Raw genomic sequence first — 47,017 nt, 5'->3', positions numbered from 1 at the left:
GACATAATGGCGGTAAGACTGAAGAAGAAGACAGTAAACCAATAGAATGGGAAGAAGACACGTTACCAGATGGAGAAAGTGGACATAATGGTGGTAAGACTGAAGAAGAGGACAGTAAACCAATAGAATGGGAAGAAGACACGTTACCAGATGGAGAAAGTGGACATAATGGCGGTAAGACTGAAGAAGAAGACACAAAACCTATAGATGATGAAAAGAAACCGGATGAAGATACAACACCGGATAATAACAAGAAACCAGATGAAGATAAGACACCGGATGATAATAAGAAGCCAGACGAAGATAAAACACCAGATGAAAGCAAGAAACCAGATGAAGGAAACAATAACAATGTACCAATAGATAATAATGGAGTTATTATACCTAATGGTAACAGTGTGCATACAAAAGATATTAAAAAGGAAAATATAAGTTACCAAAAAATATCTAATAATACAAAAGTTAAAATGAGTAATTCAAGTTTACAATCAGGTGTAAAATCAAAGCAACAAATGAAACAAGCTAAAGTAGAGCAAGTTAACGAATTACCAGCAACCGGTGAAAAATCACAGAGTACAACATTGTTTGCAACATTATTAGCATTAATTGGTACGACATTACTATTCAAGAGAAAAAGAAAAAATGCAAAATAGATTATAAATATTTTTATTTGAAAAATGCAATACAGAGGTCCATAAGAATTTTGTCTTTATATTATTTATTATAAATTAACTATTTCAAAATGTTACCCGAATGTTGAACTTCTAAGTTTAACATTCGGGGCATTTTTATATAGATGCATGATTATAGTCTTAAATCAATTAAAATGATAAGCTAGTATTGAGTTTAAGTAAGACCATTTTTAGGAGGGGATTGTTTTGAATATACAATCAGCTTGGTTGAATTTACCAGTTAAAGATTTAAAAGCGAGTGCAACGTTTTTTGAGAATATAGGATTTACAATTAAACAAAACGAAGCAGTATTAGATAAAATGAGAGGTATTGAAACGGTTGATCATAAAATTATAATGCTGATTCAAAATGAACAGTTTGAAAAAGTAGCGCGACTTTCAGAAATTGGGAAAAATGAAGCGCTCGTCTCAGTTTCGGTTTCTGAAACAACAGAAGTCGATACTCTATTAAATCTTGTAGAATCAGCAGGCGGTAAAGTGATTCAAAGAGGTACGAAGCATGAAGGCTACTATGGCGGTTTGTTTAGCGACATCGATGGACATTTATTTAATGTCATCGCAATGTAGTAAACATATAAAACAAAAACTTTCCATAATAAAAAGAAAACTCAATTTCTACATCAATATTGTCACTTTTACTAAGTAACAAAAGATGTGAAATTGAGTTTTTTAATTTAGTTGACGATAAGTACAGGTATGCTGACATTACTTGCAATTTTATGAGTTACATTGCCTAAAATATTCTTAATATCGGATTTTTCGCGCGTATTGCTCATGACAATAATATCATAATTGTTGTCTTCGACTTCAGATAGAATAGATTGTTTAATGTAACCAGTGCTAAATTTCACGTCAACTTTTAAGCCAAGATTTTCAATTTCTTGTGCAAAAGGTGCAAGTTGTTCGTTTTTTTCTTTAGCCAAATCTTCAAAGTGTTTATTATCATAACGCACAGATGCTTCTAAATCACTTTCTGGAATGACATTGAAAATTGTAATTTCTGCATTGTCAGTACCTGTTGTTAAATTACGTAGTTCTTTTGGTACATTATTGAACGAATTGTCAAAATCATAAGCGAGTAAAATTTTATTGTACATCGTAGCGCCTCCTTTATATTTCTATACCCGATTAAAGTTAAAATAACAGTTTTAATCCAGCATAAATTGTTTGGGTATACAAAGTGACACGATATGTACATATTTATTTTACATCTAAGCCAATGATATCTTTAACATTGTTGTAACCATTAGATTTAAGATAGTTTGCAAGTTGTTTGTTGAGCTTTTTGGTTAAACCAGGACCTTCAAAGACTAGTGAACTATAAATTTGGACTAGTGACGCACCATGACGCAGCATTGTAATTACATCTGATGTATCGAAAATACCGCCAGTACCAATAATTAAAAATTGACCCTTTGTTTGTTTGTAAGCATAAGATATTAATTCAAGATTACGTTCAAATAATGGTTTGCCACTGAGGCCACCAGTTTCGACACGGTTTTCTGACTGCAAGTCTTCACGTTTTTGAGTTGTGTTGGCTAAAATAATACCATCGAAAGTTTTTGTTATAGGCTCAAGCATATGACCCAATCCTTCTAATGATAAATCAGAAGTTAATTTTATAAAAATAGGGACGTTAAGTGATTCCTTATCTTTAAACGTTTGAATTGCTGTACATAATTGTGAAAATTCATCTTTATCATGGAAACTTTGTAAATTTTCAGTATTAGGTGAACTAATATTGACTGTGAAGAAAGAGACGTCGTTTTTAAACGTTGAGATAACTTTAATGTAATCTTCATAACGCGCTTCGTAAGCTGTAGCTTTGTTCACGCCCACATTTAAACCGATAGGAGTTTGGTAACTATATTTACGCAAGTTGCTTAAAGCTTTGTTCATACCTAAATTATTGAATCCCATGCGGTTAATAAGCGCATGATCTTCAACTAATCGATACATACGTGGTTTTGGGTTACCTGGTTGTGGTTTAGGTGTAATGCCACCAAGCTCAAGTGCGCCAAATCCTGCTTTCTCAAGTGCTTTTGGTACTTCGCAAGATTTATCAAAACCTGCAGCTAGACCAATAGGGTTATCGAATGAAATACCTTTGAGTTGTTGTTGGAGTGCTGGATTTTCGTAGTGAAACATTTGTCTGATGACGGGAAGAAATACTGGATATTTTTGTGTGAATTTAAGTGCATCGATGGTCATACCATGTGCTTTTTCTGGATCTAGTTGAAATAAGATTGGTTTGATGAGTTTATACATATGATTATCGCTCCATTTGTTAAATTAGGTTAATATTAAGGGCCTTTAATACATGTTGCTTAATCAATTTTGAAAAATGCAAATTGAAAATGATGTCCTTAATAGACTAGCATTTTACATAATCGTTGCCTAGAGTAAAACAACATGTTTTATAGAACTTTCACAGAATATTTTTTCATAAAAGAAGTGATTAAGTCAGTAAATATAAGGAAATAATAATATATAGATTATTTTATAGTCATATTGGAGGGATTGGATATGAATTCAGCATGGCAGACACACTTACCGTTGGAACATATTAAGGCGATTTCACCGGTAAGTGGTGGTGATGTTAATGAAGCGTTTCGTGTTGAAACGGATGATGATATTTATTTTCTACTAGTACAGCGTCAGAGATCGGATTCCTTTTATGCGGCTGAGATAGCAGGACTAAATTTATTTGAAAAGGCAAATATAACTGCTCCTAGAGTTATAGATAGTGGTGTCATTGGAGAGGATGCCTATTTATTATTAACCTATTTAGATGAAGGTGCTTCTGGCAGTCAAACAGCGTTGGGCGAACTGGTTGCACATATGCATCTTCAACAACAACCCAATCAGCAATTTGGTTTCGATTTACCTTACGAGGGTGGCGATATTTCATTTGATAACCAATGGACAGATAGTTGGATAACATTATTTGTAGAAAAAAGATTGGATAAAATTAAAGACCAGCTATCTCAACTTGGACTATGGACAGAAGACGACATTGTTCGATATGAGACTGTACGTAAAGTCATAGTGCATGCACTAGAAAATCATGAGAGCAAGCCGTCACTTTTACATGGCGATTTATGGGGTGGAAACTACATGTTTCTTACAGATGGGTCACCTGCTTTGTTCGACCCGGCGCCATTATATGGCGATAGAGAGTTTGATTTAGGTATAACTACTGTGTTTGGTGGTTTTACAGAACAATTTTATGATGCGTATCATGCACAATATCCAATGAGTGAGGGTGTAGAAAGACGCTTGGAATTTTATAGACTGTACTTATTAATGGTTCATTTAGTGAAGTTTGGTGGTATGTACGCAAGTAGTGTGTCACGTTCAATGCAGCAAATAATAGATGATGCTCCAAGTGAATAAGCGTTAGAAGTAATTAAGCTAGGACAAAATGATTGTTCTAGCTTTTTATTGTTTGACGATTATTAAAATTTTGGATATCTGTCTATTAAGCTACATTTGTAAATAAATTTTATTACAGTTTAATATCAACAAAGTTAAATTAAATAAACTATAATAAATAATTTGATTATTTTCGTAAAATTCTTTAAATTAAAAGGAACAAATAAATTTTAATGGAGGTTTTTTATGATTTTAAGAAAAATATTCGGTGGTACTTCGTTGATATTACTCTTGCTTATATCAGCCATACCATTAAGTGCACAAACTGAGGCTGCAACACAAGACAATACGGCAACTAAGCCAATGCCAAGAGTCGTACTACCTAATGAAGATAGGACACAAATCCAAGAAACGACCGGTGGCCACTACCAGTCTGTAGGATATATTAATATTGGTGACAAGATTGCCACAGGTGTTGTTATTGATAAAAATACAGTGTTAACTAATAAACATGTTGCTAATGGATCGAACGGGAATATGACATTTGCACCCGCAGCCAAAGATGAAAATACATTTCCTTATGGAACATTTTCTGAAAAAGAAGTGAAAGCATATCCTGGAAACGAAGATATTGTCATTGTCCATTTTAATGAAAATGAAGAAGGTCAATCTGTAGGTGACGTTGTGCAACCAGCTACTATAAAAGATGCAGCTGACATTACTAAAGACGCACCTATTACAGTGACGGGTTATCCTGGTGATAAAGCATTAGCTACAATGTGGGAAAGTAAAGGGGCTGTACTGGAGAATAACGGTACACAATTTACATATAACGCAAGTACGTTTGGTGGTAATTCTGGGTCACCTGTATTTAATAGCAGTAACGAAGTGATTGGTATTCATCAAGGTGGTATTGAAGGTGAAAGTAATAGCGCCGTAGCTTTAACAGGAGAAGTATTAAATTTTATTAATGAAAATAGAAGTTAAAACAAAATTTGAGTAGAAATAGTGATTTGTAATTTTTATCTAGATCACAATTCAACAATCCATCTCAATATCATATAATTATGATAGAGGTGGATTGTAGTCGTTTGGAAGCTTTATTCAAATGAGTAACTATAAGGTTAAGTTAAGAGCAAATACATATGAGTCATCCCCCTCTGTTCAACATACATATCGAATCTTATATAAGATGATTTTTAGAATGGAGTGAAACGTATGGGTAAAAAAATAATTATGGATTGCGATCCAGGACATGATGATGCTATTGCGTTAATCCTTGCTGGTGCAAAGCAGAGTGCGCTCGATATTTTAGCTGTAACAACTGTGGCTGGTAATCAATCTGTAGAAAAGAATACTAAAAATGCTTTGAATATTTTAGAAGTAATGGGGAGAAAGGATATTGGTGTATCTGTTGGAGCAACGCGGCCTTTAATAAAACCAGCTTCATTTGCTGCGCAAATTCATGGCGATACAGGTTTAGATGGTCCGAAACTTCCTGAAGTGCCTTCTTTAAAACCAACTGCTAAACATGCTGTTGATACGATTATTGAAAGTTTAAAACAGAGTACGGAACCTGTCACAATTGTGGCAACAGGCCCACTAACAAATATCGCTACTGCATTGATTAAAGAACCGAGTATTACACAATGCATTGAATCTATTACGATTATGGGTGGCGGAACATTCGGTAATTGGACGCCAACAGCAGAATTTAATATTTGGGTCGATGCAGAAGCGGCAAAACGTGTATTTGACAGTGGTGTGCCGATTAATGTGTTTGGACTAGATGTGACGCATCAAGTATTGGCTACAGATGAAGTAATTCAACGCTTTGCAAAAATTGAAAATCCAATTGCACATTTTGTTGTAGAGTTACTAACATTTTTTAAATCTACATATAAAACACATTTTAATATGGATGGTGGTCCGATACATGATGCTTGTACCATACTCTATTTATTAAAGCCCGAGCTCTTTACGATGCAACACACACATATCGATATTGAGCATCAAAGTGCATTAACCTATGGCACGATGGTTGTAGATTTAAATAATGTGATGCAAAAAGAAAATAATGCTTATTTTGCGACAGCTGTTGATGTGCCGAAAGTATGGGAATTGATAGAAAGTATGTTGGAGAGCTACACATAGTAAAATGATTGATGACATAATTCTATATTGAAACTGCAGAATGATTGTTTGTGTACAACTAAAGTATGACGTTTTTTCAAAACGTATTGTTAGAGATTTTTCACTATAAAAAGTATACTTATAAGCCAATACTTTAAATATTAAAAGGTGATTCAAATAGTGAAAAAGACAATAAAATGGATTATCTTTCTACTCATTTTAATCATTCCATTAACATGGTTGGCTTTGAATATAGACAATATTCAAAAAAACATTAGCGATTCATTTACGGAACAAAATGACAATGAAGGTAATCATCGAATAAGTGAATTTTTAAAGGGTAGTCGGGAAACAGAAAACTTTGGAGAGTACGAGTTTAGTGATTTTGACAGCAAACACTATGGCATTGATTATCATTTACCAGAAGATACGCCTATACAAGCAGCGACAGATGGAACAGTGACTCGGACATTTAATAACGATTTAGGTGGTAAAGTTATACAAATTTCAGAACCCAATGGTCAATATCATCAATGGTATATGCATCTCAATGACTTTAAAGTAAAAGTAGGCGATGAAGTACAAGCTGGTGATACGATTGCATTATCTGGCAATACTGGAGAACAAACTACAGGAGCGCATTTACATTTTCAACGTATGCGTGATGGTGTTGGTAATGCATATGCAATTGATCCGGCTAAATTTATAGATGAGTTACCTAAAGGTGAGAAAAGTTTATATCAATTAGACTAGTGAAGAGTATTGGTTAGGTCTAAACTACCGTTCAACATTATGTTGAATGGTAGTTTTTTTGTATGCATACAATTATAGAAAATGTATTAAGTGAGTAATCCTATTTATAATAGAAGAAAAAATATAAAATAAATATTCTGAAAATTAAGAAAATGTGATATAGTAATACTCTATTTCAACTTAGGGGGTACTTCAATGATTAAAGTGAGTCCAAAGCAATTTTTATATAATGTATTATCTGGGGTAGCAATTGCTATTGTTGCAGGATTGATTCCAAATGCAATATTGGGAGAACTATTTAAATTATTTGCTCCTAAATATTCTATATTTGCAACATTACTTCAAATCGTAGAAAGTATTCAATTTACAGTACCGATACTTGTAGGAACATTGATAGCGATGCGTTTTAAACTGTCTCCACTCGCAACAGCAGTTGTAGCGAGTTCGGCATTTGTAGGTAGCGGTGTAGCACAATTTAAAGACGGTGTATGGGTAATTGCAGGTGTCGGTGATTTGATCAATACAATGATTACTGCTGCGATTGCGGTATTTTTAATATTAATTGTAGGAGAAAGATTTGGTAGTTTAACCTTAATTATACTGCCGACATTTGTAGGCGTGATTGCAAGTTTAATGGGTGTGCTGATGTTGCCATATATAAAAATGATTACAACGGGCATTGGTAATCTAGTTAATTCATTTACAGAATTGCAACCAGTATTAATGTCAATGTTGATAGCACTTGTATTTAGCTTTATTATTATCTCGCCAATATCGACAGTTGCAACTGCATTAGCTATAGGGATTAGTGGATTAGCAGCTGGTTCGGCTTCACTAGGTATCGTTGCGTATGAAGGTGTGCTCGTAGCAGGTACATTAAAGATAAATAGAGCAGGCGTGCCCATCACAATCTTTTTAGGTGGGGTTAAGATGATGATTCCTAATATGGTAAGGCATCCTATTATTTTATTACCTATATTTACGAATGCTTTAATTACAGGTTTAGTAGGTGCGTTCATTGGTATCGGTGGGACAAAAGAATCGGCTGGATTCGGTATTATAGGATTAATTGGTCCAATAAGTGCATATAAGTTCATGGAACATTCCATCATGTTGAATTTAGTGTTTGTATTTATAGCATTCTTTTTAGTGCCATTTGCAATGGGATATTTAATCAACGTGTTCTATATGAAAGTATTGAAATTATATGATAGAGAAATATTCAAATTCTTAGCGTAAAATAACACAAATAGAATAAAACGTTTGTCATAATTTGTAATAAAGTAGTAGAGCTAAATATAATCTTTAACAAAGGAAAGAAGTGAAAAAGGCCACAAATCAGTGGTCTTTTTTAATTTTAAACAAAAAAATTTGCAAGTTTTACCCCAAAATATAATTTTTTTGTCTTTTATAATTATTACAGTTGTGTAACAGAAATGAAGAATGTAATATTTCTGACGATATAAATAACTAGCGAAATGCATGTATTGAACGTCGAGACAATAAGATTTAGCGCAATTTATATTGTGTTGTTATGCATAAAAAAGCGTGGCAACACAAAACAATTTCATTTCAATGTTACAGATGTGCATTTGATTTGTAACGTTTTGTTAAGGAAGCGTAATATAACTGCCTTAAAATTATGGTATATTATTTGTGGCGAAAAGCTAAGAGAAAAATTACAAACGAAAATTAGCACATACGATAATTAATTTAACGAAAAATATAACTTAAACTAAAAAGATATTAATTGGAGGATTTTTTAATTATGAAGAAATCAATTTTAGCATCATCATTAGCAGTAGCATTAGGTGTAACAGGATATGTAGCAACAGCTGATAACAACGAAGCGCATGCATCAGAATCAAACGTTGATTATGCACATTTAGCTGATTTAGCTCAAAACAACCCAGAAGCATTAAACGAAAAACCATTACACGCTGGTGCGTATAACTATGACTTCGTATACAATGGCTTTGAATATAACTTCACTTCAAACGGTCAAACTTGGTCATGGAACTACCAAGCAACTGGTGCTCAAAATTCAATCCAAGACGTAGCTGCTCAAGCATCTACAAATACTAACGAAACTTCAGCTAACGAAGTTGCAACTCAACAACAATCAAGCAACACAGAAGTAGCTCCAGTTGAAGCTCCTAAAGCTTCATCTAACTCAAACGTTCAAACTGCACAAACAAGTGCTGCAGCTCAAACTTATAAAACTGCTCAAGCATCAGCAGCATCAACTGGTGGATCAGTTAAATCTCAATTCTTAGCTGCTGGTGGTACAGAAGCTATGTGGAATTCAATCGTTATGCCTGAATCAGGTGGTAATCCTAACGCAGTTAACCCAGCTGGTTACAGTGGTTTAGGTCAAACAATGGAATCATGGGGTACTGGTTCAGTATCTTCACAAACTAAAGGTATGTTAAACTACGCGCAAAACCGTTACGGTTCAATCGACGCAGCTATAGCTTTCCGTGCTTCACACGGTTGGTGGTAGGATTTATAGCACTGAACATTGAGGTTTAGTGGTATAAATTTAGAGCAACTCATTATGAGTTGCTCTTTTTTTGTACATTTATAGCAATTGACAAGTTTGAATATTCTGATAAAATTAACTGTAATTTAACAGATGTACTTATCAAGAGAAGTTGAAGGAATTGTCATGATAATCTTTTAGCAACAGACTTGAATTTTTAGTACTGTGCTTCATCCAACAAATCTGCATACTTAAAAGATAATTAACATACAGAAGACTGAGACAAAATTAGTTGTTTCAGATTTTTTCATTTAGACAGTAGGTAACTGAATTGAAAATGGAAAGTCTCACTGCTTAATTTATTAAGTTAGTAAGACTTATGCATAAGCTTCAGCTCAGGTAAACTTTTCAATGCTAGTCATCATTAGTCGGGTGGGGCTACGAAATCTCTATTAGAAAATTTGATTTCTAGTCACTCCTTTTTAATTAGGGAGGTTTTTATGGTTATTTCAGATAGATTAGCACAAATTCCAGATAGTTATTTTGGGAAAACAATGGGACAAAAGGTTGAACATGGCCCATTACCACTTATTAATATGGCAGTGGGAATTCCTGATGGAGAAACCCCTAAAGAGATTATCGATTGTTTCGCGGAGGCATTGCGCCTGCCTCACAATCAAAAATATGGGGCGTTTCATGGGAAAGCAAACTTTAAACAGGCGATTGTTGATTTTTACCAAAGACAATTTGAAGTATCATTGGATCCAGAGGATGAGGTGTGTATTTTATATGGTACGAAAAATGGTTTGGTAGGATTGCCAACATGCATTGTAAATCCGGGGGAGAACGTCCTTTTACCGGATCCTGGTTATACAGATTATAAAGCGGGTGTGCTATTAGCAGATGCACAACCACAGCCACTTGTGTTGCAACCTCCCTATTATTTACCGCAATGGGACAAGGTGAATCGTGATATTTTACAAAATACAAAACTTGTATATTTAACTTATCCCAATAATCCGACTGGATCTGTAGCTACACAAGCAGTGTTTGATGAAGCCATTGCTCAATTTAAAGGAACTAAGACTAAAATAGTTCATGATTTTGCATATAGTGCCTTTGGTTTTGATGCAAAAAATCCTAGTATCTTACAATCAGATGGTGCAAAAGATCTTGCGATTGAAGTGTTTTCACTATCAAAAGGCTATAATATGTCTGGTTTTAGAGTGGGATTTGCCGTGGGTAATAAAGACATCATTCAAGCAATGAAAAAGTATCAATCCCATACCCACGCAGGGATGTTTGGCGCATTGCAAGATGCAGCAGCCTATGCATTAAATCATTATGACAGCTTTTTAGATAAACAAAATGAGACATTTAAACGTCGAAGAGATATGTTTGAAGCGAAATTGAAAGCGGCGAAGATACCTTTTGAACCAATGAAAGGCGGCATTTTTTTATGGTTACATACACCGCCGAAGTATGATGGAGAGGCTTTTGTACAATATTTATTGCAAGAGCAATCTATACTAGTGGCGCCTGGTATACCATTTGGAGAACATGGTAAAAACTTTGTACGTATTTCTTTAGCTGTGGATGATGCGTCATTGGAAACAGCCGCACAGAGAATACAGTCTTTGAAACACCTTTATGTATAAAAATTATTGAAGGAGCGATTTACGATGACAAGTATTAAATTATTTGGCGTAAGAAATGAAGATATTCCTTATATTGAAAAGTGGGCTTCTAAAAATAATGTACAAGTAGATTTAGATGAGGATTTGTTAAATGAAGATACGGTAGAAAGGGTCAAAGGGTTTGATGGCTTGTCAATATCACAACAAATCCCATTAGCGGAAAGTGTATATAGAAAGTTACATGAATTTGGTATTAAACAAATAGCACAACGAAGTGCTGGTTTTGATATTTATGACTTTGATTTAGCTGAAAAATATCAATTAGTGATAAGTAATGTACCATCGTACTCTCCACATTCAATTGCAGAATATAGCGTTTCTCAAGCATTAAACCTTGTACGTAACTATAATGATATTCAACAAAAGACTCAGGAATATGATTTCAGATGGCAACCAGCAATTTTATCGCGTTCAATTAGAGACTTAAAGGTTGCAGTAATTGGTACAGGACGCATTGGTGCGATTGTGGCGAAGATTTTTGCGCAAGGATTTGATGCGGAAGTGATTGCTTATGATGTTGTACCTAACGATGATTATCGAACATTTTTAACATATGCTGAGAGCATTCCTGAAGCGATTAAAAATGCGGATATTGTGACAGTACATATCCCGGCAAGTAAAGAGAATGACTATTTATTTGATGAAACTTTATTTAGTCAATTTAAAAAAGGTTCAGTGTTTGTGAACTGTGCTAGAGGTACGATTGTGAAGACTAGTGCGTTATTACAAGCATTAGATGAAGATATTATTAAAGGTGCCGCATTAGATACGTATGAAGGTGAAAAAGGATTGTTTCCTAGTGATCAACGTAATACAAAATTAACGGATGATGTTTTAAAACAATTAATTGAACGCCAAGACGTGATTGTTTCACCACATATTGCGTTTTATACAGATGCTGCAGTGGAAAATTTGATTGTCGATGCATTAGACGCAACATTGGAAGTACTAAAGACAGGTGATACAGCGTTACGTGTGAATTAATAAATACTTGATTGTAGAATATTGTTTTATTAGTGGATAAATGAAAAGCACGTTGACATTATTTTCATAAATACCAAATAATAGAAAATTATAAGGCGAAAATGCCACAGGATATCAATTAGGGTGTTCATTTTTTTTCAACATTACTTAAGGTTGTGTTTTGCTAATTCTTCAAGGTGTATAATGTTTTAGTCGCCGAACTCTCAGGCGTTATTTTAACGTAGAGGGGAGGTGTATTTGAATGTTTGAAACTTTGTTTCAAATTGCAACCGCAGCCATAAGTGGTTGCATCGTTACTTGGTTTGCGCATTGGCTAAGCAAACATGACGATCATAAGACAGGCGACTAGCAAACACCTAAAAAACCCCCTCACTACTCAGAATAGTGAGGGGGTTTGGTGTATTAATGTTTGAAACTTTGTTAAGACTATTATAGCACGATAAGAATCGTAATGCAAAACAAAATTGATAATATTACACTAGAAACGAGCTAAATGGTTCTAATATAATATTAAGATTGCTAATATTAGCGATTGTAATTTATGACGTTATTTTACATCGTAGCCTTGATCTTCAATTGCTTCTGCCATGTCTGAATGAGTGACTTTATTATCATCAAAATCAACCGCAACATTACCTTGTTCTAGACTGACATTCGCAGATGAGACGCCGTCAAGTTGTGTGAGCGCAGATTCTACTGCTTGCTTGCAATGCGCACAACTCATACCTTCTACTGTGATTGTTTCCGTTGCCATTTGAATCACCTCCTTGAAATAGGGGATATAGTTTATTTTATACTTTAATATATTTAAATGTAATTCTAACTTTCTTGATAATTAAATACTGAAAAGAGCTCTAATTGAAATAAATTGTTTCGCAACTTGGGTTTGAGATAGCTTTTTATATCCCAGAGATATGTCTACAATTTCATACGTTTTAATCTAAGTGCATTAGTGACCACACTAACTGAACTGAGGGCCATTGCTGCGCCAGCTACCCATGGTGCAAGAAGACCAAGTGCAGCTATCGGTATACCTGCAACATTATAACCGAATGCCCAGAAAAGATTTTGGCGAATATTACGTATTGTTAATTTACTAGCTTTGATTGCTTTCGGAATGAGTAATAAATCGCCACCAAGAATTGTGACATCAGCTGCTTCAATTGCAACTTCTGTACCTGTACCAATAGCGATACCAATATCAGCTTGAACGAGTGCAGGTGCATCATTGACACCATCGCCGACCATAGCAACGGTATTGCCATCTGTTTGTAGCGTTTCGACTTGTTTAGCTTTTTCTTCTGGCAAGACTTGAGCTATAACGGTGTCGATGCCGACTTCATCTGCAATCGCTTGTGCAGTACGTTGGTTATCTCCCGTAAGCATAACTACATTAATGTTCAGGTCATGTAATTGTTCGATTGCTTGTCGTGCAGAGTCTTTAACTGTATCTGCAACTGCAATTGTGCCTCGTAATGTTTGATCAATCGCTATATACATAGCAGTTTTACCCATATTTTCCAATTCTGTTAAACGTGTTTCAGCAGAATCAAAGGCAATGTCATATGTTTCCATAAATTTACGATTACCTACCATAATAGTGCGGTCATTTATCGTTGCTTTGATACCGTGGCCAGGTACCGCTTCAAATGTTTCTGTCGGTAACAATGTAATATTTTCAGTATTTGCATAGTTCACAATGGCCTCAGCAAGTGGATGTTCTGATCCTTTTTCAGCACTAGCTAATAGTTGTAATGCTTCAGTGTCACCATCGAAATCTGTGACTACGGGTTTTCCATTAGTGATGGTACCCGTTTTGTCTAATACGACTGTATCTATTTGATGCGTACGTTCAATATGTTCGCCACCTTTGAACAGGATGCCGTTTTCGGCAGCTTTTCCAGTCCCGACCATAATAGATGTAGGCGTAGCTAAACCTAGCGCACATGGACAAGCAATTACTAGAACAGCAATGGCTGCGACTAATGCTGGTTCAAACTGACCTTGTTGGACTAAAGTTATCCAGACGATAAATGTCAAAATGGATATACCGACGACAATAGGTACAAAATAACCAGAAATAATATCGGCCAGACGTTGAATTGGTGCTTTTGAACCTTGTGCATCTTCTACAACTTTAATAATAGAAGAAAGCGCCGTATCAGAGCCAACTTTAGTTGCCTGCACCGTAATTAGGCCATTTTTATTGATTGTAGAACCTATTACTTCATCGTCTTGATATTTATCAATAGGCATTGATTCTCCTGTTAACATTGATTCATCGATGGAAGTTTGGCCTTTGACAATAATACCATCTACAGGTATCTTTTCACCGGGCTTAACGATTAGATGATCGCCAACGACTACTTGCTCTAGCGGAATCATTTGTTCTTCTTCATTGCGTAATACACGCGCTTCTTTTGCTTGAAGGTTTAATAATTCGCTAAGTGCATTTGTGGTTTGTGATTTTGCGCGAGTTTCTAAATATTTTCCAAATAAAATTAAGGTAATTAAAACTGCACTCGTTTCGAAATAAAGGTGAGGTGTGATACTTGGCTGGTTTATCCACTTAATCATTTCGTATAAACTATAAAAATAGGCAGCGCTGGTACCTAATGCAACGAGCACATCCATATTTGCTGAGCCATTTCTCAAATTCTTATAAGCACCAACATAAAATTGCCAGCCAATAATAAATTGTACCGGTGTTGCCAAGATAAATTGGAACCATGGATTCATAAAAATTGCTGGAATGTGAATACCGAAAAGGTGTACAAACATTGTAAGCAATAGAGGTACGGATAGGAGAGCAGAAATAACAAGTTTAATCAACTTGCGTTTTAACTCAACCTCTTTTTGTGAGTGCTTTGCGGTCATGTCTTGTTTAGGATGTGCATCATAACCAATACTTTGAATTTTATTAATTAATGAATTTACAGATGTTGTACTTGGATTATACGATATTGTTGCGTTTTCCGTCGTTAAGTTGACTGTCGCTTCCGACACACCATCAGTACGATTTAATACTTTTTCAATGCGATTAGAGCAAGCAGCACACGTCATACCGATTACATCTAACTCAACTTTTTCGTTTAAGACGCCGTAACCTGTTTTTTCTACAGTTTGTGTTAAGTCGCTCGTCGATGTGATATTAGGGTTATATTTAATTGTTGCTTTCTCTGTTGTCACATTTACATTGGCATCTACATCTTCCATTTTATTTAAATTCTTCTCGATACGATTCGCACAAGCAGCACATGTCATACCGGTAATTTCTAATGTGGTTGTTTTCTGTTCGGCCATGAACGGTTTCCTCCTTTCAAAGGATGGTGTAGTATTTTTTACACCACCAATATACCCCCTACAGGTATAAAAGTCAATACTCTTGCACCATATAAAATTGAGTCTGTTTTTACGATGAACTTTCTATTATTAGCATTGATGAACTATATATTTATTAATAATTTAAAAATGATATGATGAATTAAATAGGAAATTTTTGGAAAATAAAATACATGCATGGTTTAAATTTGATGTGACATGTTTGTCATTTTAATAGGAAGATTTGTTAGTTCAAACAAACGAGAAATAGATAATAAAACGTTAAGCTATGACTATACAGTAATTAAGGAGTGAATGACATGTCTATATTAAAAGTAGAAGGACTAACGAAAAGTTATGGGAACAGACATCGCCAACAAGAAGTACTTAAAGGAATAGAGTTCTCGATAGAAAAAGGTGAATTTGTATCAATTATGGGACCATCGGGTTCTGGTAAGACAACATTATTAAATGTTCTCAGTTCTATAGATTATATTACAAGTGGCACGGTAGAAATTAATGGTCATAAATTAAATAAAATGAGCAATAAAGCATTAGCGGATTTTAGAAAAAAAGAAGTTGGTTTTATTTTCCAAAATTATAGTGTACTTAATACGTTAACAGTAAAAGAAAACATTATGTTGCCTTTATCGATACAAAAAATGTCAAAGGAAGAAAAGGAAAAAAATTATAAAGAGGTTACGGAAGCCCTAGGGATTCAAGAACTTGGAGATAAATACCCAAATGAAATTTCTGGTGGGCAACAACAACGTACTGCTGCAGCACGTGCATTTGTGCATAAACCAGCAATTATTTTCGCAGATGAACCAACTGGTGCATTAGACTCTAAAAGTGCACAAGATTTATTGAACAGACTAGAAGAACTGAATGAAAATATGAATGCGACAATTGTAATGGTGACACATGATCCTGTTGCAGCGAGTTATTCAAACCGAGTAATCATGTTGAAAGATGGCAATATTCATTCAGAAGTATATCAAGGAGAAGACTCAAACCAAGCATTCTATAAGAATATTATTCATATGCAAACTGCCTTAGGTGGTGTGGCACATGAGCTTTAATCAAATTGTACTTAAAAATTTAAGACAAAACGTGCGTCATTATGCGATGTATATCTTTGCATTAATTGTCAGTATTGTACTGTACTTTAGCTTTGTGACATTAAAGTATACGGATAGTATTAATAATGAGAATTCTATGAAGATTATTAGTAAAGGATCTGAAATTGGAGCATATTTCTTATTTGCGATTATCATCGTCTTTTTAATGTACGCCAATCAGTTATTTATTAAAAGACGTACACGTGAATTTGCGTTATATCAACTCATAGGACTTACTAGAGGCAATATCCTACGTATGATTACGATAGAACAAATTGCTATGTTTGTGACGACAACTTTAATCGGTATGGTTGTAGGTGTATTTGGGTCGAAAATATTACTGATGATTGTACTTAAAATACTAGGTATTAGTACAAGTGTATCTTTAACATTCCAATTTCCAGCCGTCATTCAAACATGTTTGCTAGTAGTAATCGCGTTGTTGATCATATTAAGTCAAAGCTTTATCTTTTTACGCAGACGTAGCATTTTATCTATGATGAATGATAGTTCTAAATCTGAAGCCTCAAAGAACAACGTCTCTATACTTGAAATCTGCTCAGGTATACTAGGCATAGTGATGATTCTCTTTGGTTATTACATGGCTACGGAAATGTTTGGCAAATTTGCGAATTTATTTATGTTCGCACCATTTATTATATTGTTTTTAACGGTTGTAGGGGCATATCTGTTCTTCAGAAGTTCAGTGTCAGTTATTTTTAAAACATTGAAACGAAGTAAACGTGGTAAAGTTTCAATCACGGATGTCGTATTTACGTCTTCGATTATGCACAGAATGAAGAAAAATGCATTATCATTAACGATAATTGCGACAATTTCTGCAGTAACGGTTACGGTGCTTTGCTTTGGTGCAATTAGTAAAGCAAAGATTGATGACAATTTGAAATTGACCTCACCACAGGATTTTAATTTTTCTAAAAAGCATCAAGCTGAACAATTTGAGAAAAAGTTAGAACAAGCACACATCGGTTTTAATAATAAATATAAAGAAGTTTCCGAATTTAAAGTAACAAAAGACAGCTTCTTCAAAAAAGGACAAAGTATCGCAGGTCCACAAGCAATTAATTTATTTGTCACAAGTAATGAGTATATTAACGACAAGGCAGTTAAAGGTTCAAATGCTAAAATGGTAAACTTAGCTGCAGGTGGCGGCATTATTAAATATAATGATGAAGGCGATATTCAATTAAATAGCCAACCAAAGCAAGTCTTCAATGTCAAAGATGCTACCAAAGATGTTTATTTTAGTAGTGAGACGAGCTTTGCAGGGCCGGTTATGGTAGTGAGTGAAGAAAAATATAACCAAATCAAACCAGATGCGAAAGAAACACAACCTCAATATGGCTATGATTTGAAACATAAAAGTGATTGGAATAAAGCGAATAAGATTGCTAAGTCAATCAATCCGAATATACTTCCACAAAAGGTAGCGCATCAAGATATGAATGACTCAATAGGTATCGTATTGTTTGTCACATCATTTTTAGGGTTAGCGTTCTTAGTAGCAGCTGGGTGTATCGTCTATATTAAACAAATGGATGAAACAGAAGATGAACTGCCTAATTTCCGTATTCTCCGTAAAATTGGTTATACACATCAAGATATGTTAAAAGGGCTTGGACTGAAGGTTGCATTTAACTTTGGATTGCCATTGATTGTATCATTGCTGCATGCATACTTTGCCGCTAAAGCATTTATGTCACTTATGGGTGGCGCAACGATGTTACCAATTTACATCGTTATGATAATTTACTCCATCATATATGCAATTTTTGCAATTATGGCATTTATACATTCAAGTCGCGTTGTGAAACACTCAATTTAAATAAGTTTAATTTGAACACTGTAACGGTAACGTTGCAGTGTTTTTTAAATGATAAGAATATTGCTTGCAATATGATATGTGACGTTTATGTTTGTAATTTTCATGAAGTGGTATCGAGCTATGAACAGAAATAACAAGAAAGAGGTGCAGATAATGAATTTATCAGAATTTCATAATCAAATTAAAGGATACACACAGGATAGACAGCCGGGTATCCAAAAAGATATGGATCCACAGCCTATAACAGAAATGGATGAATATAAAAGTGCAGGTAAACTACAAGGCAAAGTAGCACTAATTACAGGAGGAGATTCAGGTATTGGGCGCTCAATTGCTATGTTGTATGCTCGAGAAGGTGCACAAGTCGCGATTGGTTATTATGATGAACACGAAGATGCTGAAGCGGTTGTGGATGCTATAGAAGCATTAGGGGGCACAGCTAAAGCCTATACGCATGATTTAAAATCAGTTGATGATTCACAAAAACTCATTGAGAACGTTGTGAAAGACTTTGGTGGCTTGAATATACTTGTAAATAACGGTGGCGTACAATTTCCACAAGATCATTTTGAGGATATAACACCTACTCAAATCAAAGAAACATTTGAAACAAATATTTTCGGTATGATGTTTTTATCACAAGCGGCAGTACCACATTTGAAAGATGGAGATGCAATCATCAATACAACAAGTGTTACTGCATATCGTGGGTCTGCACATTTAATTGATTATTCAGCAACTAAAGGCGCTATTGTGTCATTTACGCGTTCGCTGGCAACGACATTAAGTTCACGAGGCATTCGAGTCAACGCGGTGGCACCAGGACCAATATATACACCATTAATTCCTGCTACCTTCTCAGAAGATAAGGTTGAACATCAAGGTGGGGAAACACCTATGGGAAGAAGAGGACAACCGGCAGAGCTCGCACCGTCCTATGTATTTCTTGCGTCATATGCAGATAGTTCATATATTACTGGCCAAGTTATCCATGTCAGCGGTGGAGACTACATTACGTCTTAAAAAAGAAGTTTATAGAAAAGAAACAACGGGCTATCTATTTCAGATAGTCCATTGTTTTGTATGGATGATATACGATACTTACTTAAGTGAAACAAATGGCAGTTTATCAATGTAATCTATATGCTCTACATAGGTACCTTTATGTGTTATTTTTACCTTTTGTTTGGAAGGATCATATCCATTAAATGATAATTTATAATCACGTTTTTCTCCATTCGCAGAATAAATTGTTATATTTTGATAATCTTGAGTGTTTGCTTTAACGTTGGCATAAGACGTTTCTTTTTGTAAAAAAGGATTAAATCTGTCGAATTCATCAAATGAGAAGAGGATAGCAGTTAATAATACAAAAATTATAGAACATAGCAATAAAACTTTTTTGACCATAATTAGAACTCCTTTTCTATAATGAAATAAGTGATTAACATATTGGATTTTTTCTACAACGTTATTAATTGTAAAAAGTGAAAAGCGAATAATAATACATCAAGGTGTACCTAGTTAATTAAATTGAGGCATTTTAGAAGTAACTTTAAACACCGTCCTTCTTATAATTTAATTATATTATAAAAAAGGAATTAAAATTGTCACTACTATATTTCAGGAAATTCTAATTATTATATTGTTAAATTTATCTCAAAAATAAAAGCAACGCATGCTTTTAAATAAGCAATGCGCTGCTTCAGTCTGAAGGTTGTCTTGGATATCAATTTGTAAAAAATAAAATCAATATGGTACATGTGAAACGACACAAAATTTATCGGGGAATAATATTTTGTGCTATGTTCATTTGTAAAAGTTATGCTGAATCACTAGAAGTTGGCTATAAACTTTAAAAGAAATCTGAAGGGTTCAAGTTATCGAAATTTAAATTTTTCAAGCCATCAAAATTCACATTCTCAATACTTTGCAATGCCTCGCCATTTTTAACTTGATTAAAGTAATGGGTTGCCTCAGCAGCAACATCGTGGTCTTCAAATGTTTTTACGATACCGAGTATTAAAATGATCGCTATCGCCCCTCGAAATAATATTTTCATAATTATTGACTCCTTTTATAAGTTTATATCATTATTCTAAACTGTTTTTCAGAATTATACATGCGTCTATAGTATAGAAAATACATCATACCTTAGCAGTATGAGAGCTGTGTATTTATAAGCCAAATGCGATAGGTAACCAGAAGTATGCAAAGAATGAAATGATAATAATAGTGAAAATATTTAAAATAAATCCAGCTTTGACCATATCTTTCATTTCTAATTCATCAGAACTAAATACCGCTGCATTTGGTGGTGTTGAAATAGGAAGCATAAAGGCACATGTTGATGAAACTGCTACAATAGCCATTATAATGAATGGATCTTGGCCTATGGCTGCAGCAAAACCAATACTAATTGGCATGAGCATATTAGATACTGCAGTGTTTGACATTACTTCGGTTAAGAATAGTATTGCAGTTGTTAGTACGAGTACGATTAATATCAATGGAAGAGGCTTAACGATGCCCATCATTCCGCCGAACCACTTTGTTAAACCAGAATCTTCAAATGCAGCGGCTAGGGATAAACCACCTCCGAATAGTAAGAGTATACCCCAAGGTAATTTGGACATGTCGTCCCAAACGAGTAGTCCACCTTTTTTAGATTTGGCAGGAATCAGGAATAATATCACTGCGCCACCCATTGCTATCATTGTATCAGTGATATGTAAGGATTCGGGTAATAGACCACCGAATACCCATAGTAAACTGACGAATAAGAAGACGAGTCCAGTTAGTTTTTCTTCCTTAGACATAGGGCCTAACTCACGTAACGATTTTTTGGCGAAATCAGACGATATTTGGTCTGCATCTTCAACTTTGAATAGCCATTTTGTAAGTAAGAAATAAAGTACTGCTAAAAGAATGATAGTCAATGGTACTGCGAAAATCATCCATTGTGCAAAGGATACCTTTCTATCAAGACTTGAAGCAGCTACTGCGGCAAACACAGCATTTGGTACAGAACCAATTAGTGTTGCTAATCCGCCAATTGACGCGGAGTAAGCGACCGTAAGTAGCAGTGCTTTACTAAATTTACTTGCTGATTCAGGTTTCAAAAATTGTGCGTCCTTAATTTCTTGAATCAGTGCCAATGCGATTGGTAACATCATCAATGCTGTAGCAGCGTTCGAAATCCACATCGAAATAAAAGCAGTAGCAATCATCGTACCTAGTATAATTCTATTGCTATTAGTCCCCATCATAGAAATAATTGTCATGGCGATACGTTTATGTAAATTCCATTTTTCAATAGCCAAAGCAATAATGAAACCACCCATATACATAAAGACGATAGGATCAGCATATGCGCTCGTTGCTATGGCTTCTTCTGTTCCACCAGTAAGTGGTAATAGAAATAACGGAATTAAGGATGTAGCTGGAATAGGAATTGCTTCTGTAATCCACCATGTCGCTACAAATAATGTAACGGCAAGCACTGCTCTTGGTGCATCTTCTAATCCCGTAATCGCAGGAATAAAGTAAATGATCACGAACAGTAATGGTCCTAATATTAACCCAATCTTTTTTTTCATAAAAATCCCCCTTGTTGGTGTTGCTATAACAGTAAGAATATCAATTTCCTCACATATAAACAATTTATTTTCAGAAAATTATAAAAATAAATGTAAAATATTGGTAAAATGACTATAATTCATTGGAAGTTTGAGAGGGGATGTAAAATATGGTATTAGGTACACTGATTGCAAAAGATGACACATGGGTACTATGGGCAATTATTATTGTTTGGGCAACCGTGAGTTTATTTTTAGAACAACGATTTCAATGGGCAAGTACAATTTCAGGGGCAATTATAGCACTGGTAGGAGCGATGTTATTATCTAACTTCAAAGTGATTCCAACAAGTTCGCCCGTATACGATACGGTATGGGATTATGTCGTTCCCTTATCGATTCCACTATTATTGTTTAGTTCTAACATATTAAAGATTTGGAAAGAGAGTAGACGTTTACTGGTTATATTCTTCATCGCATCAGTTGGTACGATGATTGGCACAACAGTCGCATTTTTAGCGTTGCATCAATGGATTCCATATTTAAATAAAATAGGTGCAATGATGACAGGGAGTTATATTGGCGGAGGTGTCAACTTTGCAGCGTTAAGTTCTAAGTTCGAAACACCGAGTGAAATGGTTTCTTCAGCAGTGGTGGCTGATAATAGTGTGATGGCATTATACTTTATGCTATTAATCGCGATGCCTTCTATACCTTGGATTAAAAAGTATTTCCAAACAGATTATCACGAAACAAATTCACCTGAAACACAACAATCTTATTGGCAACCTAAAAAAATACAATTACTTGATATCGCTTTTTCTATAGCTAGTGCGATTGCGCTTGTTGCAGTAAGTTTCAAAGTTGCAGAACTTATACAGCAATTTGTCCCTAAAAGTAACGTATTGTTGACGGTCATTGTGTCATTTTTTGGTGATCAATATTTGCTCTTAACGACATTGACACTCATAGTCGTAGCTATTTGGGGAGACTTCTTTGAAAAATTGGCCGGCGCTTCGGAAATTGGGACATTTCTTATTTATATTTTCTTTGTAGTTATTGGCACACCGGCTTCATTTGCAACGATTATTACTACAGCACCATTACTATTCATTTTTGTTATAATTATATTGGTATTCAATTTGGGACTTAGCTTGTCATTAGGGAAAGTATTTCATTTTAAAATAGAAGAAATATTATTAGCGAGTAATGCGACAGCAGGGGGTCCGACAACTGCAGCAGCACTAGCTATTGGAAAAGGTTGGACAGGATTAGTTGGCCCAATATTGATTATAGGAACGTTAGGATATGTCATTGGTAATTATGCAGGAACGATCATGTATCAATTACTTAGTTCTATGATGTGAAGCATAGGGGATTGATACATGTTGCACAATACTTAGGGGCGTTATAAATATAAAGTGATTAACTGGAGGCGACAAATATGACTGAAAAAGAAAAAATGTTAGCTGGTGAATGGTATGATGCAAATTTTGATCTGGCACTTGATGCTGAAAGAATGGCAGCAAAGGATTTGTGCTTTGAATTAAACCATATTAAGCCAAGTGAAAAAGATAAAAGACGTCAAATTCTCAAGAAATTATTAAACTATGAACCACAATCAGTAGAACTATTAAGTCCATTTCAAACAGATTATGGCTACAATATCTTTTTAGGGTCACGTGTTTTTATAAACCACGATTGTTATTTTATGGACGGTGGTAAAATATTTATCGGAGATGATGTGTTTATTGGACCTAGTTGTGGTCTTTACACAGCAATTCATCCTTTAGAATATCAATCACGAAACAATGGATTAGAACAAGCATTGCCTATTCGTATTGAATCTAATGTTTGGTTAGGAGCGAATGTTGTAGTACTACCTGGTGTTACGATTGGTGAAGGATCTGTAATAGGTGCGGGTAGTGTCGTAGCCAAAGATATTCCACCTAATGTACTTGCATTAGGAACACCAGCTAAACCGATACACGACATCAACAACAAATAATTTTTTCTAAAGCGTATGGTATGAGAGTAAGCATTGAACTAGTGCTACATTCATATATACGCTTTTTTTATTATATTAATAATGATACTGAATTTAGGACATTTTAAAGGAAATGCATGGATATATAGAAAAAACTTTTATATTTAAATTGTGTAATATATTAGAATGGATTAAAACAGTATTGAAAAATATTCCGCGGAGCTTAAATTCAAAATAATAAAATAGCTCGGAATATAAAATGAAATTATGTTAATATAAAAACAAGTGGAGTTGTATATTAGATGATAAATGCAATGATTAAGTACATTTATGTGATAGATACATATACATACTTTAGGACGTCACTTATTATGTTTGAAGAGAGATGGGGCATTTATAAATGGATATAATCATAGGTACAGTATTTTTAATTGTAGTGTTAGCGTTATTTACACTATTTACATATCGCGCGCCTAAAGGTATGCGTGCAATGGGGGCTCTAGCAAATGCGGCTATAGCAACTTTTTTAGTAGAAGCTTTTCACAAATATGTGGGTGGCGATCTATTAGGCGTAAAATTTTTAGGTGATTTAGGTGATGCTGCAGGAGGTTTAGGCGGTGTCGCAGCTGCAGGTTTAGTCTCGCTTGCCATTGGTGTATCGCCAGTATATGCACTGGTTATTGCAGCAGCATGTGGTGGTTTGGATTTGATACCTGGTTTTGTAGCTGGTTATGTGATTGGCTATTTAATGAAATATGCAGAACGTAAAGTACCTGATGGTATTGATTTGATTGTAGGTATTATCATCATTGCACCATTAGCAAGGTTAGTAGCTACTGGTGTAACGCCGATCGTCAATAATTCTTTATTGAAAATTGGAGATATTATTCAAAGTTCTACAGAAGTAAGTCCTATTATTATGGGGATTATTCTGGGTGGTGTAATTACAGTCGTTGGTACTGCGCCATTAAGCTCAATGGCATTGACAGCTTTGCTAGGTTTGACTGGTATGCCAATGGCGATTGCAGCGATGGTATCATTTGCGTCATCTTTCATTAATGGTACAATGTTTAACAAATTAAAGTTGGGTGATCGTAAATCTAGAATTGCCGTTTGTATTGAACCGTTGTCACAAGCGGATGTAGTTTCAGCAAACCCTGTGCCAATTTATACTGCAAACTTTATTGGAGGAGCTTTAGCAGGTGCTGTTATTGCATCTTCAGGAATGATTAATGATGCAACTGGTACAGCTACACCGTTAGCAGGATTTTTAGTAATGTTTGGATTTAATGATCCGGTTAAAATCTTTATTTATGGGGCAATCGTAGGCGTTATTGGTTTAATTGTTGGATATGTATGTTCATTACTTTTCAAAAATTATCCAATCATCTCTAAAGAAGACATCGAAGCAAAATAATAAAAAACGCTTTGTTACACAAAATTGGTGTGTAGCAAAGCGTTTCTTAATTTATAGATACGTAAGCTTTTAAATTAATCCATTTTACCATGTTGATAGCTTTCATAGACTTTATCGTATTTAATATGTCCTATGCCACCTACGACGAATTTTCCGAATTTAAATAAGTTAAGCACATAAGCTAAACAAATAGAAACAGTTAATGTAATGATAAAGTTAAATGCTATGTTTCTTAAGGAACTGTCAGCTCTTAATAAACCTAAATCATGTACAAAGAAATAATGTATTAAATAAATGCAAAATGAATAGTTACTGATAAATAAGACAAATTTTGGTACATATTTTATATAAGACGAGAATAAGAAAAATAGTAAAATAATCATAGTCACATAAAAAGGAATATCAAAGCGTTTAGATTCAACCCAGGTACTGATACCTAATAAGTAGTTTCCTATTAATATGGAAGTTGCGACTATCGCTCCAATGATAATATGCCATGTGTATTTTTTAATATTTTCCATTAGTGTCTCATAGTAAATACCTGAATAAAATCCAAGTAAGAAATAACTAATCCATCCTAGGAACAACATCCATCCTTCACGTTCCCAAAATAAACCTAATATAGGATGCTCAGATTGTGGTGCAAATTGTCTGAACGCCCAGTACAATGTGGCAAATATTACAGCGCCGATAATGACTGGGATAGGTTTCCATTTGATAATATATTTGGCGAAAAATATATGTAGTATATAGAACTGAAAAATAATAACAATGAAATATGTTACTGCACCACCATGAAACATCGTATCAGCAAAGTGCTGCATAAATTCTTCAAAAGTTTTTGATTCAAAATAAAATATTGAAATTCCGATATTGATAAAAATATAAGGAATACCTAGATAAATAAGTTTGTTTTTGAAAAAACCAGGTTTTGTTTGGACATGATAATTCTTAGCTAATAAAAATTCTGAAATAAAAACAAATAACGGTGTACTGAACATGAGTAATAATTGAATTACTCTAATAGCTGTACCATGACCAACAAAGTCCATTTTACTAAAAGTTGTTGTTATGGAATGAATAAGCACAATACTTAAACAAGCAATTGTACGCATCCAAAATATGACTGAGGTATAGGTTTTCATAATAAATTCCTCTCAAATATGTTTGTTGAATATTTAAAATTAATTCGTTCGTAAATTTAATCAGGATAACAATAATAACATATAAGTATTATCGGAGTAATCTTTATTATTTAACAAATTATTAAATTTAATTGTAATGTTTCTGTAAAGTTGTGATAAATATAAATATTAATAAATGGTATGTTAGGAATAGAAGATATAACCTAAAACGATTAATTTTTATAAAAGTTTATGTAAGCGATTGCATTTATTGTACGATACCTATACAATGACAATAAGAATGGAAGTTTTCCATTTAGTTTTCTATTTACAAACTTACATGGGGGTAGAAAAATGGTAGTTAATTATCATAACGAACCAGGCATTGATTTTACAGATAGTAAAAATGTCGAGTCATTTAAAGAAGCTTTAAAGATAGTCAAAGGGGAATTAAACCAAAAGATTCCTTTAGTTATTAATGGGGAAGAAAAATTCACTAAAGATACGTATCAGTCTATCAATCCGGCAAATACGACTGAAGTGATTGCAGAAGTTTCAAAGGCAACTCAAAAAGATGTAGATAGAGCATTTGATGCTGCTAATGAAGCTTATAAATCTTGGAAGAGATGGTCTCATAAAGACCGTGCTGAATTTTTAATTCGCGTAGCAGCTATTATAAGACGTCGTAAAGAAGAAATTTCAGCTGTAATGGTATACGAAGCAGGTAAACCATGGGATGAAGCGGTTGGTGATACTGCAGAAGGTATCGACTTTATCGAATACTATGCAAGATCAATGATGGAACTTGCTGATGGTAAGCCAGTGCTAGATAGAGAAGGCGAGCATAATAAATACTTCTATAAACCTATTGGTACTGGTGTTACAATTCCACCTTGGAACTTCCCGTTTGCAATTATGGCTGGTACAACATTGGCACCAGTGGTTGCAGGTAATACAGTATTACTTAAGCCAGCAGAAGATACACCATTAACTGCGTATAAATTAATGGAAATTTTAGAAGAAGCAGGCTTACCAAAAGGTGTTGTTAACTTTGTACCAGGTGATCCAAAAGAAATTGGGGATTATCTTGTTGATAGTGTACACACACACTTTGTTACATTTACAGGTTCTCGTGCTACAGGTACTAGAATTTTTGAAAGAGCAGCAAAAGTGCAAGATGGACAACAATTCTTGAAACGTGTTATTGCTGAAATGGGCGGTAAAGATGCGATTGTTGTAGATAAAGATATTGATACAGACCTAGCAGCTGAATCAATTGTTTCTTCAGCATTTGGATTCTCAGGTCAAAAATGTTCAGCTTGTTCAAGAGCTATTATTCACAAAGATGTGTATGATGAAGTTTTAGAAAAATCTATTGCTTTAACTAAAAACTTAACAGTGGGTAACACTGAAAATAACACATACATGGGTCCAGTTATTAATCAAAAACAATTTGATAAAATCAAAAACTACATTGAAATTGGTAGCAAAGAAGGTAAGTTAAAACAAGGTGGCGGCACAGATGATGCGACAGGTTACTTTGTAGAACCTACAATTATTGCTGACCTTAAATCTAGCGATCAAATTATGCAAGAAGAAATCTTTGGTCCAGTTGTTGGATTTGTTAAAGGTAAAGACTTCGAAGAATTATTAGAAATTGCTAATGATACAGATTATGGATTAACAGGTGCAGTAATTACGAATAATCGTGAAAATTGGATCGAAGCGGTAGAGTCATATGACGTAGGTAACTTGTACCTAAACCGTGGTTGTACGTCTGCAGTTGTTGGATATCACCCATTCGGTGGTTTCAAAATGTCAGGTACAGATGCCAAAACAGGTAGCCCAGACTACTTATTAAACTTCTTAGAACAAAAAGTTGTTTCTGAAATGTTCTAATTATATATGAAAAAGCACTGCGCAATTTTTGCGCGGTGCTTTTTTTGTACTTAGATTTAAGCATCATGAACTTTTATATTAATCAGTTTTTGGAAAAGTACATCAACCTCCGAGGCTGATAAGTCGATATGATTTTCATGAATCCATTCGAGAAAACCATATAAGCTAGATCCATAGACGTAAAATATAAGTTCAGGTGGCACGTTTGCATCCACAGAAAGTCTATGTTCATTTTGTTTAATATCTTCTTGTAATTCACGTATAAAATAATTGGAAATTGTACGTTCGAATTCTTTGTCGTCGCATTGTTTATCACCAACACGTTTCAACTCATCCATGTCATTTAGTGTTTGTTCCATAGCACTAAAAGGATGAGTGAGACGTTCTTTGATATCCATTGAGAAGAAGTCTTTAGTAATTTCTGTAATTAAATAAGTTAGTAAATCATATTTATCGTAGAAATGTTTATAGAACGTTGTTCGATGTGTTAATGCTTCATTGCAAATTTGGTTCACAGTAATGCTTGTAAATGATTGTTTTTCTAATAGAGTATATAGACTGTGGGAAAGTGCGCGTTTTGTTTTGATTACACGTAAATCTTTTTCGTTCATTCTACAATTCTCCTAATCTGTAGTTTAAATAGACATATTAGAATATTTAAATCTTTTATTGATAGTACACAACGTTTATCTTGGATATATAAATAATCTACACAGTATATTTAAACTATAACGTTGATTAATTGAGGAGGCAATAGTTTGGCAAAGTTTTTGTATAAATTAGGTTCGTTTGTAGCGAAACATAAATGGTGGAGTGTTATAGCATGGGTGGTGTTACTTGCTGCAATAATTATCCCTTTAACAGTAAGTGCGCCTAAGTTTGATAACGACATTACCATGAATGGTTTACAATCGCTAGATACGAATAAGAAAATTGAAGATGAATTTAATCAAGATAGTGAAAAAGCACAAATTAGAGTTGTATTTAAAAGTGATTCCGATAATGGAATTGTAAAACAAGGTATAACAAAAGATGTTAAAAATACCCTGAAAGATATTAAAGATGATGATAAAGAAATTAAGAACATTTCAGATCCTTATGAAAATAAACAAATTAGTAAGGATAAAACCACAGCATTTGCAGATATAAATTATGATGTATCTTCAACGTCAATGACTAAAAAATCAAAGGACAATGTCCAAGATAAAGTAAATCAGTTAGAAGATGATCATAATGTTAATGTTGAGCTTATGGGAACAGGTATGGAGTCAACAGAAATCGGAGGGTCTTCTGAACTTATCGGAATAATCGTAGCCTTTGTAGTACTACTAGTGACATTTGGCTCATTTATCGCAGCAGGTATGCCGATTATTAGTGCATTGCTCGGTTTAGGAACAGGCGTCGGTATTATTTCATTACTCACATATGCGTTTGACATTCCCAATGTTACGTTAACATTGTCTGTAATGATTGGCTTGGCAGTAGGTATCGACTACGCTTTATTTATTTTATTTAGATATCGTCAAATTATGAAGACAGAAACAAATCATATTAAAGCAGTTGGTTTAGCAGTGGGCACAGCAGGTAGTGCTGTCATCTTTGCAGGTGTTACTGTAATCATTGCTGTATGTGGACTTTCATTGGTAGGCATAGATTTCCTAGCAGTTATGGGCTTTGCATCTGCGATTAGTGTACTCGTTGCAGTGTTGAGTGCATTAACATTACTGCCAGCATTGATTAGTATTTTCCATAAACAAATTAAACCGAAACAAACGAAATCTGAATTTGATAACGATGTCGATACGAAGTGGTCAAAATTTGTAGTTGGTAAACCACTGGCAGCAGTATTAATAGGTTTAATCATATTAGTTGTTGCAGCGGTTCCGATTAGTAATATGAGATTAGGTATCCCAGACGATGGTATGAAACCAGAAGATAGCACACAAAAGCAAGCTTATGAAATTATTTCAGATAAATTTGGAGAAGGTTACAATGGTCAAATTGCGATGCTCGTGAATGTCAAAGACCAAAAAGATAACCCTCAAGCATTACAAAAAGATTTACAAGCGTTAACAAAAGATATCAATAAGATGGATAATGTAGACATGGTGGCACCACCACAGCTAAGCAAAAGTAAAGATTATGCTTTAGTGGCAGTTGTACCTGAAAAGGGACCGAATGCTGAATCTACAAATGATTTAGTCCATGATTTAAGAGATTATAATGATGATGCCAAAGACAAGTATGGCTTCAAGACAGAAGTATCAGGACAAAGTGTTATCAATATTGATATGTCACAGAAATTGAATGAAGCTATTCCATTATTCGCAGGTGTTATCGTTGCTTTAGCATTTATATTATTAATGGTAGTATTCCGTTCGATTATTATTCCACTAAAAGCCGTATTAGGGTTCGTGCTATCACTTGTAGCAACACTTGGTTTTACAACTTTAATTATGCAAGAAGGCTTTATGTCTGGATTGTTTGGTGTGGATACAACAGGACCGTTACTTGCATTCTTACCTGTTATTACAATTGGTTTGTTATTTGGACTTGCGATGGACTATGAAGTCTTCTTGATGTCCCGTATTCATGAAGAATATAGTAAAACACATGATAACGAACATTCCATTAAAGTGGGCATAAAAGAAAGTGGACCTGTCGTTGTGGCAGCGGCATTAATTATGTTTAGTGTATTTATTGCTTTTGTCTTCCAAGATGATGTCATGGTTAAATCAATGGGTATAGCTCTTGGTTTCGGGGTATTATTTGATGCTTTCGTAGTAAGACTCTTACTCATACCAGCACTAACACAATTATTTGGTAAAGCGTCATGGTATATTCCAAGTTGGTTAAATAGAATATTACCGCAATTTGATATCGAAGGGCATGCGTTACAAGATCAAATGCCTTCATCGCGTACACAATCAAATTCAAAACACGTAACCAATGAAGCATATGATCGCTCATTTAGTATTCAATCTCGGGAGAATGTGTCTCAATCACAACAATTTATGATTCACACAGATGAAAAAACGCACATTTTATATAATGAAGTTGCACATCAAGCGGTGCATAAAGATTTCTTATATCAAGCACTGAAAGATTATCAAACAGGTGTGCATCAATCATCACAACAATTAGCAAAAAATAAATCAAATGATGTCAATGATGAACAAATTAATGATAAAGATATTTATACGCTATTAATGCAACAAAGTGAGAACATTCGAAAATTAAATGAGTTAATTGAACAAAAAGTTAATAAAAAATAGAGAATAGAAGCGGAACTATGAAATCAAAGTTGATAACTGATTTTATGGTTCCGTTTTTTTGCTGTAAGTACTATCTTGTTAGTATAAATATGTAATTGAATTTGTCTAAAATTCAACAATATTCAATAAAATATAGCAATGATGTGAATTTTTATTTAAATTAGATTCTGTAAAGGGGGGTCATATGAAAACATTATATGATGTAGAATTTAATTTAAATACTGATGGAAAACTTTTTGTCAGTGAAGGTCTGCGTATTGTACTTATCTTGAAAGGTTCGATAAAAGTTAGTAAATCAGCGACTATGATGAACTACCAAAAAGGTGATGTATTTATCATAAACCGTAATGAACAATATCAAATATTGGAAAATGAAGATGCCATAGCGATTTCGATTTGTTTAACTGAATCATACTTAAGTCAATATATGTATGATTATCAAGATAGAGACTTTATATTAAATCGTGATACATTGCAGGATGTTATATATCAACAGTGTGTGAATGCAATTGCTAAAATAGGCACAGTTTTCATCAGAAAAGGTGAATTTTATAAACTGTACATAGAGCAACAATTAATAGATTTAGTGTTCATTTTAACGCGTTATATACCAACAATTGATAAAGAAACATCCATACTTTTAAAGACAGATCAAAGGTTAGATTATGTCTGTGATTATATAGAGCGACATTACGCCGAGCATATTAACCTAACAGAAATGGCAGATAAAGTAGGCTTAAGTACTACATATTTATCTAAACTATTTAAACAACAAAAGAAAATGGGATTCAATCAATACATTAACTATATTCGTTTAGAACACTGTAAAAATGACCTAGTAGAATCGAATGAAAGCATCACAACAATTGCATATAAAAATGGGTTTAGTAGTTCAAATATATTATTAAAGCATTTTAAGGCATCGACAAATGAGACCCCTTCAGAGTTTAGAATAAAGTATCAAAGTAAACAAAAGAAAATTGCTCATGATGATAATGCACAAAATGCAACATATCAGACATATCTATATTATTTGTCACTCTTTATAAATCAAAATATTGGTGATATTGTACAGTCGCCAGATGCGCAAAAAGTAATAGATATTTCATTAGAAAAATCTCGGAAATCAATTTCTCATTTTCAGCATGTGATTCAGATTGGTTATATAGAATCATTATTAACGCAAAGAGTAAGGAAGCAATTGATAGAAGTAAAAAAATTGTTAGGTGTGAATCACGTATTAATTAAAGATCCAATTGAAATTGGTCATATTAGACGTTCGAAAATTGAAAGTGATGAAATTATTCCTAACATACACCCTTATATGGAGATTGATGAAGCGATAAATTTTTTAATGACGCATCAAATTGGATTAGGTATAGAATTGAAGCCACCAAGAAGCGCTACTAATTTTAGCGATTATTATAAAGAAATGAGCTATTTTTTAGAGCATATATTTAACGCATTACCAGATAGTGAAGTGTTCAATTGTGTTATTTATATTCAATGCACAGATGAGGTGACATTTAAAAAATTAGTAGACTTGTTTAATAATTACTTTGATAATTTGAAAATCATATTAAATGTGAATATTGACCATTTATCAACGATTCATGAAGTGAAAAACATATTGAATAATGACTATTATCGTATTGATAACATTGCTTTTTCAGCTAATCAAAATGATATGATTGATTTCAAATCTATAGAAGGCCAGCAATATGAAATGGCAAAACGACATATTTACGTGCAATTTAATAAAATTATTGAAACATTGAAGTTAGAACAAAATAAAATTCCGTTCATTTTGCTCAATTGGAATACATTAACAGGCGATACGCATCTTACAAATGGAGAATACTTTAGAGCGGGGATTATTTTTGAACAACTGATTGAGCTGAATGATTCGATTCAAATGATTGGTTATTGGTTGAATTTTGAGCTACATCAACAGTTTCAATTGAATGATACAAGTACCCAGTTAACTGGAATTGAACTATATCATCAATTTGATGGAAAAAGGCCGGCATTTTTTACAAGTTTGTTTTATAAAAGGCTACTTAAAAATGTGCTTTATCAAAATGAAAATTGCATTGTATTAGGATCCTATGATCATTTCCAAATTGTGATGTGGGATGCAGAACACTATAATCCTTACTTCGTTTTAAATGATCAGAATCAGTATTTAACGCATAAAGAATACCGACTCAATGTGACATGTATGGCATCAGGAACGTATAAAATTAAGCATCTAACCTTAGATAAAAATAATGGTGCATTGTATACAGTATGGCAACATTACAATACACGTCATGGAATGGATGAGGAAACGATCGATTATGTTAATCGTATATCTTATCCGAAGATGGAAATCAGTGAAGTTAATGTACAAAATGTTATCACGTATCATTTGAAATTGCAGACAAATGCAGTTCAAATCATTGAATTTAAAAAATATCGATAATTTAAAAATTAGAATGAAAAATACTTATAGAGCGCAGAGCTTTATAAGTGTTTTTTTAATTACTGTAAACTGACTTAATAAAATAACAAAAATAGCACTTCTCTTTTTGTCATCATTTAAAATTAAATGAATTAGATAATGATTAAGTGATAAAAATCACAAATAAAGCATATAGCCAAATATAGATAAGTACTAGACTGAGCTTAGAGAGGATAGCATTTGTAACTTATTGGGAATGTAGGATTCACATTTACAATGAAGCTTATCTTACCTAATGGTCATTAGTTAAAATTTATAGAGGAGGAAGCAACAATGACACAACAGGGAAATTCACAAACGTATAAAGGGGACAACAAACTTATTTTAGGGATTGTACTCGGAGTTGTTACTTTTTGGTTGTTTGCACAATCGTTATTAAATGTAGTGCCAACGTTACAACAATCATTTAACAGTAATATAGGTACGATCAGTATAGCAGTCAGTATCACTGCACTCTTTTCAGGAATGTTTGTTGTTGGAGCAGGTAGTTTAGCAGATAAAGTAGGAAGAGTGAAAATTACTTATATTGGTTTATGGCTGAGTATTATAGGGTCATTATTAATTATTGTTAGTAATTTACCTATTTTATTAATTATTGGGAGAGTTATTCAAGGTTTGTCAGCAGCGGCAATTATGCCATCAACTTTGGCAATTATGAAAGCGTATTTTGAAGGTAAAGAAAGACAACGTGCACTTAGCTATTGGTCGATTGGTTCATGGGGAGGCTCTGGACTAGCATCTTTATTCGGTGGTATGGTTTCAACATTTGTTGGATGGCGCTGGATTTTTATTTTATCTATTATTATTGCATTAGTTGCAATGTTTTTAATAAAAGGTACACCAGAAACAAAATCAGTGAATACGACGAAACAAAGGTTTGACTACACTGGTTTAATATTGTTTGTCATAATGATGTTAAGTATTAATATTGTGATAACGCAAAGTGGTGCTTTAGGGTTTACATCACCGATTATATTAGGACTCATTGTGGTCTTTATTATTGCGACAATCATATTTTTAAAAGTTGAAAATAAAATCGGTAACCCACTAATTGATTTTAAATTATTTAATAATAAGGCATATACAGGTGCAACATTGTCTAACTTCTTATTAAATGGTGTTGCTGGTGCATTATTAGTTGCAAATACATTTGTGCAACAGGGGTTAGGTTTTAATGCATTCCAAACAGGACTATTGTCAATTACGTATTTGATTACAGTGTTATTAATGATCCGTGTCGGTGAAAAAGTGCTGCAAAAAGTTGGAGCGAAAAAACCAATGTTACTCGGTACATTTTTCAATATGTTAGGTATTATATTAATTTCATTAACATTTTTACCAAGCATGGTATATGTAGTTGTGTGTATCATTGGATATTTATTATATGGCCTAGGATTAGGGTTCTATGCAACACCTTCAACAGATATGGCTATTTCAAACTCTCCCGAAGATAAAGTCGGGGTTGCCTCAGGAATTTACAAAATGGCATCATCACTTGGTGGGGCATTTGGTATTGCGCTTTCCGGTGCACTATTTGGAGTTGTAGCAAGTGCGACAAATGTACAAATCGGCGCCTTAGTTGGTTTATGGTTAAATGTATTTATGGCGTTGTTATCATTAATAATTATTATGATTATGGTACCAACAGTAAAAAAACTGAAAAACTAAATGAACATTTTTAGATGAAACAATATATACAGTTAATTGTCAGGAGAGTTGTGACAAATATTTTTAATTGAATAGGTATATAATGTAATTAATTTAATATATTTCGTAGGGGGAATTAGCATGGAAAAATTAATTAACGCTTTGAAAGATAAAGAAGCACGCATGATAGAAATACGTAGATACTTACATCAACATCCAGAATTATCTTTTCATGAGGAAGAAACACCAAAATATATAGAAGCATTTTATAAAGATAAAGACTGTAAAGTTGAAACAAATATTGGGCCAAATGGTTTAAAAGTCACAATTGATAGTGGTAAACCAGGGAAAACACTTGCGATTCGTGCCGATTTTGATGCGTTACCTATACAGGAAGACACAGGCTTAGACTTTGCATCTCAGAACGAGGGTGTGATGCATGCATGTGGTCATGATGCGCATACAGCATATATGCTGATACTTGCAGAAACATTGATTGAACTAAAATCAGAATTCAATGGTAAAGTTGTTGTCATTCATCAACCAGCTGAAGAAGTACCACCTGGTGGCGCACAAGCAATGATTAAAGATGGTGTGCTTGATGACGTAGATCATGTATTGGGTGTTCATGTAATGAGTCATATGCCCGCTGGTAATATATACTATCGTGAAGGTAATGTTCAAACCGGAAGAGACTTTTTTAAATTGAAAATTAATGGGCAAGGTGGTCATGGTTCATCGCCACACACTGCTAATGATAGTATTGTAGCGGGTGCTTATTTTGTAAATGCAGTTCAAACTATTGTTTCAAGAAGATTAAACCCGTTTGAAACTGGCGTTGTGACGATTGGTTCGTTTGATGGTAAAGGGCAATTCAATGTTATTAAAGATAGTATTGAGATAGAGGGTGACGTGCGTGCATTGACGGATGAAACTAAACATACTATCAAGACTGAGGTAAATCGTTTAGCGGATGGATTAGAAGCAATGTTTGGTGTTACATGCGAGTTAGACTACCACGATGACTACCCTGCTTTATACAATGATCCAGAGTTCACTCGTTTTGTTATAGATACGCTTGAAAATGCCGATACAGACGCGATACAAAGTATTGAGAGATGTGAACCTCAACCACCATCTGAAGACTTTGCATACTATGCGAAAGCATTACCAAGTACATTTATTTATGCTGGTGCAGCACCAGAGGATGGCAAAATTTATCCGCATCACCATCCTAAATTTATAATTAGTGAAAAAGCGTTACGAGTTTCTGCAGAGGCAGTAGGTCTAACGGTATTAAATTATTTGAAATAACTAAAGTAACTGAAAGTAACTGGATGTGAATCCATGAAAACTGTCGATAAAGTTTCTGACTTTGTTGACAGTTTTTTGTATTCTCATGGCCACTGCTTATGTTTAATAGTATTTTAAACGCTATACTTTTATTGAAAGGTATAGGTTTCGATGTAAGTTTACAAAAGTACGATATAGTGTATATATAGAATAACACTAAAATGATAAAAAGGATGATTAATAATGAATGGCGACAAAAAGATAGCAGAATTACTAGATGATTATAAAAAACCATTAAAAAAACTTTTTAAATATGATAAATCTAATGCGCTAAATTTCGACAAAGAAAGTAGAAACAAAGTGCAAGAGCAAAAAGGGATTTTTGTAATTTTCAATAATAAGAAACCTATATTTGTTGGACAAGCTGGTGGCTTTATGACTGGCTATAAATTGACACAAAAAGATTTAAGCGACAAATTAGCACAATTCAATTTAAAATCTGATGCAGGTACTGCAAAATTTAGAAGAGGATTTGTTTCTCAAAATAATTTAGATGAATCAGAATTGAAAAATATTAAGGCAGAAGACTATGGCTTAAAGTTCCAATATATAAAAGTTAAAGGAAACCCTGCAATGATTAATACGTTGGAAATATTAGCTTTAGAATATGCGAAAGACAATGATATTAAATTATATAATTTTTTATAAATAGGTAGCAACAAAAGATTATATTATAGAAACGTAATGAAATGTGGTGATGAATGTGAAGATAAGAACATTGACTTTAACCTTCCAACAACAAGAGATAAACGTTAAATTACCAAAAAGTTATTATAAGACGGAAGGGAAGTCTTATCCGCTCATTATTGTACAAGATGGTGACTATTTATACGGAAATATTGAGGAAGATGTTATATTCGTAGGCATTGTGCCAAATGATAGAAAGCGCGATTACATTCCTTGGAAAGCTGAAATTGACGGTATTGAATATGGTGGAGAAGCGGATCACTATTTAAATTGGGTGGCAGATGCACTTATACCATATTTAAGAAAATGCTTTAGTGTTTCAAATAATATTGATGATATCGGTATTGGTGGTGCTTCATTTGGAGGGCTTGTTTCACTATATGCTTTGTTTTACCGCCCAGATGCCTTCGGTAAATATATATTGATTTCACCATCTGTTTGGTATCCAGAATTTACTGATTTTATGAAAGCACAATTACCAATACATGAAACAAAACAAATTTATTGGTATGTAGGAGAACTTGAAGGACAACAAAGTAAGCATCTTAATCAATATATGTTGCCGTGTACAGAATATGGTGTTGACATCATAAATGAACTACTAGTATCTGAGCAAAGTCGTTTTTATTTTGTAACAAACAAAAAAGGGTTACATCGGAAACCATTTTTCCAAAAATACTTCAAAAAAGCAGTTAAGAAAATGTTTTAGAATTTTTGAAGTACTTTTATAAAGAGAAAATAATGAAATGCCATTATCTGAAAATTCTAAAAATAACACTTAAATCCCCGCTTTTAAGTTTGAAAAGTGATAAAATTAAAAGTGTAAATATATCGAAAGAAGTGTGAAATCACTACACTTTTGAATATTATGCAAAATTATCTATTTCAACTTAAACATAGGGGATGTTTTTATGTCAGAACACAAAAACAATATATCTGGAAATCAGTTGCTTGTTGGTATTGTTTTTTCTATCTTAACGTATTGGCTCTTTGCGCAATCCTTTTTAAATATAGGCCCACAAATACAAGGGTTCTTTAAAACTACACCGGATATTGTGAATATTTCTGTTAGTTTAACATCATTTGTAACAGGCGTATTTATGGTGGTAGCAGGAAATATCTCTGATAGATTTGGGAAGGTTAAGATGACGCGTATCGCTTTATTGTTAAGCATTATTGGATCGCTAATGCTAATTATCTCTGGGAACGTAACTTTATTACTCTTAGGTAGGGTGATACAGGGATTTTCGGCAGCGATTATCATGCCGGCAACAATTTCGATTTTGAATGATTTTTTTGAAGGTGATCAACGTCAAAGGGCATTAAGCTATTGGTCGATTGGTGCGTTTGGTGGGACAGGATTATCTTCATTTTTTGCAGGTGCTATGGCAACTTTTATTGCATGGCAATCTATTTTTGTCCTATCTATTATACTTTCGCTTGTCGCACTATTACTGTTGAAACACTTGCCAGAAAGTAAATATGATACAGCACAAACTAAGCGCTTTGATTATGTGGGACTGACAATTTTCGTGGTGATGATTGGTAGTATAAGTTTTGTGATTACACAAGGTTATAAAATGGGATGGACGAATGAAATTACACTTATCTTAAGTGCTATCTTTATCATATGTATTGTTGTATTTTACAATGTAGAAAAATCTAGAACGACACCTTTTATAGACTTAGCATTGTTTAAAAACAAACCTTATATTGGTGCTGTATTGGCTAATTTTCTCTTAAACACAGGTGTAGGTGTCATTGCCTTATTTAATATGTATGCACAAAGTGGCTTGAATATGACTGCATTTCAAGCGGGGTTACTAACTTTACCTTATTTAGTTGCCTTATTACTTGTTATTCGATTGGGAGAAAAGAGTATTAAACGTTTTGGTGCAAAACGTGCAATGGTCATTGGACCGATATTAACAGCGACTGGTGTGTTGTTATTTAGTCTAACGTTTTTTAATTTGACTAGTTACATTGTGATTGCCTTGATAGGCGCTTTATTTTTCGGGGCAGGCACAGGTTTATTCGCAACACCTGCATTAAGTACTGCTGTTTCTACCACGCCACCAGAAAAAGTAGGAGTAGCATCAGGCATTTTTAAAATGGGCTCGACACTTGGTGGTGCGTTTGGTATTGCAATTATGACTTCTATATTTACTGGTGTGGCTCAAAGTGGTCACAGTATCGGTAATGCTGCAAGTATTGGGTTTATAGTTGGTGCAATACTTGTTATGTGTGGTGTGCTTGCCAGTGCGATTATCATACCCAAAACAAAACTTAACCGCTAATCATTTACTAAATCACTGTTGAATTTGGAGCAGTGATTTTTCTATTTTCTATAAGATGAGTAATGAATAACATTCAGAGATGGTAGATTGATGGCATAATAAGCGTTTACGGGTTTACAGGAATATAGTAAAGGCATATGATATGTACAAATCATTAAGAACAGAAATGAGGCAAACGATGGATTATAAAAGTGTATACCAATCACCCTTAGGACAAATCACTTTGATTTCAGACGGTCAAAATATTACAGGATTATGGCTTCCAACCCATAAAGATTTTGAATCACGATATAAATTAGGATTAACAGAAGCAGATTTACCAATTTTTGAAAAGGCCAAGCGTTGGCTAGACGAATATTTCTCAGGAAATAACCCTGAGATAGATTTTCCTTTAAGCGCAAAGGGGACAACATTTCGCGAACAAGTTTGGCAACTCCTCTTAGAAATACCACATGGAGAAACCGTGACATACGGTTATTTAGCAGAAAAAGTGGGTGCTTTACGCGGTAAGTCCAAAATGTCTTCACAAGCAGTTGGAGGCGCTGTAGGTAGTAACCCGATATCAATTATTATTCCATGTCACAGAGTTGTAGGGAAAGATGGTAGCTTAACAGGCTACGGTGGTGGAATAGATGCAAAAATAGAGCTTTTAAAAATAGAACAATTAGATATGGAGTCATTTTATCGACCAAAGCATAGCACGAAGCCATAAATTGCCCGTCAGTTGTATTATGTTATATAAAATAGAAAGCTACATATAATAATATTTATTAATTGTAAAGTTTTCTAGATAGAGTTGAATAATTAACTCAGTATGATATCGTGAAAACCATCTTTAAAATAAAAAATGGGATGGGGAGTCTTCTGGAACGGGAAAAACAGGGATTTTCAAGTGTTTTTATATATTCAGCAGCAGTTATAGCAATACTAGTAATTATTGGGGCAATATTCCCACAACAATTTGGTAGTGTGGGTGGTAAGATATCAACTTGGGTTACTCAGACGTTCGGTTGGTATTATATGTTACTGTATACAGTGATTTTAGGCTTTTGTATTTTCTTATTATTTAGCCCGATAGGTAAATTAAAATTGGGGAAACCTAAAGATAAACCAGAATTTAGAACAGTGTCATGGCTTGCGATGCTTTTCAGTGCAGGTATGGGTATTGGTTTGGTGTTTTATGGTGCATCTGAACCTATTTCACACTATATGGCACCGCCAACAGCAAATCCTGAAACAAAAGAAGCGATGGCAGAAGCCTTTAAGTCATCTTTTATTGATTATGGTTTTCATCCTTGGGCAGTTTATGGCATTGTCGCGCTAGCATTGGCATATTCTCAGTTCCGTAAAGGTGAAAATGGATTGATTTCAAGAACATTGAGACCTATTCTTGGGAAGAGAGTAGAAGGTCCGATTGGTAATATAGTAGATATTTTAGCTGTTTTTGCAACAGTTATTGGTGTAGCTGTTTCACTTGGTGTAGGCGCTATACAAATTAATGGTGGCTTGCACTATTTATTCGGTGTACCAAGTAATTATTTTGTTCAAGGTATTATTATTGCCGTTGTTACTGCGCTGTTTTTATACAGTGCATGGAGTGGCTTAAGCAAAGGAATTCAGTATTTAAGTAATTTGAATATGATATTGGCCGCTTTATTATTAATTGTAATATTTATTGTTGGTCCAACGTTACTTATTCTCAATATGATGACAAGTGGCACAGGTGACTATCTAAACACACTTATATTTAATAGTTTGGATGTTGCGCCTTTAAATGAACAAAAGAGCGATTGGTTACAAACATGGACGATTTATTATTGGGGTTGGTGGATGAGCTGGAGCCCATTCGTTGGAACCTTCATTGCAAGAATTTCTAAAGGACGTAGTATTAGAGAGTTTGTCATTGCAGTCCTTGGTGTACCAGTAGTAATCAGCATTATTTGGTTTAGTGCTTTTGGTGCGACAGGTATTACAGTTGGACAAAGCCATGCAAGTATTTTAAAAATGCCACCTGAAACACAACTGTTTGGTATTTTTAATGAATTACCGTTTGGATTTATATTATCTATTATTGCACTTGCACTGATTGCATCATTCTTTATTACATCGGCAGATTCTGCAACATATGTATTAGGAATGCAGACGGCATATGGCACATTGAACCCATCAGGTTTTATTAAGATTGTTTGGGGATTAGCATTGGCCGCAATTGCTTATGTATTACTGTTAGCAGGTGGCGACACGGGATTAAGTGCTTTGCAATCTGCAGCAATTATATCCGCATTGCCGTTTAGTTTTGTCGTTATACTGATGATGGTGTCATTGTATAAAGATGCGAATAATGAACGTAAAGCATTAGGATTGACTTTGAAAATTAATGAAGAACGAAGTGCGTCTTATACTAAAATGATTGAAGAAGAAAATCGTAATAGATTATAAAGTGAGATAGCATAAAAGACCTCCCTTCTTAAAAGTACTTATGTACTTTTTGAAGGGAGGTCTTTTCTAATTTAATAATTATAATTGAATAGCACTTAGTAAACCAACGATAAAATGTATAAGATTCAAATGAATAACATAAATAAGACAATTTAAATTAAGCAATTATAACGTGATAAGAATAAGTGCTTTAATACCTAATTTAAGGTATTATAATTACGGATATGATCATTGATACTTTCAAGATAGAAAATTGAGTTTTGTTCATTTTGCAACTCTGTTTCAGGGTCGAATTCTAAATTGTCAAAACGGTTGAAGAAAGCTTCGTAAGTTTCAACAGAAATTTCTTCACGGTTATTTAATAGGTCTTTATGTGCTTGAATATCAAGTGCATCTTGATACCCTTCGACAACTTTACCACTGAAGAATTCACCAACAGAGCCAGAGCCGTAACTAAATAGGCCGATAGTATCGTTAGCAGCTAAATCGTGTGTCTCAAGTAATGAGATTAAACTCAAGTATAAAGAGCCTGTATAAATATTACCTACATAACGATTGTAGTACGTTGCTGCATCATAGCCTGTAGTTAAACGTGATTTAGTTTCTTCATCGATATCATCTGTTAAAATAGAATCAAGTGCTTTTTTACCCATTTTTGTAAATGGCACATGGAAGCATAATGAACTAAAGTCAGCTAATAATTTATTATGACGACGTGCATACTCTTGCCAACTTTCTTGGAAAGAATGGATATATGCATCTTTAGATAATGCACCGTCAACGAGTGGATATGGTTGTCCACTTGGACGCCAGAAATCATAAACGTCTTCTGTAAATGCAACAGCATCATCATTTAATTCAAGGATGCGAGGATTATGTGATATCATCATAGCAACAGCACCAGCGCCTTGTGTTGGTTCGCCACCAGATTGTAAGCCATAACGTGCAGTATCACTTGCAATTACAAGTACCTTTTCATTTGGACGTTGTGCTAAATAATCTTTAGCTAATTGAATTGCAGGTGTAGCAGCATAACAAGCTTCTTTCATTTCAATACAACGCGCAAATGGTTGAATTCCAAGTAGGTTGTGTATTTGAACTGCTGATGCTTTCGCTGAATCGATTGCTGATTCAGTTGCTACGATGACCATGCTGATTTGTTTTTTATCGTCATCTGTAACGATATCTTTAGCAGCGTTTGCACCCATTGAAACAATATCTTGGCTTGTAGGGCTCACTGCCATTTCAGTTTGGCCAATACCTAATAAATATTTATTAGGATCAACTTGACGTGCTTCTGCAAGTTTAGCCATATCTACATAAAATCTTGGAACATAAAAATTAATTTGATCAATACCAATAGTCATAAAGTGTATCGACACCTTTCTGTATATAAATAAGCAATTGTATCATACCAAATCACAACGATAAAATACAATGATTTGAAAATAGTCATAAAGGAGAATAATTATGAATAGAGTAGCAATCGTAAGTGCAAAACGTACACCAATAGGGAAATTCAAAGGGAAATTAAGCAAGTATACTGCAGTAGAACTTGGTAAAACAACATTAGAAGCAGCATTAAATGCTATACAATTAGACCCGAAACATGTTGAACAAGTTATATATGGTAACGTGCTTCAAAGTGGTAATGGTCAGAACCCAGCACGCCAAATAGGTATCAAAGCAGGCGTACCCGATACAACACCTGCAATGACAATCAATGAAGTTTGTGGATCGGGCTTAAAGTCTATCATTTTAGGTAAACAATTAATTCAACTAGGAGAAGCCAAAGTGGTTGCCGTAGGTGGTGTGGAAAGCATGACGAATGCGCCGCAATTAATTTTAAATGAAGATGAAGCACCTGTTGAAAGCTTTATGCATGATGGACTTACAGATGCCTTTATGAATGTGCCAATGGGTATCACAGCCGAGAAGATTGCTGAAAAATATGGTGTAACACGTGAACAACAAGATGATTTTGCTAATGCATCACAACAAAAAGCACATCAAGCTACGACTGACGGAAAATTTAAAAATGAAATCGTACCTCTAAAAGATATAAATGGTGAGTGGATGACAACAGACGAAGGCATTCGCGGTAATAGTAGTGTTGAAAAACTAGGAACACTAAAAACTATTTTCAAAGAAAACGGAACTGTAACTGGTGGTAATGCTTCAAGTATAAATGATGGTGCTTCTACGGTAATTTTGATGGATGAAGCATATGCTCTAGAAAATGGCTATGAAGTGTTAGCTATTGTAGGTAATCATGCTGAAATTGGTTGTGATCCAGAATTTATGGGTTATGCACCATATCACGCAGTTACACAATTATTGGAAAAATCTAATAAAGTGATTGAAGACTTTGATGTTATTGAGATGACAGAAGCTTTTGCAGCACAAAGTATTCCAGTTAGAGATAATTTGGGTATTTCAGAAGATAAGCTAAATCTTTATGGTGGTGCAATTGCATTAGGACATCCGATTGGTGCCAGTGGTACACGTTTAGTTACGACGCTCGTGAATCTGTTAGCACAGGAAGATAAACAAACAGGTATTGCTACAGCATGTATTGGTGGCGGTCTAGGCATTGCGATTGAAATTGAAAAAGGAGGCAAATAATGGAAGCGTTAGATAAAACATTTCGTCATTTATCTAGAGAAGAAAAATTGGCTCAACTTGTTGAAAAAGGTTGGATAAACGAAGAAAACAGAGATACGTTATTAAACAATCCCCTTATTCCCGAAGAAATTGCGAATAGTTTAATTGAAAATGTCATTGGCCAAGGCGCATTACCAGTTGGATTATTGCCTGAGATTAAAGTTGATGGTAAATCGTACGTTGTTCCTATGATGGTGGAAGAGCCATCTGTAGTTGCAGCAGCAAGCTATGGTGCAAAGTTAGTTAATCAAACAGGTGGTTTCAAAGTGATTTCAAGTGAGCGACTCATGATTGGCCAAATTGTATTTGATGGTGTACATGATACAGATTCATTGGCACAACATATTCAACAACTTGAGCCTAAAATCAAACAAATCGCTGATGAAGTTTATCCGTCAATTATTGAAAGAGGCGGCGGTTATCGTAAAATAGAAATCGACACATTTGCAACTGAAGGTCTACTATCACTTAAAGTATATGTGGATACGAAAGATGCTATGGGCGCAAATATGTTAAATACAATTCTAGAAGGAATTACTGCATATTTGAAAAATGAATTGGCTGATGTAGATATATTAATGAGCATCTTATCTAACCATGCGACTGCGTCAGTTGTTAAAGTACAAGGAGAAATCTCTGTTGATGCACTGTCTAAAGGTGGACGTGATGGCGAAACTGTAGCCAAACGTATGGAACGCGCATCCGTATTAGCGCAAGTGGATATTCATCGAGCTGCTACACATAATAAAGGTGTGATGAATGGTATTCATGCTGTTGTCCTTGCAACTGGTAATGATACACGTGGTGCAGAAGCAACAGCTCATGCATATGCAAGTAAGGATGGCCAATACCGTGGATTAGCAACATGGAAATACGATGAAGCAAGACAAACATTGGTGGGGACTATTGAAGTGCCAATGACCTTAGCAACGGTCGGCGGAGGCACAAAAGTACTGCCTATTGCGAAAGCATCATTAGATCTTATGAACGTTGATACCGCTCAAGAACTTGGTCATGTTGTAGCTGCAGTTGGCTTAGCTCAGAACTTTGCGGCTTGTCGTGCATTGGTATCAGAAGGTATCCAACAAGGACACATGAGCTTACAATATAAATCACTAGCTATTGTTGTTGGTGCACAAGGTGAAGAAATTGCTAAAGTTGCAGATATGTTAAAAACGCAACCACGTGCGAATACAGCTGTAGCACAACAATTATTGGAAGCGGTCCGAGCACAAAAACCATAATAAGTATCGTAATGTACGATCAAATAGTATTGTTACGAAAAGACACCTCAACAAGTACAATGAGGTGTCTTTTTATGATGTGAAAAGATTTACTTTAGTCAATTTATGAGCCGATTTTAAGTTGTTTCAAAATATAATATATAGTTAGACTTTGAATGATGACAAACAATCAACTAAACTCAAATAAAAAGAAGAAGGAACAATCTCCTTCTGCTACATTTGTTTCTATTTCTTAAATCGTTTATCTCATTGATTTAATACCCAAATAATCTTTGTGTAAATAATATCTTTACTAAAATAACAGGGTCTATTAATGGTCTACCATTATTAATACCGTATTCGTCTTCGATAAGTTCATATACAAAGTTCAAATCAAATATCGCATCGACTTTACGTAATAAATGATTTTGGCTGTACACTTTTAACGGTTGGTGAGTAAAATCATCAATCGTTATTTTTATGTTTGAATACAAAAAAGCACAAATATCTCTATAATTAT

Annotated in this window: 39 protein-coding genes and 1 pseudogene; 29 read left to right on the top strand and 11 right to left on the bottom strand. The window is 34.2% G+C overall.

Features of this window, described 5'->3' with window-relative positions; genetic code table 11:
- Both ACSULM_RS10275 and ACSULM_RS10270 read left to right on the top strand, forming a co-directional pair.
- Window positions 1-653: LPXTG cell wall anchor domain-containing protein (locus ACSULM_RS10275; RefSeq protein ID WP_436862546.1), on the top strand; the 653-nt coding region annotated here is incomplete at its 5' end.
- Window positions 654-878: 225 nt separating this feature from the next.
- Window positions 879-1,259 carry a VOC family protein gene (locus tag ACSULM_RS10270; RefSeq protein WP_436862545.1) on the top strand — a complete coding sequence of 127 codons (381 nt, stop codon included), beginning with the start codon at window positions 879-881 and terminating at the stop codon, window positions 1,257-1,259.
- A gap of 107 nt (window positions 1,260-1,366) precedes the next feature.
- On the opposite strand, the gene ACSULM_RS10265 is transcribed toward ACSULM_RS10270, so the two are convergent.
- Window positions 1,367-1,789 carry a universal stress protein gene (locus ACSULM_RS10265; RefSeq protein WP_436862543.1) on the bottom strand — a complete coding sequence of 141 codons (423 nt, stop codon included), beginning with the start codon at window positions 1,787-1,789 and terminating at the stop codon, window positions 1,367-1,369.
- A gap of 103 nt (window positions 1,790-1,892) precedes the next feature.
- Window positions 1,893-2,960, bottom strand: coding sequence for a quinone-dependent dihydroorotate dehydrogenase (locus ACSULM_RS10260; protein WP_436862541.1), 1,068 nt, complete (start codon window positions 2,958-2,960; stop codon window positions 1,893-1,895).
- 258 nt (window positions 2,961-3,218) lie between these two features.
- Between ACSULM_RS10260 and ACSULM_RS10255 the strand changes: the two genes are divergently transcribed.
- The 9 genes from ACSULM_RS10255 to ACSULM_RS10215 all read left to right on the top strand — a co-directional run bounded on the left by ACSULM_RS10255 (window position 3,219) and on the right by ACSULM_RS10215 (window position 12,465).
- Complete coding sequence (locus tag ACSULM_RS10255; protein WP_436862540.1) at window positions 3,219-4,088, top strand: fructosamine kinase family protein; 870 nt, start codon at window positions 3,219-3,221, stop codon at window positions 4,086-4,088.
- Window positions 4,089-4,313: 225 nt separating this feature from the next.
- Window positions 4,314-5,054: a trypsin-like serine peptidase gene (locus ACSULM_RS10250; protein WP_436862538.1), complete on the top strand. Its 741-nt coding sequence runs from the start codon at window positions 4,314-4,316 to the stop codon at window positions 5,052-5,054.
- A gap of 231 nt (window positions 5,055-5,285) precedes the next feature.
- Window positions 5,286-6,221, top strand: coding sequence for a nucleoside hydrolase (locus tag ACSULM_RS10245; protein ID WP_436862536.1), 936 nt, complete (start codon window positions 5,286-5,288; stop codon window positions 6,219-6,221).
- A 159-nt stretch (window positions 6,222-6,380) separates the two neighbouring features.
- Window positions 6,381-6,953: a M23 family metallopeptidase gene (locus ACSULM_RS10240; RefSeq protein WP_436862535.1), complete on the top strand. Its 573-nt coding sequence runs from the start codon at window positions 6,381-6,383 to the stop codon at window positions 6,951-6,953.
- 195 nt (window positions 6,954-7,148) lie between these two features.
- Window positions 7,149-8,192 carry a PTS transporter subunit IIC gene (locus ACSULM_RS10235; protein WP_436862533.1) on the top strand — a complete coding sequence of 348 codons (1,044 nt, stop codon included), beginning with the start codon at window positions 7,149-7,151 and terminating at the stop codon, window positions 8,190-8,192.
- A gap of 529 nt (window positions 8,193-8,721) precedes the next feature.
- The gene (locus ACSULM_RS10230; RefSeq protein WP_436862532.1) at window positions 8,722-9,456 is read left to right on the top strand and encodes a transglycosylase; all 735 of its coding nucleotides are present in this window, start codon (window positions 8,722-8,724) and stop codon (window positions 9,454-9,456) included.
- 479 nt (window positions 9,457-9,935) lie between these two features.
- Window positions 9,936-11,093 carry an aminotransferase class I/II-fold pyridoxal phosphate-dependent enzyme gene (locus tag ACSULM_RS10225; protein WP_436862531.1) on the top strand — a complete coding sequence of 386 codons (1,158 nt, stop codon included), beginning with the start codon at window positions 9,936-9,938 and terminating at the stop codon, window positions 11,091-11,093.
- A 24-nt stretch (window positions 11,094-11,117) separates the two neighbouring features.
- Window positions 11,118-12,116 (top strand): D-lactate dehydrogenase, encoded by a 999-nt coding sequence (locus tag ACSULM_RS10220; protein ID WP_436862530.1) that lies wholly within the window; start codon window positions 11,118-11,120, stop codon window positions 12,114-12,116.
- 241 nt (window positions 12,117-12,357) lie between these two features.
- Window positions 12,358-12,465, top strand: coding sequence for a type I toxin-antitoxin system Fst family toxin (locus ACSULM_RS10215; RefSeq protein ID WP_142351554.1), 108 nt, complete (start codon window positions 12,358-12,360; stop codon window positions 12,463-12,465).
- Between the two features lie 198 nt (window positions 12,466-12,663).
- Here ACSULM_RS10215 and copZ read toward each other — a convergent pair whose 3' ends face one another.
- Together copZ and ACSULM_RS10205 are read right to left on the bottom strand one after the other, a co-directional pair.
- On the bottom strand, window positions 12,664-12,870 hold the full coding sequence (gene copZ, locus ACSULM_RS10210; RefSeq protein WP_436854358.1) for a copper chaperone CopZ: 207 nt from the start codon (window positions 12,868-12,870) through the stop codon (window positions 12,664-12,666).
- A 164-nt stretch (window positions 12,871-13,034) separates the two neighbouring features.
- Complete coding sequence (locus tag ACSULM_RS10205; RefSeq protein WP_436862528.1) at window positions 13,035-15,419, bottom strand: heavy metal translocating P-type ATPase; 2,385 nt, start codon at window positions 15,417-15,419, stop codon at window positions 13,035-13,037.
- Window positions 15,420-15,757: 338 nt separating this feature from the next.
- Here ACSULM_RS10205 and ACSULM_RS10200 point away from each other — a divergent pair, with 338 nt between their 5' ends.
- From ACSULM_RS10200 to ACSULM_RS10190, 3 genes are all read left to right on the top strand, one after another.
- The gene (locus ACSULM_RS10200; RefSeq protein WP_436862527.1) at window positions 15,758-16,519 is read left to right on the top strand and encodes an ABC transporter ATP-binding protein; all 762 of its coding nucleotides are present in this window, start codon (window positions 15,758-15,760) and stop codon (window positions 16,517-16,519) included.
- Window positions 16,509-18,404, top strand: coding sequence for an FtsX-like permease family protein (locus tag ACSULM_RS10195; protein ID WP_436862526.1), 1,896 nt, complete (start codon window positions 16,509-16,511; stop codon window positions 18,402-18,404). Before ACSULM_RS10200 ends, ACSULM_RS10195 begins: the two co-directional genes overlap by 11 nt.
- A gap of 153 nt (window positions 18,405-18,557) precedes the next feature.
- The gene (locus ACSULM_RS10190) at window positions 18,558-19,427 is read left to right on the top strand and encodes an SDR family oxidoreductase (protein WP_436862525.1); all 870 of its coding nucleotides are present in this window, start codon (window positions 18,558-18,560) and stop codon (window positions 19,425-19,427) included.
- Window positions 19,428-19,505: 78 nt separating this feature from the next.
- Here the strand turns inward: ACSULM_RS10190 and ACSULM_RS10185 are convergent, their stop codons facing one another.
- The 3 genes from ACSULM_RS10185 to ACSULM_RS10175 form a co-directional block, all read right to left on the bottom strand.
- Window positions 19,506-19,814 (bottom strand): YxeA family protein, encoded by a 309-nt coding sequence (locus tag ACSULM_RS10185; RefSeq protein WP_436862523.1) that lies wholly within the window; start codon window positions 19,812-19,814, stop codon window positions 19,506-19,508.
- Between the two features lie 445 nt (window positions 19,815-20,259).
- Window positions 20,260-20,466: a hypothetical protein gene (locus tag ACSULM_RS10180; protein ID WP_436862521.1), complete on the bottom strand. Its 207-nt coding sequence runs from the start codon at window positions 20,464-20,466 to the stop codon at window positions 20,260-20,262.
- 115 nt (window positions 20,467-20,581) lie between these two features.
- Complete coding sequence (locus ACSULM_RS10175; protein WP_436862519.1) at window positions 20,582-22,003, bottom strand: SLC13 family permease; 1,422 nt, start codon at window positions 22,001-22,003, stop codon at window positions 20,582-20,584.
- Between the two features lie 149 nt (window positions 22,004-22,152).
- Here ACSULM_RS10175 and ACSULM_RS10170 point away from each other — a divergent pair, with 149 nt between their 5' ends.
- From ACSULM_RS10170 to ACSULM_RS10160, 3 genes are all read left to right on the top strand, one after another.
- Window positions 22,153-23,349, top strand: a complete 1,197-nt coding sequence (locus ACSULM_RS10170) for a DUF819 family protein (RefSeq protein WP_436862517.1) — start codon at window positions 22,153-22,155, stop codon at window positions 23,347-23,349.
- 77 nt (window positions 23,350-23,426) lie between these two features.
- Window positions 23,427-23,990: a sugar O-acetyltransferase gene (locus tag ACSULM_RS10165; protein WP_436862516.1), complete on the top strand. Its 564-nt coding sequence runs from the start codon at window positions 23,427-23,429 to the stop codon at window positions 23,988-23,990.
- Window positions 23,991-24,369: 379 nt separating this feature from the next.
- Complete coding sequence (locus ACSULM_RS10160; protein WP_436862514.1) at window positions 24,370-25,386, top strand: PTS sugar transporter subunit IIC; 1,017 nt, start codon at window positions 24,370-24,372, stop codon at window positions 25,384-25,386.
- A 74-nt stretch (window positions 25,387-25,460) separates the two neighbouring features.
- Here the strand turns inward: ACSULM_RS10160 and ACSULM_RS10155 are convergent, their stop codons facing one another.
- Window positions 25,461-26,531: an acyltransferase family protein gene (locus tag ACSULM_RS10155; RefSeq protein WP_436862512.1), complete on the bottom strand. Its 1,071-nt coding sequence runs from the start codon at window positions 26,529-26,531 to the stop codon at window positions 25,461-25,463.
- Between the two features lie 333 nt (window positions 26,532-26,864).
- Between ACSULM_RS10155 and pruA the strand changes: the two genes are divergently transcribed.
- Window positions 26,865-28,409: an L-glutamate gamma-semialdehyde dehydrogenase gene (gene pruA, locus ACSULM_RS10150; protein ID WP_436862510.1), complete on the top strand. Its 1,545-nt coding sequence runs from the start codon at window positions 26,865-26,867 to the stop codon at window positions 28,407-28,409.
- A gap of 56 nt (window positions 28,410-28,465) precedes the next feature.
- Here the strand turns inward: pruA and ACSULM_RS10145 are convergent, their stop codons facing one another.
- Window positions 28,466-29,020 (bottom strand): TetR/AcrR family transcriptional regulator, encoded by a 555-nt coding sequence (locus tag ACSULM_RS10145; protein WP_436862509.1) that lies wholly within the window; start codon window positions 29,018-29,020, stop codon window positions 28,466-28,468.
- Window positions 29,021-29,167: 147 nt separating this feature from the next.
- On the opposite strand from ACSULM_RS10145, the gene ACSULM_RS10140 reads away from it, so the two are divergent.
- From ACSULM_RS10140 to ACSULM_RS10100, 9 genes are all read left to right on the top strand, one after another.
- The gene (locus ACSULM_RS10140) at window positions 29,168-31,684 is read left to right on the top strand and encodes an MMPL family transporter (RefSeq protein WP_436862508.1); all 2,517 of its coding nucleotides are present in this window, start codon (window positions 29,168-29,170) and stop codon (window positions 31,682-31,684) included.
- A 184-nt stretch (window positions 31,685-31,868) separates the two neighbouring features.
- Entirely contained in the window at window positions 31,869-34,148 is a 2,280-nt protein-coding gene (aryK, locus tag ACSULM_RS10135; protein WP_436862506.1) for a transcriptional regulator AryK, read from the top strand.
- A gap of 312 nt (window positions 34,149-34,460) precedes the next feature.
- Window positions 34,461-35,855: an MFS transporter gene (locus ACSULM_RS10130; protein ID WP_436862505.1), complete on the top strand. Its 1,395-nt coding sequence runs from the start codon at window positions 34,461-34,463 to the stop codon at window positions 35,853-35,855.
- A gap of 120 nt (window positions 35,856-35,975) precedes the next feature.
- Window positions 35,976-37,148: a M20 family metallopeptidase gene (locus tag ACSULM_RS10125; RefSeq protein ID WP_436862503.1), complete on the top strand. Its 1,173-nt coding sequence runs from the start codon at window positions 35,976-35,978 to the stop codon at window positions 37,146-37,148.
- Window positions 37,149-37,370: 222 nt separating this feature from the next.
- Window positions 37,371-37,835 carry a hypothetical protein gene (locus tag ACSULM_RS10120; RefSeq protein WP_436862501.1) on the top strand — a complete coding sequence of 155 codons (465 nt, stop codon included), beginning with the start codon at window positions 37,371-37,373 and terminating at the stop codon, window positions 37,833-37,835.
- 49 nt (window positions 37,836-37,884) lie between these two features.
- Window positions 37,885-38,583 (top strand): alpha/beta hydrolase, encoded by a 699-nt coding sequence (locus tag ACSULM_RS10115; protein WP_436862500.1) that lies wholly within the window; start codon window positions 37,885-37,887, stop codon window positions 38,581-38,583.
- Window positions 38,584-38,785: 202 nt separating this feature from the next.
- Window positions 38,786-40,171, top strand: a complete 1,386-nt coding sequence (locus ACSULM_RS10110) for an MFS transporter (RefSeq protein ID WP_436862499.1) — start codon at window positions 38,786-38,788, stop codon at window positions 40,169-40,171.
- 178 nt (window positions 40,172-40,349) lie between these two features.
- The gene (locus tag ACSULM_RS10105; RefSeq protein ID WP_436862497.1) at window positions 40,350-40,883 is read left to right on the top strand and encodes a methylated-DNA--[protein]-cysteine S-methyltransferase; all 534 of its coding nucleotides are present in this window, start codon (window positions 40,350-40,352) and stop codon (window positions 40,881-40,883) included.
- 140 nt (window positions 40,884-41,023) lie between these two features.
- The gene (locus ACSULM_RS10100) at window positions 41,024-42,610 is read left to right on the top strand and encodes a BCCT family transporter (RefSeq protein ID WP_436862548.1); all 1,587 of its coding nucleotides are present in this window, start codon (window positions 41,024-41,026) and stop codon (window positions 42,608-42,610) included.
- Window positions 42,611-42,807: 197 nt separating this feature from the next.
- On the opposite strand, the gene ACSULM_RS10095 is transcribed toward ACSULM_RS10100, so the two are convergent.
- Window positions 42,808-43,977 carry a hydroxymethylglutaryl-CoA synthase gene (locus ACSULM_RS10095; protein WP_436862496.1) on the bottom strand — a complete coding sequence of 390 codons (1,170 nt, stop codon included), beginning with the start codon at window positions 43,975-43,977 and terminating at the stop codon, window positions 42,808-42,810.
- Between the two features lie 103 nt (window positions 43,978-44,080).
- Here ACSULM_RS10095 and ACSULM_RS10090 point away from each other — a divergent pair, with 103 nt between their 5' ends.
- Both ACSULM_RS10090 and ACSULM_RS10085 read left to right on the top strand, forming a co-directional pair.
- Complete coding sequence (locus tag ACSULM_RS10090; RefSeq protein ID WP_436862495.1) at window positions 44,081-45,235, top strand: thiolase family protein; 1,155 nt, start codon at window positions 44,081-44,083, stop codon at window positions 45,233-45,235.
- Entirely contained in the window at window positions 45,235-46,518 is a 1,284-nt protein-coding gene (locus ACSULM_RS10085; RefSeq protein WP_436862494.1) for a hydroxymethylglutaryl-CoA reductase, degradative, read from the top strand. The genes ACSULM_RS10090 and ACSULM_RS10085 overlap by 1 nt, the downstream gene beginning before the upstream one ends.
- Window positions 46,519-46,772: 254 nt before the next feature.
- Here the strand turns inward: ACSULM_RS10085 and ACSULM_RS10080 are convergent.
- Window positions 46,773-47,017 (bottom strand): annotated as a pseudogene (locus tag ACSULM_RS10080) (hypothetical protein); the annotation flags it as partial.

It is taken from the genome of Staphylococcus caeli, from assembly GCF_051413795.1.
Taxonomy (GTDB): Bacteria; Bacillota; Bacilli; order Staphylococcales; family Staphylococcaceae; genus Staphylococcus; species Staphylococcus caeli_A.
The sequence above is the reverse complement of the archived record's forward strand: the minus strand, read 5'-3'. Positions and strand labels throughout refer to the sequence as shown.

Excerpts from the sequence above, each read along its gene's own strand:
- ACSULM_RS10265 (WP_436862543.1), bottom strand. The coding sequence starts at position 1,789 with ATGTACAATAAAATTTTACTCGCTTATGATTTTGACAATTCGTTCAAT.
- ACSULM_RS10260 (WP_436862541.1), bottom strand. The coding sequence starts at position 2,960 with ATGTATAAACTCATCAAACCAATCTTATTTCAACTAGATCCAGAAAAA.
- ACSULM_RS10255 (WP_436862540.1), top strand. The coding sequence starts at position 3,219 with ATGAATTCAGCATGGCAGACACACTTACCGTTGGAACATATTAAGGCG.
- ACSULM_RS10250 (WP_436862538.1), top strand. The coding sequence starts at position 4,314 with ATGATTTTAAGAAAAATATTCGGTGGTACTTCGTTGATATTACTCTTG.
- ACSULM_RS10245 (WP_436862536.1), top strand. The coding sequence starts at position 5,286 with ATGGGTAAAAAAATAATTATGGATTGCGATCCAGGACATGATGATGCT.
- ACSULM_RS10235 (WP_436862533.1), top strand. The coding sequence starts at position 7,149 with ATGATTAAAGTGAGTCCAAAGCAATTTTTATATAATGTATTATCTGGG.
- ACSULM_RS10230 (WP_436862532.1), top strand. The coding sequence starts at position 8,722 with ATGAAGAAATCAATTTTAGCATCATCATTAGCAGTAGCATTAGGTGTA.
- ACSULM_RS10225 (WP_436862531.1), top strand. The coding sequence starts at position 9,936 with ATGGTTATTTCAGATAGATTAGCACAAATTCCAGATAGTTATTTTGGG.
- ACSULM_RS10220 (WP_436862530.1), top strand. The coding sequence starts at position 11,118 with ATGACAAGTATTAAATTATTTGGCGTAAGAAATGAAGATATTCCTTAT.
- ACSULM_RS10215 (WP_142351554.1), top strand. The coding sequence starts at position 12,358 with ATGTTTGAAACTTTGTTTCAAATTGCAACCGCAGCCATAAGTGGTTGC.
- copZ (WP_436854358.1), bottom strand. The coding sequence starts at position 12,870 with ATGGCAACGGAAACAATCACAGTAGAAGGTATGAGTTGTGCGCATTGC.
- ACSULM_RS10205 (WP_436862528.1), bottom strand. The coding sequence starts at position 15,419 with ATGGCCGAACAGAAAACAACCACATTAGAAATTACCGGTATGACATGT.
- ACSULM_RS10200 (WP_436862527.1), top strand. The coding sequence starts at position 15,758 with ATGTCTATATTAAAAGTAGAAGGACTAACGAAAAGTTATGGGAACAGA.
- ACSULM_RS10195 (WP_436862526.1), top strand. The coding sequence starts at position 16,509 with ATGAGCTTTAATCAAATTGTACTTAAAAATTTAAGACAAAACGTGCGT.
- ACSULM_RS10190 (WP_436862525.1), top strand. The coding sequence starts at position 18,558 with ATGAATTTATCAGAATTTCATAATCAAATTAAAGGATACACACAGGAT.
- ACSULM_RS10185 (WP_436862523.1), bottom strand. The coding sequence starts at position 19,814 with ATGGTCAAAAAAGTTTTATTGCTATGTTCTATAATTTTTGTATTATTA.
- ACSULM_RS10180 (WP_436862521.1), bottom strand. The coding sequence starts at position 20,466 with ATGAAAATATTATTTCGAGGGGCGATAGCGATCATTTTAATACTCGGT.
- ACSULM_RS10175 (WP_436862519.1), bottom strand. The coding sequence starts at position 22,003 with ATGAAAAAAAAGATTGGGTTAATATTAGGACCATTACTGTTCGTGATC.
- ACSULM_RS10170 (WP_436862517.1), top strand. The coding sequence starts at position 22,153 with ATGGTATTAGGTACACTGATTGCAAAAGATGACACATGGGTACTATGG.
- ACSULM_RS10165 (WP_436862516.1), top strand. The coding sequence starts at position 23,427 with ATGACTGAAAAAGAAAAAATGTTAGCTGGTGAATGGTATGATGCAAAT.
- ACSULM_RS10160 (WP_436862514.1), top strand. The coding sequence starts at position 24,370 with ATGGATATAATCATAGGTACAGTATTTTTAATTGTAGTGTTAGCGTTA.
- ACSULM_RS10155 (WP_436862512.1), bottom strand. The coding sequence starts at position 26,531 with ATGAAAACCTATACCTCAGTCATATTTTGGATGCGTACAATTGCTTGT.
- pruA (WP_436862510.1), top strand. The coding sequence starts at position 26,865 with ATGGTAGTTAATTATCATAACGAACCAGGCATTGATTTTACAGATAGT.
- ACSULM_RS10145 (WP_436862509.1), bottom strand. The coding sequence starts at position 29,020 with ATGAACGAAAAAGATTTACGTGTAATCAAAACAAAACGCGCACTTTCC.
- aryK (WP_436862506.1), top strand. The coding sequence starts at position 31,869 with ATGAAAACATTATATGATGTAGAATTTAATTTAAATACTGATGGAAAA.
- ACSULM_RS10130 (WP_436862505.1), top strand. The coding sequence starts at position 34,461 with ATGACACAACAGGGAAATTCACAAACGTATAAAGGGGACAACAAACTT.
- ACSULM_RS10125 (WP_436862503.1), top strand. The coding sequence starts at position 35,976 with ATGGAAAAATTAATTAACGCTTTGAAAGATAAAGAAGCACGCATGATA.
- ACSULM_RS10120 (WP_436862501.1), top strand. The coding sequence starts at position 37,371 with ATGAATGGCGACAAAAAGATAGCAGAATTACTAGATGATTATAAAAAA.
- ACSULM_RS10115 (WP_436862500.1), top strand. The coding sequence starts at position 37,885 with ATGAATGTGAAGATAAGAACATTGACTTTAACCTTCCAACAACAAGAG.
- ACSULM_RS10110 (WP_436862499.1), top strand. The coding sequence starts at position 38,786 with ATGTCAGAACACAAAAACAATATATCTGGAAATCAGTTGCTTGTTGGT.
- ACSULM_RS10105 (WP_436862497.1), top strand. The coding sequence starts at position 40,350 with ATGGATTATAAAAGTGTATACCAATCACCCTTAGGACAAATCACTTTG.
- ACSULM_RS10100 (WP_436862548.1), top strand. The coding sequence starts at position 41,024 with ATGGGGAGTCTTCTGGAACGGGAAAAACAGGGATTTTCAAGTGTTTTT.
- ACSULM_RS10095 (WP_436862496.1), bottom strand. The coding sequence starts at position 43,977 with ATGACTATTGGTATTGATCAAATTAATTTTTATGTTCCAAGATTTTAT.
- ACSULM_RS10090 (WP_436862495.1), top strand. The coding sequence starts at position 44,081 with ATGAATAGAGTAGCAATCGTAAGTGCAAAACGTACACCAATAGGGAAA.
- ACSULM_RS10085 (WP_436862494.1), top strand. The coding sequence starts at position 45,235 with ATGGAAGCGTTAGATAAAACATTTCGTCATTTATCTAGAGAAGAAAAA.